49 protein-coding genes (1 of these 49 running past the window's edge) are annotated in these 57,671 nt (G+C 60.3%); 26 read left to right on the forward strand and 23 right to left on the reverse strand.

Annotated features, from left to right (window positions below):
• Positions 1-413: the 3' portion of an NADPH-dependent 2,4-dienoyl-CoA reductase gene (locus GTU76_RS13890; RefSeq protein ID WP_016983901.1), read on the forward strand. 1,627 nt of this gene lie to the left of the window's left edge; the window shows 413 of its 2,040 coding nt (coding positions 1,628-2,040); the start codon falls outside the window, past its left edge; the stop codon is at positions 411-413.
• A 199-nt stretch (positions 414-612) separates the two neighbouring features.
• Complete coding sequence (locus GTU76_RS13895) at positions 613-1,539, forward strand: 1-aminocyclopropane-1-carboxylate deaminase/D-cysteine desulfhydrase (protein ID WP_180698845.1); 927 nt, start codon at positions 613-615, stop codon at positions 1,537-1,539.
• Between the two features lie 3 nt (positions 1,540-1,542).
• On the opposite strand, the gene GTU76_RS13900 is transcribed toward GTU76_RS13895, so the two are convergent.
• From GTU76_RS13900 to GTU76_RS13910, 3 genes are all read right to left on the reverse strand, one after another.
• Positions 1,543-2,091: a cytochrome b gene (locus tag GTU76_RS13900; protein ID WP_016983903.1), complete on the reverse strand. Its 549-nt coding sequence runs from the start codon at positions 2,089-2,091 to the stop codon at positions 1,543-1,545.
• A 189-nt stretch (positions 2,092-2,280) separates the two neighbouring features.
• The gene (gene phnX / locus GTU76_RS13905) at positions 2,281-3,108 is read right to left on the reverse strand and encodes a phosphonoacetaldehyde hydrolase (protein WP_016983904.1); all 828 of its coding nucleotides are present in this window, start codon (positions 3,106-3,108) and stop codon (positions 2,281-2,283) included.
• 144 nt (positions 3,109-3,252) lie between these two features.
• Positions 3,253-4,362, reverse strand: a complete 1,110-nt coding sequence (locus tag GTU76_RS13910; RefSeq protein WP_016983905.1) for a 2-aminoethylphosphonate--pyruvate transaminase — start codon at positions 4,360-4,362, stop codon at positions 3,253-3,255.
• 112 nt (positions 4,363-4,474) lie between these two features.
• Here GTU76_RS13910 and GTU76_RS13915 point away from each other — a divergent pair, with 112 nt between their 5' ends.
• A complete protein-coding gene (locus GTU76_RS13915) occupies positions 4,475-5,335 on the forward strand; it encodes a LysR substrate-binding domain-containing protein (protein ID WP_016983906.1) in 861 nt (286 codons plus the stop codon).
• A gap of 97 nt (positions 5,336-5,432) precedes the next feature.
• Here the strand turns inward: GTU76_RS13915 and GTU76_RS13920 are convergent, their stop codons facing one another.
• On the reverse strand, positions 5,433-6,305 hold the full coding sequence (locus GTU76_RS13920; protein ID WP_016983907.1) for a LysR family transcriptional regulator: 873 nt from the start codon (positions 6,303-6,305) through the stop codon (positions 5,433-5,435).
• 281 nt (positions 6,306-6,586) lie between these two features.
• Between GTU76_RS13920 and GTU76_RS13925 the strand changes: the two genes are divergently transcribed.
• The gene (locus GTU76_RS13925; protein WP_180698846.1) at positions 6,587-7,912 is read left to right on the forward strand and encodes an MFS transporter; all 1,326 of its coding nucleotides are present in this window, start codon (positions 6,587-6,589) and stop codon (positions 7,910-7,912) included.
• 71 nt (positions 7,913-7,983) lie between these two features.
• Positions 7,984-9,375 carry an FAD-dependent oxidoreductase gene (locus tag GTU76_RS13930; protein WP_180698847.1) on the forward strand — a complete coding sequence of 464 codons (1,392 nt, stop codon included), beginning with the start codon at positions 7,984-7,986 and terminating at the stop codon, positions 9,373-9,375.
• 47 nt (positions 9,376-9,422) lie between these two features.
• On the opposite strand, the gene GTU76_RS13935 is transcribed toward GTU76_RS13930, so the two are convergent.
• On the reverse strand, positions 9,423-10,820 hold the full coding sequence (locus GTU76_RS13935) for a type VI secretion system Vgr family protein (protein WP_180698848.1): 1,398 nt from the start codon (positions 10,818-10,820) through the stop codon (positions 9,423-9,425).
• Positions 10,821-11,039: 219 nt separating this feature from the next.
• Between GTU76_RS13935 and GTU76_RS13940 the strand changes: the two genes are divergently transcribed.
• Positions 11,040-11,744: a YebC/PmpR family DNA-binding transcriptional regulator gene (locus GTU76_RS13940; protein ID WP_016983911.1), complete on the forward strand. Its 705-nt coding sequence runs from the start codon at positions 11,040-11,042 to the stop codon at positions 11,742-11,744.
• Positions 11,745-11,856: 112 nt separating this feature from the next.
• Here the strand turns inward: GTU76_RS13940 and GTU76_RS13945 are convergent, their stop codons facing one another.
• A complete protein-coding gene (locus GTU76_RS13945; protein WP_180698849.1) occupies positions 11,857-13,170 on the reverse strand; it encodes a leucine-rich repeat-containing protein kinase family protein in 1,314 nt (437 codons plus the stop codon).
• A 131-nt stretch (positions 13,171-13,301) separates the two neighbouring features.
• Positions 13,302-14,432 carry a cell division protein ZapE gene (gene zapE, locus GTU76_RS13950; RefSeq protein ID WP_180698850.1) on the reverse strand — a complete coding sequence of 377 codons (1,131 nt, stop codon included), beginning with the start codon at positions 14,430-14,432 and terminating at the stop codon, positions 13,302-13,304.
• 305 nt (positions 14,433-14,737) lie between these two features.
• On the opposite strand from zapE, the gene GTU76_RS13955 reads away from it, so the two are divergent.
• From GTU76_RS13955 to GTU76_RS13985, 7 genes are all read left to right on the forward strand, one after another.
• Entirely contained in the window at positions 14,738-15,241 is a 504-nt protein-coding gene (locus GTU76_RS13955) for a Csu type fimbrial protein (protein ID WP_180698895.1), read from the forward strand.
• A 101-nt stretch (positions 15,242-15,342) separates the two neighbouring features.
• The gene (locus GTU76_RS13960; RefSeq protein ID WP_016983915.1) at positions 15,343-15,876 is read left to right on the forward strand and encodes a Csu type fimbrial protein; all 534 of its coding nucleotides are present in this window, start codon (positions 15,343-15,345) and stop codon (positions 15,874-15,876) included.
• Positions 15,877-15,896: 20 nt separating this feature from the next.
• Positions 15,897-16,433 carry a Csu type fimbrial protein gene (locus tag GTU76_RS13965; RefSeq protein ID WP_007949687.1) on the forward strand — a complete coding sequence of 179 codons (537 nt, stop codon included), beginning with the start codon at positions 15,897-15,899 and terminating at the stop codon, positions 16,431-16,433.
• 4 nt (positions 16,434-16,437) lie between these two features.
• Entirely contained in the window at positions 16,438-16,938 is a 501-nt protein-coding gene (locus tag GTU76_RS13970; RefSeq protein ID WP_175553814.1) for a Csu type fimbrial protein, read from the forward strand.
• Positions 16,939-16,971: 33 nt separating this feature from the next.
• The gene (locus GTU76_RS13975; RefSeq protein WP_180698851.1) at positions 16,972-17,760 is read left to right on the forward strand and encodes a fimbrial biogenesis chaperone; all 789 of its coding nucleotides are present in this window, start codon (positions 16,972-16,974) and stop codon (positions 17,758-17,760) included.
• A 79-nt stretch (positions 17,761-17,839) separates the two neighbouring features.
• Positions 17,840-20,197, forward strand: coding sequence for a fimbria/pilus outer membrane usher protein (locus GTU76_RS13980; protein WP_180698852.1), 2,358 nt, complete (start codon positions 17,840-17,842; stop codon positions 20,195-20,197).
• Complete coding sequence (locus GTU76_RS13985; protein ID WP_180698853.1) at positions 20,194-21,165, forward strand: Csu type fimbrial protein; 972 nt, start codon at positions 20,194-20,196, stop codon at positions 21,163-21,165. The genes GTU76_RS13980 and GTU76_RS13985 overlap by 4 nt, the downstream gene beginning before the upstream one ends.
• 124 nt (positions 21,166-21,289) lie before the next feature.
• Here GTU76_RS13985 and GTU76_RS13990 read toward each other — a convergent pair whose 3' ends face one another.
• Entirely contained in the window at positions 21,290-22,045 is a 756-nt protein-coding gene (locus GTU76_RS13990; RefSeq protein ID WP_180698854.1) for an anti-sigma factor family protein, read from the reverse strand.
• Positions 22,042-22,548: a sigma-70 family RNA polymerase sigma factor gene (locus GTU76_RS13995; RefSeq protein WP_016983921.1), complete on the reverse strand. Its 507-nt coding sequence runs from the start codon at positions 22,546-22,548 to the stop codon at positions 22,042-22,044. The genes GTU76_RS13990 and GTU76_RS13995 overlap by 4 nt, the downstream gene beginning before the upstream one ends.
• 157 nt (positions 22,549-22,705) lie before the next feature.
• Here GTU76_RS13995 and GTU76_RS14000 point away from each other — a divergent pair, with 157 nt between their 5' ends.
• Both GTU76_RS14000 and GTU76_RS14005 read left to right on the forward strand, forming a co-directional pair.
• Complete coding sequence (locus GTU76_RS14000) at positions 22,706-23,812, forward strand: catalase family peroxidase (protein WP_180698855.1); 1,107 nt, start codon at positions 22,706-22,708, stop codon at positions 23,810-23,812.
• Positions 23,809-24,354, forward strand: a complete 546-nt coding sequence (locus tag GTU76_RS14005; RefSeq protein WP_180698856.1) for a cytochrome b — start codon at positions 23,809-23,811, stop codon at positions 24,352-24,354. Before GTU76_RS14000 ends, GTU76_RS14005 begins: the two co-directional genes overlap by 4 nt.
• Here GTU76_RS14005 and GTU76_RS14010 read toward each other — a convergent pair.
• From GTU76_RS14010 to GTU76_RS14020, 3 genes are all read right to left on the reverse strand, one after another.
• Positions 24,351-25,544: an MFS transporter gene (locus GTU76_RS14010; protein WP_180698857.1), complete on the reverse strand. Its 1,194-nt coding sequence runs from the start codon at positions 25,542-25,544 to the stop codon at positions 24,351-24,353. The two genes, GTU76_RS14005 and GTU76_RS14010, sit on opposite strands and share 4 nt — an antisense overlap.
• A gap of 148 nt (positions 25,545-25,692) precedes the next feature.
• Positions 25,693-26,844, reverse strand: coding sequence for a M14 family metallopeptidase (locus GTU76_RS14015; protein WP_016983925.1), 1,152 nt, complete (start codon positions 26,842-26,844; stop codon positions 25,693-25,695).
• 479 nt (positions 26,845-27,323) lie between these two features.
• Complete coding sequence (locus tag GTU76_RS14020; protein ID WP_016983927.1) at positions 27,324-27,662, reverse strand: DUF6124 family protein; 339 nt, start codon at positions 27,660-27,662, stop codon at positions 27,324-27,326.
• A gap of 129 nt (positions 27,663-27,791) precedes the next feature.
• Here GTU76_RS14020 and GTU76_RS14025 point away from each other — a divergent pair, with 129 nt between their 5' ends.
• Positions 27,792-28,451 (forward strand): LexA family protein, encoded by a 660-nt coding sequence (locus GTU76_RS14025; protein WP_016983928.1) that lies wholly within the window; start codon positions 27,792-27,794, stop codon positions 28,449-28,451.
• Between the two features lie 40 nt (positions 28,452-28,491).
• Here GTU76_RS14025 and GTU76_RS14030 read toward each other — a convergent pair whose 3' ends face one another.
• The 4 genes from GTU76_RS14030 to GTU76_RS14045 are packed head-to-tail and all read right to left on the reverse strand — an operon-like array spanning position 28,492 to position 34,053.
• Positions 28,492-30,441 (reverse strand): acetyl/propionyl/methylcrotonyl-CoA carboxylase subunit alpha, encoded by a 1,950-nt coding sequence (locus GTU76_RS14030; RefSeq protein WP_016983929.1) that lies wholly within the window; start codon positions 30,439-30,441, stop codon positions 28,492-28,494.
• Positions 30,441-31,256, reverse strand: coding sequence for a gamma-carboxygeranoyl-CoA hydratase (locus GTU76_RS14035; RefSeq protein WP_123450855.1), 816 nt, complete (start codon positions 31,254-31,256; stop codon positions 30,441-30,443). The genes GTU76_RS14030 and GTU76_RS14035 overlap by 1 nt, the downstream gene beginning before the upstream one ends.
• A 13-nt stretch (positions 31,257-31,269) precedes the next feature.
• Positions 31,270-32,877, reverse strand: a complete 1,608-nt coding sequence (locus tag GTU76_RS14040) for a carboxyl transferase domain-containing protein (protein WP_180698858.1) — start codon at positions 32,875-32,877, stop codon at positions 31,270-31,272.
• Positions 32,878-32,889: 12 nt separating this feature from the next.
• Positions 32,890-34,053: an isovaleryl-CoA dehydrogenase gene (locus GTU76_RS14045; protein WP_007917237.1), complete on the reverse strand. Its 1,164-nt coding sequence runs from the start codon at positions 34,051-34,053 to the stop codon at positions 32,890-32,892.
• 297 nt (positions 34,054-34,350) lie between these two features.
• On the opposite strand from GTU76_RS14045, the gene GTU76_RS14050 reads away from it, so the two are divergent.
• Positions 34,351-36,048 carry an AMP-binding protein gene (locus GTU76_RS14050; protein WP_180698859.1) on the forward strand — a complete coding sequence of 566 codons (1,698 nt, stop codon included), beginning with the start codon at positions 34,351-34,353 and terminating at the stop codon, positions 36,046-36,048.
• Positions 36,049-36,717: 669 nt separating this feature from the next.
• Here GTU76_RS14050 and GTU76_RS14055 read toward each other — a convergent pair.
• From GTU76_RS14055 to GTU76_RS14065, 3 genes are all read right to left on the reverse strand, one after another.
• Positions 36,718-37,617 carry a hydroxymethylglutaryl-CoA lyase gene (locus tag GTU76_RS14055; RefSeq protein ID WP_180698860.1) on the reverse strand — a complete coding sequence of 300 codons (900 nt, stop codon included), beginning with the start codon at positions 37,615-37,617 and terminating at the stop codon, positions 36,718-36,720.
• A 145-nt stretch (positions 37,618-37,762) separates the two neighbouring features.
• Positions 37,763-38,161, reverse strand: a complete 399-nt coding sequence (locus tag GTU76_RS14060; protein WP_042559912.1) for a MerR family transcriptional regulator — start codon at positions 38,159-38,161, stop codon at positions 37,763-37,765.
• A 203-nt stretch (positions 38,162-38,364) separates the two neighbouring features.
• Positions 38,365-39,294 carry a LysR family transcriptional regulator gene (locus GTU76_RS14065; RefSeq protein ID WP_016986544.1) on the reverse strand — a complete coding sequence of 310 codons (930 nt, stop codon included), beginning with the start codon at positions 39,292-39,294 and terminating at the stop codon, positions 38,365-38,367.
• Positions 39,295-39,464: 170 nt separating this feature from the next.
• Between GTU76_RS14065 and GTU76_RS14070 the strand changes: the two genes are divergently transcribed.
• The gene (locus GTU76_RS14070) at positions 39,465-40,694 is read left to right on the forward strand and encodes an acyl-CoA dehydrogenase (protein WP_180698861.1); all 1,230 of its coding nucleotides are present in this window, start codon (positions 39,465-39,467) and stop codon (positions 40,692-40,694) included.
• Positions 40,695-40,824: 130 nt separating this feature from the next.
• On the opposite strand, the gene GTU76_RS14075 is transcribed toward GTU76_RS14070, so the two are convergent.
• On the reverse strand, positions 40,825-42,159 hold the full coding sequence (locus GTU76_RS14075) for a substrate-binding domain-containing protein (RefSeq protein ID WP_180698862.1): 1,335 nt from the start codon (positions 42,157-42,159) through the stop codon (positions 40,825-40,827).
• A 187-nt stretch (positions 42,160-42,346) separates the two neighbouring features.
• Complete coding sequence (gene xthA, locus GTU76_RS14080) at positions 42,347-43,159, reverse strand: exodeoxyribonuclease III (RefSeq protein ID WP_016986547.1); 813 nt, start codon at positions 43,157-43,159, stop codon at positions 42,347-42,349.
• A gap of 296 nt (positions 43,160-43,455) precedes the next feature.
• Between xthA and GTU76_RS14085 the strand changes: the two genes are divergently transcribed.
• The 8 genes from GTU76_RS14085 (at position 43,456) to GTU76_RS14120 (ending at position 56,094) form a co-directional block, all read left to right on the forward strand.
• Positions 43,456-44,106 (forward strand): GNAT family N-acetyltransferase, encoded by a 651-nt coding sequence (locus tag GTU76_RS14085; RefSeq protein WP_007912451.1) that lies wholly within the window; start codon positions 43,456-43,458, stop codon positions 44,104-44,106.
• A 66-nt stretch (positions 44,107-44,172) separates the two neighbouring features.
• Positions 44,173-45,900, forward strand: coding sequence for an autotransporter assembly complex protein TamA (locus tag GTU76_RS14090; protein ID WP_175553828.1), 1,728 nt, complete (start codon positions 44,173-44,175; stop codon positions 45,898-45,900).
• On the forward strand, positions 45,897-49,571 hold the full coding sequence (locus GTU76_RS14095; RefSeq protein WP_180698863.1) for a translocation/assembly module TamB domain-containing protein: 3,675 nt from the start codon (positions 45,897-45,899) through the stop codon (positions 49,569-49,571). Before GTU76_RS14090 ends, GTU76_RS14095 begins: the two co-directional genes overlap by 4 nt.
• Before the next feature lie 118 nt (positions 49,572-49,689).
• Entirely contained in the window at positions 49,690-51,009 is a 1,320-nt protein-coding gene (locus GTU76_RS14100; RefSeq protein ID WP_180698864.1) for a DUF308 domain-containing protein, read from the forward strand.
• Between the two features lie 255 nt (positions 51,010-51,264).
• Entirely contained in the window at positions 51,265-51,747 is a 483-nt protein-coding gene (locus tag GTU76_RS14105) for a MarR family winged helix-turn-helix transcriptional regulator (protein WP_077573642.1), read from the forward strand.
• The gene (locus GTU76_RS14110; RefSeq protein ID WP_180698865.1) at positions 51,737-53,206 is read left to right on the forward strand and encodes an efflux transporter outer membrane subunit; all 1,470 of its coding nucleotides are present in this window, start codon (positions 51,737-51,739) and stop codon (positions 53,204-53,206) included. The genes GTU76_RS14105 and GTU76_RS14110 overlap by 11 nt, the downstream gene beginning before the upstream one ends.
• A 15-nt stretch (positions 53,207-53,221) precedes the next feature.
• On the forward strand, positions 53,222-54,424 hold the full coding sequence (locus GTU76_RS14115) for an HlyD/EmrA/EmrK family protein (RefSeq protein WP_123594175.1): 1,203 nt from the start codon (positions 53,222-53,224) through the stop codon (positions 54,422-54,424).
• Between the two features lie 140 nt (positions 54,425-54,564).
• Positions 54,565-56,094 carry a DHA2 family efflux MFS transporter permease subunit gene (locus GTU76_RS14120; RefSeq protein ID WP_016986555.1) on the forward strand — a complete coding sequence of 510 codons (1,530 nt, stop codon included), beginning with the start codon at positions 54,565-54,567 and terminating at the stop codon, positions 56,092-56,094.
• Positions 56,095-56,315: 221 nt separating this feature from the next.
• Here the strand turns inward: GTU76_RS14120 and lpxH are convergent, their stop codons facing one another.
• Entirely contained in the window at positions 56,316-57,062 is a 747-nt protein-coding gene (gene lpxH / locus GTU76_RS14125; RefSeq protein ID WP_007912467.1) for a UDP-2,3-diacylglucosamine diphosphatase, read from the reverse strand.
• The gene (locus tag GTU76_RS14130) at positions 57,059-57,565 is read right to left on the reverse strand and encodes a peptidylprolyl isomerase (RefSeq protein WP_016986556.1); all 507 of its coding nucleotides are present in this window, start codon (positions 57,563-57,565) and stop codon (positions 57,059-57,061) included. The genes lpxH and GTU76_RS14130 overlap by 4 nt, the downstream gene beginning before the upstream one ends.
• Positions 57,566-57,671 lie beyond the last annotated feature (106 nt).

A 57,671-nucleotide genomic window follows, 5' to 3' on the forward strand; every position in this document is an offset into this window, starting at 1 on the left:
TTGAAGCCCGTGGTGGCGTGGCCGGAATCAAAGCCGCACCGCACGCGCCGGCGCGTGAAGTGTTCCTGTTGCAGCGCAAGAAAACCAAGGTCGGCGATGGTCTGGGTAAAACCACTGGCTGGATTCACCGGACCGGTCTGAAGAACAAGCAGGTGCAGATGCTCAACAGCGTTGAATACTTGAGCATCGACGATCAGGGCCTGCACATTCGTATTGGCGAAACCGGCGAGCCGCAACTGCTGGCGGTGGACAACATTGTGATTTGTGCGGGGCAGGATCCGCTGCGTGAATTGCATGACGGTCTGGTGGAAGCGGGGCAGAACGTGCACCTGATCGGTGGTGCCGATGTCGCGGCCGAGCTGGATGCCAAGCGCGCCATCAACCAAGGTTCGCGCCTCGCTGCTGAACTTTAAGCTCCACCGCTGAACCTGTGGGAGCGAAAGCTTGCTCGCGAAGGCATCGTGTCAGTCGACATATATGACTGACACTCCGCTTTCGCGAGCAAGCTCGCTCCCACAGGATTTGTGCACATCGTGAACCTTGTGAGCCTGCTCGCGATGGCGGCTTGTGAGCGACTAGAATGCCGGCTCTGTCCAGATCGAATCGCCGCCCATGCTTTTGCCTACCTCCGATTGGCTACCCCAAGCCCCGCTACAACCCCTTCATCTGGACTGGCTCGCAGCCGCCGGCATTGAAGTCGCCATCCTGCGCCTCGACCAGATCGACCCGCTGATTAGCGGCAACAAATGGTTCAAACTCATCGAACACCTCAATGCGGCAGACCGCGCAGGTGCCGAAGGCATCATCAGTCTCGGTGGGGCTCACTCTAATCATCTGCACGCGTTGGCGGCAGCAGGGAAACGGCTGGGCTTCAACACCGTGGGACTGTTGCGCGGGCATGCGCAGGAGACGGCGACGGTGCAGGATTTGCTGGCGTTCGGCATGCAGTTGCACTGGTTGGGTTACGGCGGTTATCGCGCGCGCAATGAGCCAGGATTCTGGGCGCCTTGGCGCGAGCGGTATCCGCAACTGCATGCAGTGCCTGAGGGCGGCGGCGGTTTAATGGGTGCGCTCGGTTGCGCGGCCATCAAAGAACAGGCGCAGGCGCAATTGCGCACCCTGGGCTGGCGCGACTATCACGCTTGGTGGCTGGCTTGCGGCACCGGGACGACACTCGCCGGGCTGGTTCTCGCCGAGGCGGGTGTGCACCCGGTCTATGGTGCGCTGGCTGTCCCTGAAGATCACGGCGTGCAGCCGCAGGTCGAGTCGATTATGCAGTCAGCCGGACTGGCCACTGCCGGCTATGAACTGATCGACGCCAGCCGTGGGGGTTTTGCCAAGGTTGATCCGGCGTTGCTTGCGTTCATCGAACAAACCGAGCAGACCAGCGGCATTCCTCTGGAGCCGCTGTACACCGGCAAAGCATTGCTGGCGCTCAAGCAGAAGGTCGAGGCAGGCAAGTTCACAACCGGCATGCGGCTGATCTTCATTCATACCGGTGGCTTGCAGGGGCGACGCGGTTTTATCGCCAGCCCCTGACGGTCAACCGCGCTTGGGCATCATCCGCAGCAGCGTGTTATCGCGCACCACATAATGGTGATAGATCCCCGCCAGCGCATGCAGGCCGATCAGCCAGTAGCCGATCGTGGCAATGAGCACATGCCAGTGCTCGACCTGCTTGGCGAAATCCTTGTTCTCCGCGACCAGCAGCGGCAGATCAAAACCATAGAACATCACCTGATGCCCTTCGGCGCTGGTAATCATCCAGCCGAGAATCGGCATGCTGATCATGAACAGGTACAGCGCCCAGTGCATCAGCCGCGCCAGTACGGTTTGCCATTGCGGTGAGGCGGGGAAGATTTTCGGCGCCGGGCCAATGCTGCGCGCGAGCAGGCGAAACCACACCAGCACAAACACGGTCAGGCCGAGCATGTAGTGCACTTCGCGGATCAGCGTGCGCCCGCCACTGCCTTTGGGGAATAGCCCGCGCAACTCCATGCTGGCGTAGACCAGCACCAACAGGACCAGCATCAGCCAGTGCAACAGGACCGATACGGTGCTGTAACGGGATTCGGAACTTGTCCACGGCATACGGTGTTTCCTCACAGATCAGGGTCAAAACGGCCGTTCTTGTGCGACGGCATGCTTTAACTGTAATCCGCTTTGGCGGATTTGCCTGAGGCTGATCGGACTTTCAATGCCCTGAATCAGGGCTTTGCCAATAAAAAACGCCAGCGTCGTGCAGACGCTGGCGTTTTTATTGGCAGCAAGCGGCAGGGATCAGCTCGATTGCGGCATCTCACCGTTGGCCAGGCGCTTGTTGATGTCGGCGATCACTTCCGGCAGATCAGTGATGGTGTCGATCATGTAGTGCGGGCGCGAGCCTTCGAACAGCGCGTGAATGCGCTTGCGTTCGCTGGCCAGCTCATCGCTGCCCAAAGCGCGGAAACCGGCGTAATCCAGACCCAGCGCATTGCCCGAGCAGATCAGCGCGACCGTCCACATCCCGGCGCGGCGGCCTTCGAGAATGCCCGGCACGGTGTCATCGATCTTCACGCACGCCCCGACATCGTCAATGCCCAGCGCGATCACGTTGGCCAGCGCCTGAGCCGGCCATGGGCGGCCATTCGGCACTTCGTCGGTGGCGACCACATGGTCAGCGACGTAGCCGTTGGTGGCGGCCAGTTCGACGACCTTGTCCATCACTTGCTTCGGGTAGCCGGAGCAGGAACCGATCTTGATCCCTTGCTGGCGCAGGTTGGCGATGGTTTCCAAGGCGCCGGGAATCAGCGCCGAGTGCTCGGCGATCTTCTCGATCTGCAGCGGCATGAAGCGCTTGTAGATGGCGGTGACGTCGTCGTCGGTCGGCGTGCGGCCGAACGCCTTGCGATAACGCTCGGCCACTTGCGGCTGATCGCAGAGGGTGCGGATGTGGTCCCACTTGCCCATGCCCATCGGGCCACGGGCTTCTTCGATGGAGACCTGCACGTCGAATTCGGCGAAGGCTTCGACGAAAATCTGTGTTGGCGCGAAAGAGCCAAAATCGACCACGGTACCGGCCCAGTCGAGGATCGCGGCTTGCAGCTTGTTTGGATTGACGTAGTTCATGTTTATCAAATTCCTGAGTTGGCAATGCAATTCAAATGTGGGAGCGAGCTTGCTCGCGAAGGCGTCGGATCAGTCGATATCTATGTTGAATGTGCGACCGCATTCGCGAGCAAGCTCGCTCCCACAGGGGATTAAGGGTGGGTTTTAGATCTCTAACACTTCCATCTCGCGCAAGACCTCACCGACCGCCGCGACGGCTTCGCGCATTTCGTCCGGGCTGACGTGGCCGATGCAGCCGACACGGAAGGTCTCGACCTGAGTCAATTTGCCCGGATAGAGGATGTAACCCTTGGCCTTGACCCGTTCGTAGAAATCCTTGAACTGATAACGCGGATCTTGCGGGGCATGGAATGTGGCAATGATCGGCGCCTGAATCGCCGCCGGCAGAAAGCTGCGCAAACCGAGTTTGCCCATCTCTTCCATCAGTGCCTGACAGTTGGCGGCGTAACGCGCATGCCGTGCCGGCAGGCCACCTTCTTCGTTGTATTGCAGCAGCGCTTCGTGCAGCGCCGCGACCACGTGGGTCGGCGGAGTGAAGCGCCATTGCCCGGTCTTGATCATGTAGGCGTGCTGGTCGTACAGGTCCATCGCCAGTGAATGCGAATTACCGGCGGCAGCGGCCAGTGATTCCTTGCGAGCGAAGACAAACCCCATCCCCGGCACGCCTTCCAGGCATTTGCCGGAGGCGGCGATCAGTGCGTCGAACGGCACTTGCTGCGCATCTACTGGCAAGGCACCGAAGGAACTCATGGCGTCGATGATCAGACGTTTGCCGTGTTGCTCAACGACCTGAGCGATCTCCGCCAGCGGGTTGAGAATGCCGGTGCTGGTTTCGCAATGGATCAGCGCAACGTGGGTGATGTCGCTGTCGGCGCGCAGCAGACGATCGACGTCAGCGGCTGTAGTCGGTTCATCTTCAGCGGTTTCAAAAGTGCTGAACGAGCGGCCAAGCACTTCGCAGATCTTCGCCAGACGCTTGCCGTAGGCGCCGTTGATCAGCACCAGCACTTTACCGTCACGTGGCACCAAGGTGCCGATCGCCGCTTCAACGGCGAAGGTGCCGCTGCCCTGCAATGGCACGCAGTGGTGAGTGGCGGCGCCGTTGAGGATCGCCAGCAATTGTTCGCAAAGGCTGGCGGTCAGTTGATTGAAGCGGTCATCCCATGACCCCCAGTCGACCATCATCGCCTGGCGGGTGCGGGCCGAAGTGGTCAACGGGCCGGGAGTGAGCAGGATGGGTTCGGCGATACTCATTCGTGTGTCCTCGGATTGCGCTGTGGGATGAAGCTACGGGGCATACGTTGCAATTCGCCGTTGCATCAATCAAATTGTTTGTTGTTATGCCAGCCATCAGTGAGATTTATTCATGAACCTGTTTCAGCTCCGCGCCTTCGACGCCGTGGCCCGCGAAGGCAGCTTCACCCGCGCCGCCGCGCGCTTGTTCATCAGTCAGCCGGCGGTCACCGGGCACATCAAGGCGCTGGAAGAGCACTATCAGATCACCCTGTTGCGGCGCACCGCGCGACGGGTGGAACTGACCGAGGAGGGCACCAAACTCGCGGCGATCACCCGCGCGATGTTTGGCCTCGCGGAAGAGGCGCAGACGATGCTCGAGGCCAACCGGCAGTTGTTGACCGGGCGGCTGGAAGTGGCGGCGGACGGGCCGCACATGGTCATGCCGATGTTGGCCAGCCTGCGTGCACGCTATCCGGGCATCACCGTCAATCTGCGCTTGGGCAACGCCCAGGAAACCCTCGCGGCGTTGTTGTCGGAACACGCCGATGTGGCGGTATTGACCGAAGTCGAGCCGCGCAAGGGCCTGCATCTGCAAGCGTTGAGCGAATCAAGAATTTGCGCATTGGTGCCGGCGGGGCACCCGTGGGCGATGCGCGCCGGGGAGGTGAAACTCAAGGAACTGGATCAGGTGATCATGGTGCTGCGCGAGCCGAGTTCGATCACCCGGCGTACGTTTGATCAGGCGTGTGCGCAGGCGTCGATCCATCCGCGTGTGTTGCTGGAACTTGATAGCCGTGAGGCGGTGACTGAAGCCGTCGCCGCTGAGTTGGGCGTTGGCGTGGTGTCGTCGGTGGAGGTCAGCCATGATCCGCGAGTGATGGCGATTCCGATTGTCGGGGACGGGCTGATGAACCGGCACATGATCGGTTGCATGGAGCGGCGTCGGGAGTTGCGCCTGATTCAGGCGTTCTTTGGCCTGGCACCCGCCTGATACACCATGGCACTCCCTTCGCGAGCAAGCTCGCTCCCACAGGGAATATGCATTCCAAATGTGGGAGCGAGCTTGCTCGCGAAGGGGCCCTCACGGTTCACACAAGACTCTGGCGAACCATATCGAGAAAGGTCGCCACCACCCGTCGATTGCTTTGCTCACGCAAACACACCAGCGTCTCCGTCAGCCGTCGCGTGCAATCGATAATCGGCAACGCACACACCCGCGAGTCCGCGCCAAACTCTGCTGCCGAGACCACGCCGACACCAATCCCGACCACCACCGCCTCACGCGCCGCTTCCCGGCCTTCCACCTGAATCGCCGGGCGAATGCGAAAACCGGCCCGGGCCATTTCCTCTTCCAGTGTCTGCCGCGTCACCGATCCGTGTTCACGCAGCACCAGCGGCGTGTCATCCAAGTCTTCCAGGTAAATCGATTCGCGCTCGGCCCACGGATGATTGCGCGAAACAAACGCCACCATCGGATCGTTACGCAAAGGAACGCACAGCAAGCGTTCATCGCTGACATCTCGCCCGAGCAGCGCCAGATCGGCCTGATAGTTGAACAGGCGAAACAGCGATTCATCGGTATTGCCGGTTTCGATCTTCACGCTGATCCCGGGATAGCGCTCGCAGAACCGCGCGATTTGCGGCAGCACGTGCACCGGCGCATCCACTGCCAGAATCAGGCTGCCGGTCTGCAAAGCCTGGGATTCCTGCAGCAGTTCCTGCGCTTCCGCTTCAATCACGAACAGGCGCTGGGTGATCGCCAACAAGCGTTCGCCGAGATCGGTCAGGCGCACGGAACGTTTATTGCGGTGAAACAGCAAAACACCGAAGCGTTCTTCGAGTTTGCGCACCTGGTCGGAAATCGCCGGTTGCGTGAGAAAAAGGCGCTCGGCGGCTTTGGTGAAGCTTCCATGCACGGCCACGGCGTGGAAGGCTTTGAGTTGGGCGTGGGACACCGACATGCAGTCACCTGATAGTTAAGTCAGTAACAAGCTGAGCTTATGTGTGAAATACGATAAATCGATTTTATTTATTAAACAGTAATTGCTTTGATCGACTCACGCCATCGCTGACTGCCCGCTCGGGCAGCACGGTGGCCATGAGCCTGTGCGTGCAACAGCAGGACTCATCTGACCGATATCGCCGTAGGGACGGGGTGATATCGCAGTGCTCAACAATAAAAACACAGGCGTTTTTCTTAACGATTCTGCCGGCACACTCACACCCTGAGGTCAGAACCACAATGAACAAGCACATCGGCACCATTGCGCGTTGGCGCATGCAGATTTTCGCGATTACCTGGCTGGCGTACGCCGCGTTCTACTTCACCCGCAAAGCGTTTTCGGTGGCCAAACTCGGCATTGCCGAAGACCCGACCTTCATGCTCGACAAGATGGCCATGGCCAACCTCGATGCGATTTATCTGGCGGCTTATGCCCTCGGCCAGTTCACCTGGGGCATGCTCGCCGACCGCTTTGGTCCTCGGGTCGTGGTGCTCGGTGGTTTGCTGATTTCCGCGGCAGCGGCGCTGGTGATGGGCAGTTACGCCACGTTACCGATCTTCGCCACCTGCATGTTGATTCAGGGCCTGGCGCAGTCCACCGGATGGTCGGGGCTGTGCAAAAACCTCGGCAGTTTTTTCCCTTCGCAACAACGTGGACGGGTGCTCGGGTTATGGAGTTCCTGCTACGCATTTGGTGGTCTGGTGGCGTCGCCGTTCGCCGGTTGGTGGGCCTATACCTTGATGGGTACCTGGCACGCGGCGTTCATTTCCAGCGCGGTGGTGGTTGCCGTGGTGGCGGTGTTGTTCTTTATCTTCCAGCGCAACAAACCGGAAGACGTCGGTTTGCCGGCGGTTGAGCCGGAACCTGTATTGACGGCGGAAGAAACCGAAGCCAACAGCAAACTCAGCGTTTGGGAGCCTCTGAAAGAAATCCTGCGTAACCGCACGGTGCTGGTGCTGGGCCTGGCGTATTTCATGTTGAAACCGGCGCGTTACGCGATTCTGTTGTGGGGCCCGGTGATTGTCTTTGAACAGATGCCCAGTGTCGGCAAGGTCGGCGCGGCGATCATTCCCACTTCGTTCGAGCTGGCCGGATTGCTCGGGCCGATTCTGATCGGGCTGGCCTCGGACAAACTGTTCGGTGCCCGGCGCATGCCAGCGTGCGTGATCAGTCTGTTCTTGCTCACTGTGACGCTGGCGCTGTTCATGGCCGCGTTGCACACCGGCAGTGTCTTGCTGGTGGTTGCGCTGCTGTTCGTCATGGGCCTGACCCTGTATGGCCCGGATTCAATGATCAGCGGTGCCGCTGCGATCGATTTCGGCAAAGCCAAGGCCGGCGCCACCGCTGCCGGTTTCGTCAACGGCTGCGGCTCGGTGGGGGCGGTACTCGGTGGTTTGCTGCCGGGTTACTTCGATTCGGTGACGGTGTTCATCGTCTTCGCCGGTTGCGCGCTGTTCTCGGCGCTGGTGCTGATTCCGCACTGGAACAGCCGCCCGGTTGGTGTCATGGAACCGCGTGCCTCGATCCCCAATTGCCCGCTGACGATCAAACCCCTGCGTTCCTGAAACCCTTTGCCTCGCGGCCTGCTGCGGCGTTCGCGGCAGGCTGTGGCGCGGCCAACCGACTGGAGAAAAACATGAGACCGTTTTGGCTGGAGCAAGCCTTGCAGGCCGACACCTCTGAAATCTGCCCGCCGTTGCAGGGTGAAGTCCGCACTGATGTGTGCATCGTTGGCGGCGGCTACACCGGGTTGTGGACGGCAATCATGCTCAAGCAACAGAACCCCGAGCTCGATGTGTTGCTGATCGAAGCGGACATCTGCGGCGCTGGCGCGAGCGGGCGCAACGGCGGTTGTGCGCTGTCGTGGTCGGCAAAATATTTCACCCTTGAGCGCTTGTTTGGCGTCGAAGAAGCGGTGCGCTTGGTCAAGGAGTCGGAACGCAGCATTCATGCGATCGGCGAGTTCTGTGAGCAGTACGGCGTCGATGCCGATTACCGTCTCGACGGCACGCTGTACACCGCGACCAACCGCGCGCAGGTCGGTTCGACCGACGCGGTGATCGCCGCGCTGGAGCGCAATGGCATCAACTCGTTCTCCCAGCGTCCGCTCGCTGATGTGCAGCGCATGGCCGGTTCGAGCAAACATCTGGAAGGCTGGTTCTCGCCGGCAGCGGCCAGCGTGCAACCGGGCAAACTGGTGCGTGGCTTGCGTCGGGTGGCGTTGCAACTGGGCGTGAAAATCCACGAAAGCACCGCGATGACCGGACTGGAAGAAGGGCGCCCGGCACGCTTGCAGACGCCGCATGGCACGGTGATCGCCGATCGCGTGGTGCTGGCGATGAATGCGTGGATGGCCCGTGCCTTCCCACAGTTCCAACGCAGCGTGGCAATTGTCTCCAGCGACATGCTGATTACCGAACCGCGTCCGGAGTTGTTGCAGGAAATCGGTTTGACCAGCGGCGTTACCGTGCTCGATTCGCGGATTTTCGTGCACTACTACCACAACACCCCGGACGGTCGGATCATGCTTGGCAAGGGCGGCAACACCTTCGCGTTTGGTGGGCGCATGCTGCCGGTGTTCGATCAACCGTCGCCGTATGCCGGCCTGCTGAAAAACAGTCTCGCGGACTTCTTCCCGGCGTTTGCCGATGTGAAAGTCGATGCCACCTGGAACGGCCCGTCGGATCGCTCGGTCACCGGGCTACCGTTCTTCGGCCAGATGAGCAGCGCGGGCAATGTGTTTTACGGTTTCGGTTATTCGGGCAGCGGCGTCGGCCCGTGTCACATGGGCGGGCAGATTCTTGCTTCGCTGGTGCAGGGGCTGGACAACCTGTGGACGCGCTCGCCGCTGGTCAACGGGCCGCTGGGCTATTTTCCGCCGGAGCCGATCCGTTACCTCGGCTCGTTGATGGTGCGCAACGCTATCCGCCGCAAGGAGCGCGCCGAGGATCACGGGCGGCGACCTCGGCATCTGGATGTGCGTCTGGCGAAATTCGCCGCAGCGGCCGGCAAGGCTGACAAAGGTTAAAGCACTGCTGCACATGCAGGCGCTGCGGCGGCTCCTGCAAACTGAGGCTAATGGGCGTCGCTATTGAGCAGCCAGTCGAGCAATAAACTGCTGTCGCGGGCGGGCGGTGACTCGCGAGGCGGGGGCTTGCGTGAGTTGCCCAGGCACAGAATGGGCCGATCCGGATCGCTGTCGAGAAAGCTCACCCACACTTCGCTGCCGACACAGGGTAACTCCTCAGGGACGATTCGCCCGTTGGCCCCCGTCATGGCGATGGGCAGCCATATCGCATGGGCATCGGCATCGGGTGCTGAATCCGCTGGCCACAGTCTGACGGCGACGCGACCCTGGTCGTCGAGTCTTGCCGGTTGCCCCTCGATACCAAGTACGTTCGCCAAGTGATACCCGGCGATGCTCGGGCGCTGTTGTTTAAGCGGCGGGCGAAAGTCTGTCGACCACGGTTGGGCAGTGAAATCGTTGTGATAGCGGTGTACCGTCGGCGTCGGGTCAAGAATCGAGGGGTGTTGACCCTGATGGCTAATGGCAGTGATCCGCCATTGTTCGTTAAAGCTGTTGATCGGATGTTCGCTGACTTGCAGCAAATGTCCGCTAAGCAACCCGATACAGTCGCTGCGACCATTGACCGAACGAAGGTGGCAGCGTTGTCGCTCCAGGTGCCGCCGACTGCGCTGTTCGCTGTGGCGTTGTTCCAGAGAAAGCACAGGCGGCCGGGCCATTGATCGGCTTTGATTGGCAGCATCCTCGTCGATGGCCCGCTGCCCCCGATTGCGTACCGCGGGCAGTGTCGTCATGGGGGCGGCATGGTGATGCTGGAATAGCGCACTGACGCAGGGTGAGCGCGCTTGCTGATCATCCATGAACGGCACCAGGGCCGGTTCTTGCGGCAAACTCAGGCTGTCATCGGCGAAAACGACGACGTGACCGTCCGCGCGGTGTTCGAAGTGATAGTGGATACCTTCTTCCTCGCAGAGCCTGTGCAGCAGTGCCAGATCGCTTTCCTCGAACTGGATGCAGAACGGCCGCACCGGATAGCAACCCACGGTCATTTCAATCCGGTAGCCCTCGGCGGGCAGAGCATTTTCCGCGAGCAACTGCAGGAGAATCTGCGGCACGCTCTGTTGCACGAACACCCGACGTCTGCTCGGCTGCGCCAACCGCAGCAGCGACGGCACTATCATCAGGCGATAGCCGATGCGATGGGTACCGCAATGTTCACAACTGGCGCTGTGGATAATCCCGTGAATCCCGTGATGGTCGTCCAGGCGCAGAAATACCGGTTGCTGCAATAGCGTACCCGGCGCCACGGCGGGGGCCAGACCGATAAGTTCGATGTCGAATCGGTAGGGCTGGTTGAGCGCTTCCTCGCCGCGAAAGCGCAACACCGGCAGGCATAAACCGCTATTGGTCAGGGTCAGGGTAAACGGACTTTCCTTGTCATTGAGCATTCGAACAGGCTCTGTCAGGCAATACGGGTTTAAGAGGGTACGAAACCCCAGCGCCGAAAGGTCATGTCAAAGGGTGTTTTCAGAATCGCCCTACAAGGTCTGGTGAAGATGTCGATTCCACATTGTTTTTTTGGTCGATTGCCGACTTTAGGCCGTATAAACTTGGCGCCATGCGTCGGCCAATAGATGTCTCGGCGCCACAGATCAAGAGAGTGAGTAATGGGCGCACAGTGGAAGGTTAAACACAAAGAAGCGGCATCCAACGCCAAGGGCAAGATCTTCGGCAAACTGGTGAAGGAAATCACCATCGCTGCCCGCAACGGTGCCGATACCGCTACCAACGCACACCTGCGTCTGGTGGTCGAACAGGCCAAGAAAGCCTCGATGCCAAAAGAAACCCTCGATCGCGCGATCAAGAAAGGCGCCGGTCTGCTCGGTGAAACCGTGCAGTACCATCGCGTGACCTACGAAGGGTTCGCCCCGCACCAGGTGCCGCTGATCGTCGAGTGCGTGACCGACAACATCAACCGCACTGTCGCGGAAATCCGCGTGGCGTTCCGTAAAGGCCAACTGGGGGCTTCCGGCTCCGTGGCCTGGGATTTCAACCATGTCGGCATGATCGAAGCCTCGCCGGACACTCCGGACGCCGATCCGGAAATGGCCGCCATCGAAGCCGGTGCTCAGGATTTCGAGCCGGGCGAAGACGGTGCGACGCTGTTTTTGACCGATCCTACTGATCTGGACTCGGTGCAGAAGGCGCTGCCAGAGCAAGGCTTCACCGTGCTGTCGGCGAAACTCGGCTACCAGCCGAAGAACCCGGTCAGCGGTTTGAGCGACGAGCAGATGGCTGAAGTCGAAGCGTTCCTCGAGGGCCTCGACAACCATGATGACGTGCAGGATATGTTTGTCGGCCTGGCGGGCTGATAGGCTTCGTCAGTGATGGCCTCATCGCTGGCAGGCTAGCTCCCACACTGGATCTGTGGCGTTCACAAATCCCCCGTAGGAGCTAGCCTGCTAGCGATCGACCGCGCAGCGGTCACAGATTCTCAAGCTGCCGCATGACCTCAGCAAACCCCGGTCGCGCCAGCACATCCGCCTGACAGCAACGCCGCTCCAGCTCTTCAAGCACCGCACGCCGCTCATCACCCAAGCCCGAGTCGATGCGCGCCAGCAATTCCCCCAGCAAAACCCCGAACGCACGCACTTCGATGCGTTGCAACGCGCGCGTTTCCGCTGTATCGGCAATGGCGTGGAACGACGCCCCACCAAAATCCCCGAGCAGGCAATCGCCGCGCTCATTCAACAGAATGTTGTGCCCGTAGAGATCGCCGTGGGTGATGCCTTGCTGATGCAGATGCTCGGCTGCCGAGGCGATGCCTTTGGCGATGTTCAGCGCGACCTCGGCACTGAACCGGCAATCATCGGCGTAAACATCTCGTGAGCAAGACGCCAGGCTCGGCAGACCGGCGAGGTTGCCGAACGACGGATCGATCAACTGCATCACCAAGCCTTGCTGGCCGTCGGGATGGCCACTGATGCGCCCTTCGATACGGATCAGATTGGGATGCAGACCTGCGCTGATGCAGGCGTTCATTTCATGCAGCGGCGAGCCGTCGCTGGTCATTTCACCTTTGTACAGTTTCACCGCGACCGGCGTCACTGAGCCATCGTCGCGCTGCCAGCTCGCCCGGGAAATCACCCCCGAGGCACCTTCGCCCAAACGCTGTTCCAGACTCAGCGCCGACCAGGAGATTTGTGCTGTCGCTTCCAGCGCGGCGGCGTCCGCCTCGGTCTCCAGCGGGTTACCGGCGTAGGCCAGCCAGGTCAGGCTCGGCAGGTTGAGCAGCCATTGCGGCAGTTCGCTCAGGCGGTTGGCAGAGATGCGCAGCAGCTCCAGTCGATGGCAGTTGCTCAGGGAGGGCGGCAGCGTTTGCAGACGGTTGCCGGACAGCATGAGTTTTTGCAGAGCAGGGCGCTCACCGAGTTCGCTCGGCAGGTTCTCGATGCAGTTGTCGGTCAGGATCAGCCAGCGCAACGCTGGTGGCAGAGCGCTGCCGGGTACGTTGACGATGCGATTGGCTCTGAAGCCGACCATCGTCAGGGCCGCGCACTGACCGAGGCAGGCCGGCAGTTCGGTGAACGGGTTGTCGGAGCAGAACAGCACGCGCAGGCGTGTCAGACGGTGCAAGTCATCCGGCAGGCTGCTCAATTGGTTGCCGCTGAGGTTGAGGATTTCCAGGGTATCGGCCAGATCGAAAATCTCGCGCGGGAACTCGGTCAGTCCGCACGACAGATCCAGCCGGGTGATGCCCGACAACTCGCCGGCGCGCAATTGAGCAAGGGTGTGCATGTTTGGTGTTCGCTATTGATCAGTGGAGCGACGCAGGGGCGCTGAGAATGGGCGACATGATAACGGCAAAGCCCGGGTTTGAATTGGATAGGTGGCGAAACTTCAGATGCCTTTGGTGGGAGCGAGCAGGCTCAGTCGTTGTTGTGCAACTCTTGCAACTGCCCCAGGCGACTGCGCGTGCGCGCCAGGTCTATGGCATAGCCGTCGAGGCTTTCACACAAGGGCAGGCGACCGAGCAGCGTCAGGTGTTTGTCCAGGTCGTACAACACGTCGATCAGGTTGATGAAGCGCTGTTGGGCGGCGATCGAGCACTCTCCCAGTTCCGGCAGATCATCAATGATCCAGCGGTCGAAACGTCGACACAGTTCCAGATAATCCATGACCGCCGTTGGCTGTTCACACAGATCGCCGAAGGTAAAACCAACACGCCGCTCTTCACACAATCGAGCCTGAAACTGCCGGGTGCCGACGGATATCTGAATGGCTGGCGTATCGGCCGGCGGCAGCTCCAGAGCGGTGCGTTGCGCTGGCGTGGCCGGCCACACGTAATGCCCCTGAGTGAAGATCTGATGTGCAGAGTGGCGTGCCTGACTGCGGTAATCGTGCGGACCGCCGACTTCCATCACCTGCATGCGCATATTGATCAGTTCGATCACCGGTTTGAAGCGCGCGTGATAGAGCGGATTGGGCAGCAGCCCTTCCGGCGCATAGTTGGAGGTCACCAACAGCAGAATTCGCCGTTTGAACAGTGCCTTGAACAGCCGCGTGATGAGCATGGCATCGCCGATGTCATGCACATGAAACTCGTCGAAACACAGCACCCGACAATCCTCCAGCAGTTCGTCGAGGGTCACTTCGAGGGCATCGTCCTGCTCGCGATGGCTGAACATGCCCTGATGCAATTGCGCGAAAAACTGATGGAAATGCAGGCGCCGTTTCTGGGTGATCGGCAAGGCCTGAAAAAAGCCATCGAGCAACCAGCTCTTGCCGCGTCCGACGGCGCCGAACAGATAGAGACTCGGCGCGGTTCGGTTGCCGGCGCCAAACAGCAGACTGGCCTGCTGCGCCATGCAATCAATGACGCGCTGCTGGCTGTGGCTGAGGGTGTAACCCTGACCGCCGGCCTTGTGCCGGAAGTAATCGCGGATCGACTGGGCGCTGGCGTCATGCCCGGCGCCGGCCGGCAAACCCTTGCCCAACCAACGGCGCAGCGCCGGCCAGCGATGGATCAGTCGCGATCGTTTCGGCGGTTGGGCAGGCACTGTCGGCGTCTCCGTGTTCGTCAAAACCGGCTCCCGCGAGCGCGGCGACACAGTGTAACCAGGCGTTGGGCTGGCCAGCCACCACAGCGGATCGACAGTGGGCGGTAATTGAACAAATTTGTGCCGCACGTACAGCTATTTTTAGCGACATGGCCGGACCTGTTGCCAACCTTTCGAAACATATCCCGGGCGATCCCTGGATCCAATCGACTGGCGGAATCGTCGACCGTTGCTAACCTCAATCACAGAAACGACGTCGCAAGTGATCACTGACAAGGAACGGCGCAGTGAATGTACATGTGGTCATGGGCCTGCTGGGGGTATTCGCGGCGCCTGTTCATGCTGCAGATCTTCAGGTTGAAGTGCGCGTCGATGTGCAGCGCGGCTGCCAGTTGATCGGTCAACAGCGTGGCGCCGGCATTGAGCAACTGGGTGTGCTCGACTTCGGTAGCACCGCACGCCTCGATGACCCCGCCGGGCCGTTGGCTGCCGCGTTGACCAATCAGCGCCTGCCACGCCTGGAATGCAATCCGGACACGCCCTACCAGATGCGCGTCGACGGAGGCTTGCATGGCGGTGTCGGTGAAGTCCGCTATATGGCCGCTTCGACGGGCAGCGAACCGATTCCATACCGTTTGTATCAGGACGCGGCGCGACGGCTGCCGCTGGTAGTGGATGTGCCGGTCAGCGGGCGGGTACCGGACAGCGGCACGGTGGAGCTGCCACTGTACGCGCGGATCGAGCGATTGGCCGAAGTGCCGCGAGTCGGGCGTTATTCGGATCTGGTCAAGGTAACGGTCACCTGGTGATCGCGATGGCAACAGGCACCCGGTGGACGTGGGTGCGCAAGGAAGGCGTTCAAAGACGAGCGCGGTGATTGAGTCAGCGTAAAGGAGCAGGGACGGTCGCGATGACAGGCAAACACTGGATGGTGGTGGCGGCAGGTACGCTGGCATTGCTCGCAGACGAGGCGCAAGCGGCGGTCAGTGGGCAGATCAATGCGCGGCTGATCCTTATTGCCGGCTGTGAAGTCACCAACAGCGGCACGCCCGACAGCCCGGTCAGTGCCCTCGGCACCCTCGATTTCGGCCTTCAGGGGCCCACCTGGAACGCACCGATCAAGGCCAGTCTCGACGGCGACAGCAGCGGCAAACTCAACGTAGCCTGCAATCCCTCCGTCACCGGTTTCACCGTCACCATCGACGGCGGTACCCACGGTGACGGCAATACCCGGCGCCTGAGCAACGGCCGCCAGACCCTTCCCTATCAGCTGTTCGTCGATCCCTCCGGCGCCCGGAGCTACAGCATCGGCCAGCAACACAATTTCGCTGTCACCAGCGCTGCGCAGATACCCATTCCGGTATTTGGCTCGGTGGTGGCGAATACCCGCGCGGTACCGGCAGGTGTCTATACCGACACGCTGACGGTGACGCTCGACTGGTAACCCCGTAGAGGACGGACACCATGCGTACATTTGCATCAAGGATAGGTTTGTCGTTGCTTGGCCTGGCGCTGGTTTCCAGTGCCAACGCCGCCACCACGGTCACCGGCCAGATCACCTCCAGCCTGATTCTGATCAGCAGTTGTCAGGTCAACGGTGCCGGCGGTTCCACCGGGCTGAACTTCGGTGCGTTGAACTTCGGCACCGCCAACAGCCTGTTCACCACCGCCACCGGGCAAGTGTTGGGCGGTGGCGGCGGGGCATTGTCGATTCTCTGCTCCAGTGGCACCACGCCGACGGTCAAGGTGCGCGCGGGTTCCCATGACGGCATGTCACCGGGAGGCACACGAGCGTTGTACGACGGCGTTGCCAATTACGTGCCGTACGACTTGTACACCGATGCCGGGCACTCGCAACTGCTGGCGATCGACGGGACGATCAACCTTGCCGCCAGCACCGGTGTCGCGCAGACGGTGAACCTCTACGGTCAGGCGGTGGGCAAGGCCGGTTTGCCGGCGGGCACGTACACCGACACCGTCGCTGTTGAACTGACGTTCTGATGCCATGCGCCGCCATGGCTGTGCCGCGCTGCTCCTGCTCTGTGCCGGCAGTGCGCCGTTGCCGCTGACAGCGGCGACGAGCCAGAGCTTTCAGGTGAGCGCCACGGTCACTGCCGGGTGTCTGGTGGTGGGCGGAGTGTCGAACTATGGCGGGCTGAATTTCGGTTCGCGTTCGGCACTGGCTACCGGCACCGTGCAGGTGGCGCTGACCGGTGGCGTGCAATTGCAATGCACGCCGGGGGTGACGCTGAACATGAGCGTCGATGGCGGTCAGTACAACATCAGTGGCCGGCACATGCAGGTCAACAGCGGCAGTGCGCGGGTCGCGTATGCGCTGTTTCGCGATGCGGCATACAGCCAGAGCCTGGGCATTGGCCAGAGTGTGGCGGTGGCCTACATCGATGCGAACAACATCAGCCTGCCGATTTACGGTCAGGTGCAATTGCCGGGCAATCAGCCTGGGGGGACGTACAGCGACGTGTTGCAGGTGCAACTGTCGTGGTAAGGCGAAGTTGAATGGCCGACAAGGAGCAGGTTTATGGGGTCAGTTACGTCACGGCATTCTTTCATGCGCTGTGTGATGTGGACGATGGTCATGCTTGGGGCAAGCCAGGCACAAGCGGCGAGTTCGGTGCTGATCTGGCCGATCGATCCGGTGCTGGAGGCTGATCAACAGGCCAGTGCGCTGTGGCTGGAAAACCGTGGCAGCGAAACTGCCAATCTGCAGATCCGCGTATTCGGCTGGAGCCAGAGTGGTTTCGCCGAGCAATACCAGAACCAGCGCGACGTGATCGGCAGCCCACCGGTGGCGAAGATCGAACCGGGGCAGAAACAACTGGTGCGTCTGACCCGAACCAAGGACGTACCGCCGGGGCAGGAGCTGGCCTACCGGATCATCATCGACGAAATTCCCTCCGCGCAACCAGCCACCGCTGACGGCGGCAAAACCGCTGCGGCGATTCGCTTCCAGATGCGTTACTCGGTGCCGCTGTTTGCCTATGGTGCCGGGCTGTGGAGCAAAGAAGACAGCACCCGCGCGCGCGATCCCAAAGGTGTCGGCCTGCCGCAGTTGAGCTGGCGCACGGTGGCAGTGGACGGCAAGCCTTATGTCGAAGTACGCAATCAGGGCGCGGTGCATGCGCGACTGACCGACGTGGCAATCAAACAGGCCGGGCAGAGCAAGCCATTGGCCGAAGGGCTGTTGGGTTATGTGCTGCCCGGCGCGGTGATGCGCTGGCCGGCACCGGCGCCGCTGACCAATGATTCGGCGTTGCAGGTACGAGTAAATGGCGCGGCACAGGTGCAGAGCATCACGCCCGCCAAGTGAGTGAGTCGTAGCGCGGGCATCTGGCGGCGGCTAAAGCGGTATCAGGAGGATTCAGTCCATTGACGGACGTAAAGCGCGTATGAACCCAGGACGGGTTCGCCGTATTCAGCGTCCGTTGTGGCTCATCACCGGCGCGTGTTGCCTGATGTTCGTTCAACCATCCGGGGCCGGCGATCTGCCGCCTCCTCCCAGCGGCATGGAGGCCGTCAGTGATGCACAGTTGTTTCTGGAACTGGTGGTCAACCAGATGAACACCGGACGCGTGGTGGCGGTGCAGCAGCGCGACGGGCGCTTGTTTTTGCCAGCGACGGCGTTGCGCGAAACCGGCATGAAGTTGCCCGACAGCCTAGGCGCCGAGGTCGATCTCGACAGCCTGTCGGGGCTGCACAGTGATTACGACAGTGTCGGTCAGCGCCTGCTGCTGGACGTGCCGCCGGACTGGTTGCCGGAACAGTTCATCGGCAATCGCCAGGCTTACCCGCGCACCCCGGCACTGAGCAGTTTCGGCGCGCTGTTCAACTATGACCTGTACCTCAACGACACTGACGATGCCGGCACTTATCTGGCGGCGTGGAACGAAGTGCGGCTGTTCGACAGTTGGGGCACGCTGTCCAACACCGGGCAATACCGGCAAACCTTGTCCGGTGATTCGCTCAACACGCTGGATAACGGCTATCTGCGCTACGACACCACGTGGCGATATTCCGATGACGAACGAATGCTCACCTACGAGGCCGGTGACGTGATCAGCGGTGCGTTGCCGTGGAGCAGTTCGGTGCGTCTGGGCGGCGTGCAGTTTTCCCGGGACTTTGCGGTACGCCCGGATCTGGTGACCTATCCATTGCCGCAATTTGCCGGTGAAGCGGCAGTGCCGTCGTCGGTGGATCTGTTCATCAATGGCTACAAATCCAGCAGCGCAGACTTGCAGCCCGGACCGTACACGCTGACCAATATTCCGTTCATCAACGGTGCGGGCGAAGCCGTCGTAGTGACCACTGATGCGCTCGGTCGGCAGGTCTCGACCACGGTGCCGTTCTATGTCACCAGTACTTTGCTGCAAAAAGGCTTGAGCGATTTCTCCTTGGCCGCCGGTACGTTGCGCCGCGACTACGGTTTGAAGGATTTCAACTACGGGCCGGGTGTCACCTCCGGCAGCCTGCGCTATGGCGTCAGCGACAGCTTTACGCTGGAAAGCCATGCCGAAGCGGCCGACGCGCTGACACTGGGCGGCCTCGGCGGCAATTGGCAGCTTGGCAACTTTGGTGTGCTCAACAGTGCGTTGAGCCAAAGCCGTTTTGACGGCGAGGGCGGTCATCAGGTCAGCCTGGGTTATCAGTACAGCAACCAGCGTTTCAGCTTTTCCTATCAGCGGCTGCAACGTCATGATCAATACGCCGACCTGAGCGTGGTCGACAGCCCGTACATCAGTCTTAGCCGGCGCAGCGAGCAGGCGACACTGAGCCTTAACCTTGAGCGCTGGGGCAGCCTCGGTGCCGGATATTTCGATGTGCGCGCGGCGGACGACTCGCGCACGCGGCTGCTCAACCTCAGCTGGAGCAAACCGTTATGGCGCAACAGCAGCTTCTACTTGTCGGCCAACCGCGAGATCGGCGACAGCAACTGGGCGGTGCAGGCGCAACTGGTGATTCCGTTCGATCTGCGCGGCAGTCTGGCGATCAGCAGCGATCGCAGTAAAACCGGGCAGAGCCAGCAGCGGGTCAACTACAGTCGTGCGGTGCCAACCGAGGGTGGCGTTGGCTTCAACCTGGGCTACGCCAAGGGTGACGGCGCTGATTATCGTCAGGCCGACGTCACCTGGCGTCTGCAATCCGTCCAGTTGCAGGCCGGTGTCTACGGCACTTCCGACGCCGAAACGCGTTGGGCCGATGCCAGTGGTTCGCTGGTGTGGATGGACCGTCAGGTGTTTGCTGCCAACCGCATCGACGACGCGTTTGTGGTGGTCAGCACCGATGGTTTTGCCGACATTCCGGTGCGCTACGAAAACCAGCAGGTCGGTCAGACCGACAAGAATGGTCATCTGCTGGTGCCGTGGAGCAGCGCCTATTACCGCGGCAAGTATGAAATCGATCCACTGAATCTGCCGGCCAACGTGCGCAGTCCCAACGTCGAACAGCGCATTGCCGTGCGCCGAGGCAGCGGTTATCTGCTGGAGTTTCCGCTGAGCCGGGTGATCGCCGCGAGCATCGTGCTGGTCGACCCGCAGCAGCGCGAGTTGCCGCTGGGCGCGGGTGTTTTGCACGAGCAGAGCGGCACGCGGACGGTGGTCGGTTGGGACGGGCTGGTTTATCTGGAAAACCTGCAGGCGCAGAACTCGCTGCAAGTGACGCTGGCCGACGGCAAGACCTGTCAGGCGCAGTTCAGTGTCGATCTGAATCAGGATCAGGTGCCGTTGATTGGCCCGTTGGTGTGCCAATGATGTTCCGGCGATGGCTGTTATGTCTGGCACTGCTTATACCCGGGGCGGTGCAGGCCGCGTGCTCGGTGGTCAGCACCACGCCGGCGGCGTTCGGCATGCTCAGTTCGATTGCCGTGCGCACGACGTCGCAACCCAGTTCCACACTGAATGCGGGTTTGAGCTGCACCGGCTCTTTGTTGTCCCTGCTGACCAGCAACGACCACTTCTGGGGCACCGTTTCTTCGACTCAAAGTGGTCTGGTCGGGCCGACCGGCGATGTCATCAATTACACGATCTACGCCAACAACAGCACCAGTTACCCATTGACCCGCGGCACCGCCTATGACTTTGCGCGCAACGGCATCATCGACGCCTTGGGCCTGCTCAATGGTACGACGCCGAAAACCGTGCCGCTGTATCTCGGTACAACCATTGGCAGCAACGTCGCCGCCGGGGTGTACACCGAGACCCTGAGTATTTTCTGGAACTGGAATTACTGTTCCGGGATCGGCATCGGTGCCATCTGCCTCGGTCGCGATATTGCCAACGGCACGACGTCGTTGACGGTGAATCTGACGGTGTCCAACGACTGCACGATTACGGCGCCGAACATTGCCTTTGGCAGCGCGCCGGTGGTCAGCGCGTTCACCCCAGTGACCGGACAGACGATCAATCTGGCCTGCACCAAGGGCAGCGCTTATACCGTGGGGTTGAGCGACGGGCAGAACGCAGTGAGTGTCGGCGGCCGGCGCCGGATGATTTCCGGAAGCAATTATCTGGCCTACGATATTTTCAAAAGTGCCGGCACCACGCGCTGGGGCAGTGTCGGCACGGCTCGGCGGGCGAGTACCGACGCCGAGGTCAATCCGGGGAACGGCTTGGGCACGGGCAGCCAGATCTTCAACTACAACGCGAAGATCTACACCGACCAGACCACGCCGCCGGCGGGCACTTATCTGGACAATGTGGTGCTCGACGTAGGTTTCTGAGCCTGAAGCTGATCCCTTGTGGGAGCGAGCCTGCTCGCGAATGCGGTGTGTCATTCAGCAACGATGCGACTGATCTGGCGCCTTCGCGAGCAGGCTCGCTCCCACAGGGGGGAGGTGGTGAATTTCAGAATTGCAGTGATTGCTTGAGCTGTTGCGCTGCTGGCGTATCAACCGGGCTGACCATTGCATAGTTGTAGCCACCGCCCGACCAGTATTCGGCCTGCAAGTCGCCATCACTGCGGCTGCCCCGGGGCAAAAAGGTGTTCTTAGGCCCAGGCGGGCGTACGTAGAAGCTCACCTTATGCCCGCTGCCATCTTCATACATGACCATCGCCGCCGGGCCTTCGTCAGTGCTGAGCAGGCGTCCGCTGACCGGTTCAAACCCGGCCGCCTTCAGATCAGGCAAGCGACTGGCCTGGGTGAAGTAGCGGTCGAGCCAGCGTTGCATGTCGCCGTCATTGGCGACCTTGTAATCGGCCGGCAGCATGCCTTGCTGGGCGATCAAGCGATAGGCCTGCAAAGCGTCGGTCATCGGCAACATGGTCGAGCGCACGAGGGTCATTTCGCGAGCCTGCCAGCCACTGAAGCCACCGATGCTCACCGCGATCAGCAACACCGCCGCGCTGGCCAGATGACGCCGTGACTGACGTTGTCGGCGTTGGCGAAGCAGGGCCGGGTCAAGCGCTGGATTGGCCGGTTGCTGCAACGCACCGCTGAGTGCTGCGCGCAGTTGCTGGGCATCCTGTTGCCAGGCGCGAACCTGCGCCGCTTCATCCGGGTGACTGGCCAGCCAGGTGTCCAGCACACGCCGGTCGGCGTCGCTGAGCTGGTGGTCGACATACGCGTGCAGGTCACGTTCGTTGGGAGGCAGGCTGATCATTTGAGTATCCGCAAAGAGGGGCTGCTGATTTCACCGTCGCTCAATTGGCGCAAGGCCTGGCGGGCACGGGACAGGCGCGACATCACGGTGCCGATCGGGGCGCCGAGAATCTCGGCGACCTCTTTATAGGAAAGGCCTTCCACCGAAACCATCAGCAGCAGGGCGCGCTGTTCGGTGGGCAGGCGATCGAAGGCTTGCAGGGTCGACTGGGCGATGACGGTGCGCTCGACCGAGGGCTCGGCGTCGTCGCGACCGGTGAAGAATTCGAGCATGCGCGCATAGCGTCGGGAGCGACGATGGGCGTCGAGAAACTGCCGATACAGGATCGCAAACAGCCAGGCACGCAAGTCGCCGTCAGCGCGTTTATCGCCCCAACTCGACAGCGCCCGCTCCAGGCTGGCCTGTACCAGATCGTCAGCGCTGCTGCTATTGCGTGTCAGTGACACGGCAAAGCGGCGCAATCTGGGAATGATTTCTCTCAACTGTTCGTCGAATTCGCTCATGAAACTCTGCTAGTCACTACGCTGTGGACTAGGGAGACGTCCGTCGTTGGAGGTTATTCCACGTTCGGAAAAATAAATACCGAGGCGGGGAATAAATCCGCGCGGGGTGCGTCTTGCTGATTCTTCCTACTCGTGGCCGATGGCCCTGGAGTCGTTCATGGTTGATCGTTCATCACCCGATACTGCACCGCCCGGCAGGCCAAAGCGTCCACCTCTGAGTGCAGCGAGCCTGGTGCTGCGTCTGGGCGGCATTGCTGTGGTAGTCGCTGCCGTGGCCGGGGCGTTTGCCTACGTGCACGGCAACTTTGACCCACAACGCCTGACGCCAAAAGCACTGGTCGATGTGCTGGAGAAGAACAACGGCGTGCACCCTGGCTTCCGTCGTAATCACGCCAAAGGCGTCTGCGTGATCGGCCATTTCGAAAGCAGTGGCGAGGCGCGGGTGTTTTCCACTGCGCAGGTGTTCAACGAGCCGCAGACCCCGGTGGTCGGTCGATTCGCGCTGCCGGCGGGCAATCCGTATGCACCGGACAGCAGCGTGCCGATCCGCAGTCTGGCGCTGCGTTTCACTCAGGCCAATGGGCAGCAGTGGCGCACCGGGATGAACAGCATGCCGGTGTTCCCGGTCGGCACCCCTGAAGCGTTTTATCAATTGCAGCAGGCGCAATCGCCAGATCCGGCCACGGGTAAACCTGATCCGGCGAAGGTTCCAGCGTTCTTCGCCTCGCACCCGGAAACCGTGCCGTTTTTGACTTGGGTGAAGACGGCCAAACCGTCGGCCAGTTACGCCACCGAAACCTATAACAGCGTCAACGCGTTCTATCTGGTCGACGCCAGCGGTAAAAAACAGGCCGTGCGCTGGAGCATGACGCCGTTGGCGCGCGATGCTGCGGGCGCCAGTGCACCTGAGGGCGGCGATTTTCTCGAGAAGGATCTGGTGCAACGGTTGGCGTCCGCGCCGCTGCGCTTTCAGTTGAACATCACCCTGGCCAATCCTGATGACCCGGTGAATGACGCCAGCAAGTCTTGGCCTGAGGGGCGCAAAGTGTTGAATGCGGGCACGCTGGTGCTGGAAAAAACCCAGCCGCAACTGAGCGGCGAGTGCCGTGATATCAACTACGACCCGCTGGTGCTGCCGGCCGGGATTCAGGGCTCCGACGACCCGTTGCTCGCGGCCCGTTCCGCCGGTTACGCCAATTCCTATCTGCGCCGCACCAGCGAAGTCAGCCAGTTGCCCGCCGCCAAACAGGAGGCTCGTCCATGAGAACTCAACCGACGCATTTCGCCCTGTTGGCGCGCCTGCTGCACTGGCTGATGGCGCTGATGATCATCGCCATGCTGTTTATCGGCGCCGGCATGGTCACCTCGGTTTCCGAGCGGTATGAATGGCTGATCCATCTGCACAAACCGCTGGGTATCGCGATTCTGGCGCTGGTGATTGTGCGTTTGCTGGTGCGGCTGACCACGCGCCAGCCACCGTTGCCAGCGGATCTGCCGGGTTGGCAAGTGCTGGCGGCCAAGGCTTCGCATTTGTTGCTGTACGCGTTGATGCTGGTGTTGCCGTTGCTCGGTTGGGCGATGATCAGCGCTTCGGGTGAGCCGGTCATGCTCAGCACAACGTTGCAGTTGCCATCGATTGTTCCGGCGGACGCGCAGCTGTTTGCGCTGCTGCGCAAGGCGCATGGCTATCTGGCCTATCTGCTGTTCCTGACGGTGCTGTTGCATCTGGCAGCGGCGCTGTTTCATGGCTGGATCCGCCGCGACGAGGTGCTCGACAGCATGTTGCGCGGTCGCGATCGCGGTTAACTCGCTTGAGTGGCGCATCGTGCCGGTGCGCCGCTTTTCAGGGTCAGCCACCAGTAGGCCAGCGCCACTGCGTTGATGCCCGCGCCGAGCAGGCACACGCCGATCCAGCCAGCCCACGCATACATGGCGGTCGAACTGATTGAGCCCAGCGCGCTGCCGATCGAGTAGAACAGCATGTAACCGGCAGTGAGGCGGCTTTGCGCTGCCGGACGCACGCTGTAAATCATGCTCTGACTGGTGACGTGTACGGCTTGCAGACCCAAATCGAGGGTGATCACACCAAGCAGTAATGCCCACAACGACGATTGGGTGAGGGCGATTGGCAGCCAGGAGGCAAGCATCAACAACAGCGAAAGTCCGCTGACCCATTGGCCAAGGCCGCGATCCGCCAGATGCCCGGCCCGTGCGGCGGCCAGCGCACCCGCTGCGCCGGCCAATCCGAACAGACCGATTTCACTGTGCGACAACGACAGTGGCGGGGCGGCCAGCGGCAGCACCATCGGCGTCCACAGCACCATCGCGCTGGCGAAGGTCAGCAGGGCGAGGATCGCGCGTTGGCGCAGCACCGGTTCTTCTTTGAACAGGCTGAACACCGAGGCGATCAGTGCGATGTAGCTAGTCGCGGGCTGCGGGGATTCATGCTTGGGCAGAACGCGAAACAGTAGCAATGCCATCAACAGTGTCAGCCCGGCTGACAGAAAGTAGATTGCACGCCACCCAGCCAGATCGGCCATACCCCCGGCAACCGTGCGTGCCAGCAAGATGCCGACGACGATGCCGCTGGTGACTACACCGACCACGCGCCCGCGCTGCGTCGGGACAGCAAGCGTTGCGGCGTAGGCCACCAGCACCTGCGTGACCACGGCGAGCAGCCCGGTCAATGTCATGCCGAGCAGCAGCCAGACACTGCTGGGCGCCAGCGCGATCATCAACAAGGCCACTGCCGACAGCAGTGTCTGGGTGACGATCAATTTGCGCCGGTTGAGCAGATCGCCGAGTGGCACCAGTAACACCAGACCGATGCCGTAGCCGATTTGCGTCAGGGTGATCACCACCCCGATGGTTACCGGCGACATCGCAAACGCTTCAGCCATCGCGTCCAGCAGCGGCTGGGCGTAGTACACGTTACCCACGGCCAGCCCACAGGCCACAGAGAAAAGCAAAACGACGCTGCTTTTGAGAGGTTTCATATCCCGCATCCCTTTAGGTTTCAAAATAAAACCTAGATCACGGTATTGATTAGGGTTTTATTTTGCAACCTGTTTGCGCGAAAGTACGAATGGCAGAAAGCAAAAGATCGCAGACACGCTGCGATCTTTTGAGGGACGGAGGAGGGGATCAGCGCAAGGTATCAACCATGTCGGCGATGGTCGTCAGCACGTCTTTACCCAACTGTTTTGAGCGCTTGCCCGACCAGCCGGTTTCTTTGTCGGGATGGTCGTCGTGATCCTTGAACGGCATTTCCAGCGTCAGCGACAGGCAGTCGAATTTCTGGCCGACGCTGTTGCACGCCAGGGTCATGTTGGCCTGGCCTGGTTCGTCGCGGGTGTAGCCGTACTTGGTCTGGAAGTCTTTGGTGGTGTGTTTCAGGTGATTGCGGAAGTGCTCTTCGAGCTTTTCGATGCGCGGCGTGTAGCCCGGATTGCCTTCGCAACCGGCGGTGAATACGTGGGGGATTGTTTCATCGCCATGGGCGTCCAGGAACAGATCGACGCCGTACTTTTCCATTTGCTGCTGGACGAAGAGCACTTCGGGACTGATCTCCTGGCTGGCGTTCTGCCAGGCCCGGTTCAAATCCTGGCCCATGGCGTTGGTGCGCAAATGGCCATGGAACGCGCCGTCCGGATTCATGTTCGGCACCAGGTACAGATCGGCACTGGTGAGCAGCTTGTTCAGCACCGGGTCATCGTGCCTTTCCAGGCGCTCGATCACGCCTTCCATGAACCATTCGGCCATGTGCTCACCGGGATGTTGCTGAGCGATGATCCAGATTTTGCGTTGGCCTTCGGCTCCCGAGCCTTTGCGCAGCAACTGAATGTCACGACCTTCGACGCTTTTACCGGTCGCCAGTAATTCGGTGCCGGCCTTGCTCAGCGCCTGCTCGATCAGCCAGTCGTGACGGCCACGGCTGTAGGGTTCGAAATAGGCAAACCAGGCGTGGGTCTGGGTGGCTTCGAGGCAGAAACGCAGACAATCGCCTTCGAAAATGGTCGGCACGCGGAACCAGTTGACGTGATCGTAGGACGCTACGGCCTGATAACCGGGCCAGCCTTTGCTGTATGTGGACTGGCTGGCGTTGTTCAGGCGGAACCAGTGTTCCTGGCCGACGTGCAGACCGCTGGCCTTGAAGTGGAACCACTGAAAGTGAGCGCTGCGGGTGTCCGGGCGAATGGCCAGAACCGGATTGAGCGGGTTGCTGATGTCGATGACTTGGATGTTGCCGCTGTCGAAGTTGGCGCTGATGTCGAACGAAGATTTGGCCACGGTCATAATCGATTCCTGAATATGATTTTTATGGCCGTTACTGTACACGCAGGCAGGGCTGAAACCGAGGGGAATTGCGGGGTGTGGCGGGGGGCGTCCTCCATGACGCGCAAGCAGCTTAGAGACTGTGCGATTGATTCTCAAGTGCTAATTGTCATTAGTTTGCCCCAATGTGGCCGGGCTCGGCTTGCCAAGCGATATTCTTTTGATATTATCCGCGCCATCGAATTTGCAACACCTGAAGACTTCATTAGCCTGAAGCTATAAGCCCGAAAAAAGGGCAAAAAAAGACCCGGCAAAAAGCCGGGTCAAAAACCGTGATTAGCCTGATGAGGAGATAGTCCAGAAGACCGACCTAAGGTCTCTGGTCCATCGACTGATCTCGCGACCAGCTGCATGCAATAATAATCATTATCATTTGCAAGTCAAATGTTTTTATCTGCGCGATTGGAAAATACTTTCCGGTCCGTCCGGACTCCCGCTCCTCAGGCCTCATCGCCATCGAGTGAATGGTCGACCATTGCCCGCGCCATATCCACCATGTGCACCACTGAAAAGGCCAGGTCGCGACTCGCGCCTTGCAGGTTTTCGGCTGCCTTGAACGCAGTGGCCGCTGCACAGCGCAACAGATCCGACGCGTGCACCAGCGCTTCCTCGCCACTGAGATGGCGCCTGACATCGAAAAAACGTTCGTCGACCTCGGGTTCTGACACAGCTGGTTTCAAGTAATAGTCGAGTGCTCGCTGGGCCGCCGCATTGCCCTGAGGCGAGCTGAAAGTGGTGTCCATTTGCAGATCGGGCAAGTCTTTGCTGCTGATATTCATGGTGAAGGGCACTCCTTGTTGAGGGGAAATCCGTGAGCCTCAGAATAGTACGTGTTGTAGTCATTACTAAAATTTAAATACTACAATTTGTGTTTTGTAGCCCGCAGGGCGTCCGCTAAGGTGCCGCACATGGATAAATGGATTGAGTTGGTCAAGGCCAAGATGAGTGAACTCAAAATCACTCAAACAGAGCTCGGAGAGCGCGTCGGCATGTCCCAGGGCGGGATCGGCCATTGGCTGAACAAGCGTCGCGAACCCGGCATCACGGAAATGAATCGCGTGCTGCAAGCGCTGGGCATGGATTTTCTGGAAGTGGTGCTGGTGATCCGGGAACCGCAAATAACATCTGACGACGACATGCCGCTGGCGCAGAAGTACAACCCTTACTTCCGTTACCCGGTCAGCGATTGGCAGACGACCTGCGAGGTGCGCGAGAGCGATGCGGCATCCTACGCCAAGGCATCAGGCAAACAGCGTTTCGAACTGACGGATTACCACGCGCGTGGCCCGGCGTTCTGGCTGACGGTGACGGGGGATTCGATGACCGCTCCCAGTGGCCAGAGCATCGCCGAAGGCATGCTGATTCTGGTTGATCCGGCGGCCGAGGCGGTGCCCGGCAAACTGGTGATCGCTCAGTGGCCCGACAGCGCTGAAGCGATTTTTCGCAAACTCGACGAAGAGGGCGGCCAGCGTTACCTGGTGCCGCTCAATCCGACGTGGCCGAAGGCGCTGCTGACCGATGAGTGTCGAATTATCGGTGTTGTGGTTCAGGCAACGGCGCGTTACTAGTCAGATCGATCCTCGCCAGGCGTAGGATCGATCCTCTCGTTCACACTTCTTCCAGTTCAACCAAAGCGCTGCCTTCGCCGACCATTTCACCTTCCTGGCAATACAGTGCTTTGATCACCCCGGCATGCGGCGCGCGGATGCTGTGTTCCATCTTCATCGCTTCCAGCACCACTAGTTGCGCGCCGGCCTCGACCGATTGCCCGGCCTCGACCAGCACACGGACAATGCTGCCGTTCATGGGCGCCGTCAGGCCACCCTGATGACTGTGACTGGCTTCGACCGCACTGATCGGGTCATACGTCTCGATGCGCCGCAACTCACCGTCCCATTGCAGGTACAGAGCATCGCCTTGGCGAATCGCACGCAACGTACGACGGACGCCTTCGTGCTCGATGATTAGCACTTCACCGGACAGTCTGGCGTGGTCAGCGGCGCTCAGCGTCAAGGCTCGGTCCTGCCCCTCGCAAGTCAAATGCAGAGTGATTTCCCGTGGCAGACCCGCACGCAAACCGCTGTTGAGCGACCACGGCGAAGCAGGGTCATCCTGGCGCGCCAACTGGGGCAGGCTCTGCGCCACCGCTTGAGCCGCCGCGTCCCAGAACGCATCGCTCAACGTGCCCGGTGCTGGCAGCAATTGCTCCTGATAACGTGGAATAAACCCGGTATCCAGTTCCGCCGCCGCGAACGCCGGGTGCGCAATGATCCGCCGCAGGAAGTTGATGTTGGTTTTCAAACCGCCAATCGCAAACTCGTCGAGCATGCTCAGCAAACGCAGTCGCGCCTGTTCACGATCCTCTCCCCAGGCAATCAGCTTGCCGAGCATCGGGTCGTAGAACGGCGAAATTTCATCGCCTTCTTCGACCCCGCTATCGACTCGACGCCCGGGCCCTTCAGCGGACTCGCGATACAAATCCAGACGTCCGGTTGCCGGCAGAAAGTCATTTGAAGGATCTTCGGCATACAAGCGCACTTCAATTGCATGGCCGTTGAGCGGCACCTGCTCTTGAGTGATCGGCAGCGTTTCACCACGAGCAACGCGGATCTGCCACGCGACCAGATCGAGACCGGTGATAGCTTCAGTCACCGGATGCTCCACTTGTAAGCGCGTGTTCATCTCCATAAAGAAGAATTCACCGCGCGCATCCAGCAGAAACTCCACCGTACCGGCTCCGACATAGCCGATTGCTTGCGCCGAACGCACAGCCGCTTCGCCCATGGCGCGACGCAGCTCCGGGGACAAGCCCGGTGCCGGCGCCTCTTCGACGACTTTCTGGTGACGGCGCTGAATCGAGCAGTCACGCTCATTGAGGTACAGGCAGTTGCCATGCTGATCGGCGAACACCTGAATTTCCACGTGACGCGGCTTGAGCAGGTATTTCTCCACCAGCATCCGCGAATCGCCGAACGATGACTGCGCTTCACGCTGAGCCGAGGCGAGGGCTTCGGCCAATTGGCTGACGTCCTCGACCACTTTCATGCCTTTGCCACCGCCGCCGGCTGTGGCTTTGAGCAGCACTGGATAACCGATGCGTTCGCAGGCATCGCGGAAGGTGTCGAGATCCTGCGCTTCGCCGTGATAACCCGGCACCAGTGGCACACCGGCGGTTTCCATCAGTGCTTTGGCGGCGGATTTGCTGCCCATGGCATCGATGGCCGAGGCGGGCGGGCCGAGGAAAATCAGCCCGGCCGCTTCTATGGCACGAGCGAACCCGGCGTTTTCCGAGAGAAACCCGTAACCCGGATGAATCGCCTGCGCGCCACTGGCCTTGGCCGCTGCGATCAGCTTGTCGATTTGCAGATAACTGTCGGCGGCTTTGCTGCCGCCCAGGTCCACGCGAATATCCGCTTCCCGGCTGTGCCGCGCCTCACGGTCGGTGGCGCTGTGCACGGCAACCGTGGTCAGGCCCAAGGCTTTGGCGGTGCGCATCACGCGGCAGGCGATTTCGCCACGGTTGGCCACCAGCAGGGTGGTGAGAACAGGTGCGCTCATCAACGCGGCTCCTTGGTGGTGGTTGCGGCTTGCCAGCTCGGCGGACGTTTTTGCAGAAAGGCGCGCAAGCCTTCCTGACCTTCAGGGCTGACGCGGATACGGGCGATGGCATTTTCGGTGTAGCGGCGCAGCGCCGGGGTCAGCGCGCCGTTACCGACTTCACGCAGCAAATCCTTGCTGGCGCGCATGGCGGCGGGGCTGTTGAGCAGCAGGTTGTTGATCCAGTGCTCGACTTGCTGATCAAGTTCAGCGGCCGGATAGCTCTCGGACAACAAACCGATTTCGCGCGCACGTTGCCCGCCGAAACGCTCGGCGGTCAGGGCATATCGACGTGCAGCGCGTTCGCCGATGGCCTGCACCACAAACGGGCTTATTACCGCCGGCGCCAGACCAATGCGTACTTCCGACAGGCAGAATTGCGCGTCATCGGCGCCAATCGCCATGTCACAGCAACTGATCAACCCCAGCGCGCCCCCGAATGCCGCGCCTTGTACCACAGCCACGGTGGGGATCTTCAACTTGGCGAGGTTGTACATCAACTCTGCCAGTTCACGGGCGTCGTCGAGGTTGGTGTGGTAATCGAGTTCGGCCGATTGCTGCATCCACGCCAGATCAGCACCGGCGCTGAAGTGCTTGCCACGGCCGCGCACCAGCAGAAAACGCAGGCTGGCGTCACTGGCCACCTTGTCGAGAGCGAGGATCAGCTCGCGGATCATCTCGGCGTTGAAGGCGTTGTTCTTTTCCGCGCGGTTGAGCCACAGCGTGGCGAAACCCCGTGGGTCGCTCTGCAGTTCGAGGGTGTTGAAATCACTCATGAGATTCTCCCGATCACATCCGGAACACGCCGAAGCGGCTCGGTTCGATTGGCGCGTTCAACGACGCGGACAAGGCCAGGGCCAGCACATCGCGGGTCTGCGCCGGGTCGATGACGCCGTCGTCCCACAGCCGTGCGCTGGAGTAGTAAGGGTGACCCTGCTCTTCGTACTGGTCGAGAATCGGCTGCTTGATCTCGGCTTCCTGCTCGGCACTGAAGCTTTGGCCACTGCGTTCAGCCTGTTCGCGTTTGACCTGCACCAGCACGCCCGCTGCCTGCTCGGCGCCCATCACGCCGATCCGCGCGTTCGGCCACATCCACAGGAAGCGTGGATCGTAAGCGCGTCCGCACATGCCGTAGTTACCGGCGCCGAAGCTGCCGCCGATGATCACGGTGAATTTCGGCACCTTGGCGCACGCCACCGCTGTCACCAGTTTCGCGCCGTGCTTGGCGATGCCGCCGGCTTCGTATTTCTGCCCGACCATGAAGCCGGTGATGTTCTGCAGAAACAGCAGCGGAATGCCGCGCTGGCAGGCCAGTTCGATGAAGTGCGCGCCTTTCTGCGCGGCTTCAGCGAAAAGGATGCCGTTGTTGGCCAGGATCGCGATCGGGTAGCCGTGCAGGTGCGCAAAGCCACAGACCAGCGTAGTGCCGAACAGCGCTTTGAATTCATCGAACACCGAACCGTCGACCAGTCGCGCAATCACTTCGCGCACGTCGAACGGCTGCTTGGCGTCGGCCGAGACAACGCCATACAACTCGTCACTGCTGTACAACGGCGCAATCGGTGTGCGCTGCTGCACTTCACCGAGCTTGCGCCAGTTGAGGTTGGCGACGCTGCGGCGGGCGAGTGCGAGGGCATGTTCGTCGCTCTCGGCGTAATGGTCGGCGACCCCGGAAATCTTGCAGTGCACATCGGCGCCGCCCAGATCCTCGGCGCTGACCACTTCACCGGTCGCGGCTTTTACCAGTGGCGGGCCGGCGAGGAAAATCGTCGCCTGATTGCGCACCATGATCGCTTCGTCAGCCATCGCCGGCACATAGGCGCCGCCAGCAGTGCAAGAACCCATGACCACGGCGATCTGCGGAATGCCCATCGCGCTCATGTTGGCCTGATTGAAGAAAATCCGTCCGAAATGCTCGCGATCCGGGAACACTTCATCCTGACGCGGCAAGTTGGCGCCACCTGAGTCGACCAGATAGATGCACGGCAGACGATTCTGCTGCGCGATGGTCTGCGCGCGCAGGTGTTTTTTCACGGTCAGCGGGTAGTACGAACCGCCCTTAACCGTCGCGTCGTTGGCGACGATCATGCATTCGACGCCTTCAACCCGGCCGATACCGGCGATCACACCAGCGGCCGGAACATCTTCGCCATACACCGCATGGGCGGCCAGTTGGCTGATTTCCAGAAACGGTGAGCCCGGATCGAGCAAACGGTTGATGCGTTCGCGCGGCAGCAATTTGCCGCGCGAGGTGTGACGTTCCTGAGCTTTCGCGCCGCCACCCTGCGCCACTTGGGCGAGCAGGGTGTGCAGGGCGTCGACCTGTTTGAGCATCGCCGCGCTGTTGGCGGCGAACTCCGCTGAGCGGGGATTGAGCTGAGTGTGCAGGGTAGCCATGGCCAGCTCCGTTTAGCGGGTTTCGTTGAACAGTTCGCGACCGATCAGCATGCGACGGATCTCACTGGTGCCAGCGCCGATTTCGTACAGCTTGGCGTCACGCAGCAGACGACCGGCCGGGAACTCATTGATGTAACCGTTACCGCCGAGAATCTGGATCGCGTCGAGGGCCATTTGTGTGGCGCGTTCGGCGGTGTAGAGGATCACCCCGGCGGCGTCTTTGCGTGTGGTTTCGCCGCGCTCGCAAGCCTGCGCAACGGCATACAGATAGGCGCGGCTGGCGTTGAGTTGGGTGTACATGTCGGCGACTTTGCCCTGGATCAGCTGGAATTCGCCGATGCTCTGGCCGAACTGTTTGCGGTCGTGGATGTACGGCACGATCAGATCCATGCACGACTGCATGATCCCGGTCGGGCCACCGGACAGCACGACGCGCTCGTAATCGAGGCCGCTCATCAGCACTTTCACGCCACCGTTGAGCACGCCGAGGATGTTTTCTTCCGGCACTTCAACGTCATCGAAGAACAGCTCGCAGGTGTTGGAACCGCGCATGCCGAGCTTGTCGAACTTGTTGCTGCGGCTGAAACCTTTCCAGTCGCGCTCGACGATGAAGGCGGTGATGCCGTGTGGGCCTTTTTCCAGGTCGGTCTTGGCGTAGATCACATAGGTGTTGGCATCCGGGCCGTTGGTGATCCAGGTTTTGCTGCCGTTAAGGACGAAGCGGTCGCCGCGTTTGTCGGCGCGCAGTTTCATCGAAACCACATCGGAACCTGCGTTCGGTTCGCTCATCGCCAGTGCGCCAACGTGCTCGCCGCTGATCAGCTTCGGCAGGTACTTGGATTTCTGTTCGTGGTTGCCGTTGCGGTTGATCTGGTTGACGCAGAGGTTGGAATGCGCTCCGTAGGACAACGCCACCGAGGCCGAGCCACGGCTGATTTCTTCCATCGCCACGACGTGCGCCAGATAACCCAGGCCAGCGCCGCCGTACTCTTCCGGCACGGTGATACCGAGCAGGCCCATGTCGCCGAACTTGCGCCACATGTCAGCGGGGAACAGGTTGTCGCTGTCGATCTGCGCCGCGCGGGGAGCGATCTCCTTGGCGACAAAGGACTGGACCTGATCGCGCAGCATGTCGATGGTTTCACCGAGGGCGAAGTTCAGGGATGGGTAGCTCATGGGTCACCTTTTGGCTTTTTTGTAGGGTGGGGAGGGCGGTCACTCAGCTCTCACCTTTACGTTAACGTAAGCTTGTGGCTGATGGCTGTCAATCACCCTTTACGTTAACGTCAACTTGAGCGAGAGTAAGGGCAGTTCAAGATTGAAACGGAGTAGACCTTGTGGGAGCGAGCTTGCTCGCGAAAGCGTCAGATCAGTCAACATGGATGTTGAATCCGCTGGCCTCTTCGCGAGCAAGCTCGCTCCCACAGGGGTTAAATCCGGCAAAACCCACTAATAAAGACAATAGGGGTCGTCATGGATCAACCCAGTGCAAACCCGCAGCGCAGCTACACCCGTGGTTCTCAGGACAAAGCCTTGCTGGCGATGACCATCGGGCAGAAGTTCGATCAGACCGTCGCGCAGTATCCCGACGGTGAAGCGCTGGTGGTGCGCCATCAACAGCTGCGTTATTCCTGGCGACAACTGGCCGACGCGGTCGATCTGCATGCCAGAGCGCTACTGGCCTTGGGTTTGCAGGCCGGCGATCGTCTCGGTATCTGGGCGCCGAACTGCGCGCAGTGGTGCATCACCCAATTCGCCACCGCAAAAATCGGCGTGATCCTGGTCAACGTCAACCCGGCCTACCGCAATTCCGAACTGGAATACGTGCTCAAACAATCCGGCTGCCAATGGCTGGTCTGCGCCGGGGCATTCAAGTCCTCCAACTATCACGGCATGTTGCAAGGCCTGGTGCCGGAACTGGCCGAGCAATCCATCGGCCAACTGCGTAGCGAGCGTCTGCCGGACTTGCGTGGGGTGATCAGTCTCGACCCGCAGCCACCGTCAGGTTTCCTGCCGTGGTCGCAACTGGCAGATCTGGCCACCGGCATCTCCCCGGAACAACTCATCGAACGCAGCGACAGCCTGCACTTCGATCAACCGGTCAACATCCAGTACACCTCCGGCACTACCGGTTTCCCCAAGGGCGCGACCCTCAGCCACTACAACATCCTCAATAACGGTTACATGGTCGGCGAAAGCATCGGTCTGACCCCGCACGACCGCCTGGTGATCCCGGTGCCGCTGTACCACTGCTTCGGCATGGTCATGGGCAACCTCGGCTGCATCACCCACGGCAGCACGATGATTTACCCCAACGATGCTTTCGACCCGTTGCTGACCCTGCAAACCGTCGCCGATGAAAAAGCCACCGGCCTCTACGGCGTACCGACCATGTTCATCGCCATGCTCGATCAGCCGCAACGTCACGACTTTGACCTGTCGAGCCTGCGCACCGGGATCATGGCCGGTGCGACGTGCCCGATCGAAGTGATGCGCCGAGTGATCAGCGAGATGCACATGAGCGAAGTGCAGATTGCGTACGGCATGACCGAAACCAGCCCGGTGTCGCTGCAAACCGGCCCGAACGACGAACTGGAGCTGCGCGTGACCACCGTCGGCCGCACCCAGCCACAACTGGAAAGCAAGATCATCGATGAAGCCGGCAACCTCGTGCCGCGCGGCACCATCGGCGAGCTGTGCTCGCGCGGTTACAGCGTGATGCTCGGCTACTGGAGCAATCCGCAAGCCACGGCTGAAGCCATCGATGAAGCGGGCTGGATGCACACCGGCGACCTGGCGAGCATGAACGAGGAGGGTTACGTCAACATTGCCGGGCGTAACAAGGACATGATCATTCGCGGCGGCGAGAACATTTATCCGCGCGAGCTGGAGGAGTTTTTCTTCACCCACCCGGCGGTGGCGGACGTGCAGGTGATCGGCATTCCATGCTCACGTTACGGTGAGGAGATTGTCGCCTGGATCAAATTCCACCCCGGCCACAACGCTTCGGAGCTGGAGCTGCAAACCTGGTGCAAGGAACGCATCGCGCACTTCAAGACGCCACGGCACTTCAAGTTCGTCGAAGAGTTTCCGATGACGGTGACGGGCAAGATTCAGAAATTCAGGATGCGAGAGATCAGTATTGAGGAAATGAAAACAATCGAACGGTAACCACAACCCCTGTGGGAGCGAGCTTGCTCGCGAAGGCGTCAGGTCAGCCGATATCTTTGTTGATGACACACCGCATTCGCGAGCAAGCTCGCTCCCACAGGGGATAGGTGTTGAGGAAAAGAGGAATTATAGAAAGCACAAAGGGGAGCCGAGGCTCCCCTTTAATTTTGTCGTCGCGTGCTCTTTTTTATTATTGAGGGTCGGTCTGTTGTTGTTTTTGGCAACCGTGGCCCTTTACCGCTGTTTTTGGCGACCCCCATCCGGGGTCAAGAGCAAACGTATTTTTTTGAGCGCTGATCTGCTTTCTCGCTAAGCGATCCAACCGATTCGGGAGCTACCTGAAGGTAGTTTTATTGTTCTCTGCCCGGTTGCGGGTCACTCCTGGGAGCACCCTGAAAAGCACACCTTCTCCAAAAAAATCTGTTAGCTGCGTCTCTGCCGTGTTGTTTTTGTTATGTCAGAGTCGGTACGTCTTATTTTTATTGGTTTGCTGCTTTTTATTCTTGTTATGCCATAGAGATAGCAGAAGCCGTGCCAACTTTTAAAATTCTTTATAAATCAATGTCTTGAGAATTTAGGCGTATTTTCATTCCAGCGGAACCAGACAATTTGTTTCCGTGTTACTCGCTTTAACCCACATTCCGGACACAGCGGTAACACCTTGTCCCCTCACTGCGCGCTGCGAGCTTTGGCAACGCGCGAACCGGTTGCGCGACCGAGTACCGCACTGATCTGCTGACCCGCGGCAATCAAGGCGTCCAGGTTGATACCGGTCTCGATGCCGAGACCGTTGAGCAGGTACACAGCGTCTTCGGTAGCAACGTTACCGCTCGCGCCTTTGGCGTACGGGCAGCCGCCGAGACCCGCGATAGAGCTGTCGAACACGGAAATGCCTTCGAGCAGGCTGGCATAAATGTTGGCCATGGCCTGGCCGTAGGTGTCGTGGAAGTGCCCGGCGAGTTTGTCCCGTGGCACCTGCGCCGATACCACCTCAAACAAACGGCGAGTCGCGCCAGCGGTGCCGGTGCCAATGGTGTCGCCCAGCGATACTTCGTAGCAGCCCATCGCATACAACTCGCGCGCGACCATCGCCACTTGTTCCGGCGCGACCGTGCCTTCATACGGGCAACCGAGCACGCAGGACACGTAACCGCGCACGGTAACGCCGTGCTGTTTCGCGGCTTCCATGATTGGCGCAAAGCGCGCCAGACTTTCGCTGATCGAACAATTGATGTTGCGCTGCGAGAAGGCTTCGGAGGCAGCGGCGAACACCGCGACTTCCTTGACCCCGGCGGCTATGGCGTCTTCGAAGCCGCGCAGGTTTGGTGCCAGTGCACCGTAGGTCACGCCGGGTTTGCGCTGGATCTGCGCGAACACTTCAGCGGAACCGGCCATTTGCGGCACCCATTTGGGCGAAACGAAACTGCCGACTTCTATATAGCCAAGACCGGCGGCGCTGAGAGCGTCGACCAGTCGCACCTTGTCGGTGACGCTGATCGGTTGGGCTTCGTTTTGCAGGCCATCGCGCGGGCCGACTTCGATCAGGCGTACTTGGGAGGGGAGGGACATGGCGGTTGACCTGCTCTTTTGAATTCGTGGAGAACCCTGTGGGAGCGAGCTTGCTCGCGAAAGCGGTGTATCAGTCGACAAACATTTAAATGTCAGACCGTATTCGCGAGCAAGCTCGCTCCCACAGGGAATAGTGTTTGATCCGTTAGATCGCTTGCTGGCTCTTGAGCGTCTGCTCCAGCGCCTGCACGCAGCGCTCCTCGGCGGTATCGAGTTCCAGCTTCATCTGTTCGATATCCAGCAACTGCTGCTCCAGTTGCTCGCGGCGTTCACTGATTTTCGCCAGCATGCTGTTGAGCTGTTTGGTGTTACCGCTGGACGGGTCATAAAGCTCAATCAGTTCGCGGCATTCGGCCAGCGAGAAGCCAATGCGTTTGCCACGCAGGATCAGCTTCAGGCTGACCTTGTCGCGCGGCGAATAGATGCGTTCCTGGCCACGGCGCTCAGGACTGAGCAGGCCTTGCTCTTCATAAAAGCGGATCGCCCGGGTGGTGATGTCCAGCTCGCGGGCGAGGTCGGAGATGCTGTAAGTCTGGCTGCTCATGGAAGCGCTCGGAAAAAGGTCTTGGCGCTAAGCTAATGGCAGGTTGACGTTTACGTCAAGCGGGATGATTTGTTGTTGTCAGTGCTGGCCTCTTCGCGAGCAAGCTCGCTCCCACAGTGGATGTGTGAACGCCACATAACCTGTGGGAGCGAGCCTGTCTCCGGGCGGCGTTCCGACGAAGAACGATAAATCGGTAAAAAGCCCTACACCTTATCGAGCTTCTTCTCCTGCGCCGTCACCTGCTGGCACAACTCGATCATCTGCTCGCGCATCCAGCGATTCGCCGGATCCTGATCGGTGCTTTCATGCCAGTACAAATGCGTCTCCACCGGCGGCACATCATTCACCGGCAGATTAAACGCCTGCAATTCATGCCGGCGGGCAAAGCGCTCCGGCACGGTCATGACCATGTCGGTTTGCTGCATCACCTGCGACGCCATCAAGTAATGCTGCGAACGCAGGGCAATCTTGCGCTGAATACCCATTTTGCCCAGCGCCAGATCGACATAACCCAAGCCACTGCGACGGCTGGAAATGTGGATATGCGTCAGCGACAGATAATCATCCAGCGAGAGCTTTTCCTTGCCCGCCATCGGATGCCCTTTGCGCATCGCACACACGTAACGGTCTTCCATCAACTTGACGTGGCGCACCTGCGGGTCGGTGTTAAGCGGCGCATCAACTGCGAAATCCAGACGTCCGGCAGCCAGCTCTTTAGTGGTCTCGCGGCGCTTGGACAGAAAACTTTCAATGATGACGGTCGGCGCCAAACGGCGCAGGCGCTGGAACAGCGGCGGCAGAATCACTGCCTCGGTGAGGTCGGTCATGCTGATGCGGTAGGTCTTCACCGCTTGCGCCGGGTTGAAAATGCGACTTTCCTGAACCGACACGCGCAGCAGCGACAGTGCGTTGCGCACCGGGCCGATGATGTTCTGCGCCATGGGTGTCGGCACCATGCCCTGAGCGGTGCGCACGAACAGTGGATCGTTGAAGGTCTCGCGCAACCGCGCCAAGGCGTTGGACACCGCGGGCTGAGTGATGCCGACAATCTGCCCGGCGCGGGTCAGGTTGGCTTCGGTATAGATCGCGTCAAAGACGATGAAAAGGTTGAGGTCGACCTTACTCAGATTCATAACGCGGCTTCTCTTGTTTTAAGGGCGGTGTTTTAGCGGCTGGCAATCAGCCGATCATATATCGGTGATGAATGTTTATACACGCCGAGAATAGGCTAGGTAAATTATCAACGCTGTTCTAGCATCGATTGCATGACTTGAACAACCTCTGCCCAAGAAGGTAATTGATCATGGATTTCGCTTATTCGCCCAAGGTGCAAGAACTGCGTGAGCGCGTGACCGCGTTCATGGACACTTACGTTTACCCGGCCGAAGCCGTGTTCGAGCGCCAGGTTGCCGAAGGCGATCGCTGGCAGCCGACGGCGATCATGGAAGAGCTCAAAGCCAAGGCCAAGGCCGAGGGTCTGTGGAATTTGTTTCTGCCTGAGTCGGAACTCGGTGCCGGTCTGACCAACCTCGAATACGCACCATTGGCGGAAATCATGGGCCGTTCGCTGCTCGGGCCGGAACCGTTCAACTGCTCGGCACCGGACACCGGCAACATGGAAGTGCTGGTGCGCTACGCCAACGAAGAACAGAAACAGCGCTGGCTCGAACCGCTGTTGCGCGGTGAAATCCGCTCGGCATTCGCCATGACCGAACCGGACGTCGCGTCGTCCGACGCTACCAACATGGCCGCCCGCGCCGAGCGCAATGGTGACGAGTGGGTGATCAACGGCAAAAAATGGTGGACTTCCGGTGCCTGCGATCCGCGCTGCAAGATCCTCATCTTCATGGGCCTGAGCAATCCCGATGCGCCGCGTCACGCCCAGCACTCGATGATCCTCGTGCCGGTCGACACCCCCGGCGTGAAGATTGTCCGTCCATTGCCGGTGTTTGGCTACGACGACGCTCCGCACGGCCACGCCGAAGTGCTGTTCGACAACGTGCGTGTGCCGTTCGAAAACGTTTTGCTCGGTGAAGGTCGCGGTTTCGAAATCGCTCAAGGTCGCCTTGGCCCAGGCCGCATTCACCACTGCATGCGCTCGATTGGCATGGCCGAGCGTGCGCTGGAATTGATGTGCAAACGTGCGGTGAGCCGCACGGCATTCGGTAAACCGCTGGCGCGTCTGGGCGGTAACGTCGACAAGATCGCCGACTCGCGGATGGAAATCGACATGGCACGTCTGCTTACGCTGAAAGCGGCGTACATGATGGACACCGTCGGTAACAAAGTGGCGAAAAGCGAGATTGCGCAGATCAAAGTCGTTGCGCCGAACGTCGCGCTGCGAGTGATCGATCGGGCCATCCAGATGCATGGCGGGGCAGGGGTGTCGAACGACTTCCCGCTGGCCTACATGTACGCCATGCAACGCACCCTGCGCCTGGCCGACGGCCCGGACGAGGTGCACCGCGCAGCGATCGGCAAGTTCGAGATCGGCAAGTATGTGCCGAAGGAAATGCTGCGTAGCGGTCATTAAGACCGCGTCGCCTGCTTCGCGAGCAAGCTCGCTCCCACATTAAACCGCATTCCAAATGGAAGAATGCGATCCCTGTGGGAGCGAGCTTGCTCGCGAAAGGGTCAGCCCATTCAGTACATAACCATCAGACTCAATACACCCAAACCTCAACCCGCCGATTCTTGATCCTTCCTTCATCCGCATTGTTCGCCGCCACCGGCATCAACGCACCAAAGCCGCGAACCTCACGCAACACCACGCCGTTCTTCACCAGTTCCCGGCGCACCGCCATCGCCCGCAGCTTCGACAGCAGATCCGCGCGTGCCGGGTCATCCTTGGCATCACCAAAGCCGACCAAGGTCACCGCGCGCTCGGTCTTGTCGTGGCGCTTTATATAGTCGATCACCCGCGCCAGATCCTGCCGCGCCTTGTTATCCAGACTCGCGCTGCCTTCTTCAAAACGGAAATTCACGGTCAGACGCTGGGCGTGACGGCTGAGGGATTGATAACCCTCGGGCATCAGCGCATTCGGCGCGACGCTCATCGCGTGCACGGTCTGGCTGATAAAACCGTTTGCCGCGACAATCGCCTGGCCCTGACGACTTTGCGCAAACGCCACCAACGCCTGCGCCCATGGATTGTTGCTGGCGGGCGGCAGATAGAAGAACAACCGTCGCGACAGTGGATAGTCCTCAGTGGCAATCAGGCTGTTCAACGGCAACATCGATTGCGACGCGCCATCGGCGATGGCCACGGCTTTGGCCTGACGCACGTAGGGCAAGCCGATGAAGCCGATGCCTTGCGGATCGCTGCTCACCGCGTCGGACAATTGCTCGCTGGACTCAAACCTTTTCGCCGCGCTGTTCAGACTTTTCCCACGCCGGCTAAGGACCAGTTCTTTAAACGTGTCGTAGGTGCCGGATTGATCATCGCGCGCATATAAATGAATCGCACCGCCACGCCCGCCGAGGTCTTCCCAGGTTTTCACCTCGCCGGCAAAGATCCGCGCCAGTTGCTCGGTGTCGAGTTGCTGCAATGGATTGTCGGGATGAAGAATGATCGCCAGGCCATCAATGGCGATGACTTGTTCGGCGGCAGGACTTTTCAGATCGCCCAGTGATTGCAAGGTCTGCAACTCGCTGTCCTTGATCTCGCGGGAAGAGGCGGCCAGATCGGCGCTGGCATTTTTCAACGCGGTGAAACCGGTGCTGGACCCGTGGGCGGCCACTTCAACGACCACGCGTTTGCCTTGGGCGGTTTGGCCGACGATGCGCAGTTCGTTGGCGGTGTCCGGGGTTTCGCGGTGGATTTTCAGCAAGCCCTGTTCTTGCAGCAACCCTTCGACCAGCGCCGGGCCGAGTTCGGCGCCGATGGTGTTGGAACCTTGAATGCGCAGCGCGGGGCCGTTTTCAGGAAGGGGCAGGGCAGCGGCCGAAACCGTCAGCCACCCACTCAAGAGAAATACGCACAGAACACGCAGGGTCATGCCGGCACCGAATCAAGCCAAGGGGATTGCCGGGGAGATTAAGTCAGGCGCATGACCAAAAGATGACAACTAACCCATGTAGGAGTGAGCCTGCTCGCGACAGCGGTGTACCGGTCAAATTTATGTCGACTGATTCACCGCAATCGCGAGCAGGCTCACTCCTACAGGTATTGCGTAAGGCTTGGGATCAGGCCAGTTCCAGCCAGATCGGCGCATGATCGGACGGCTTCTCCATCCCGCGCAATTCATAATCCACACCGGCAGCCTTCACCCGTGGCAACAAACCATGCGACGCCAGAATCACATCAATCCGCAGCCCACGCTTCGGCTCATCTTCAAAGCCACGGCTACGATAGTCGAACCAGCTGAACATGTCGGTCACGTCCGGATTCAGGTGACGATAACTGTCAGTCAAACCCCAGTTCTTCAGGCGTGCCATCCACTCACGCTCTTCCGGCAGGAAGCTGCATTTACCGGTTTTCAGCCAGCGCTTCATGTTGTCCGGGCCGATGCCGATGTCGCAGTCTTCCGGGGAAATGTTCACATCGCCCATCACCACCACGGGCTGTTCATTGTGAAACTGGCTTTCCAGCAGCGCTTGCAGATCGTTGTAGAAACGCTGCTTGGCCGGGAACTTGGTTGGATGGTCGCGGCTTTCACCCTGGGGGAAATAGCCGTTCATGATCGTCACCGGCACGCCATTGGCGTCGGCGAACGTGCCCCAGATAAAGCGGCGCTGGGCGTCTTCTTCGTCAGTGGCGAAACCTTTGTGGATCGCAATCGGTTCCTGACGCGAGAGCATCGCCACGCCGTAATGACCTTTCTGGCCGTGGAAATACACGTGGTAGCCGAGGGCGCGGACTTCTTCCAGCGGGAACTGGTCGTCGTGGACCTTGGTTTCCTGCAGGCCGATCACGTCGGGCTGGTGTTTTTCGATCAGCGCTGCCAGCTGATGCGGACGGGCGCGCAGTCCGTTGATGTTGAAGGAAACGATCTTCATGGTCGGCAGTCCTGGCAAAAGGGCGATGCTAGCTGACATGGGGGAGATGGGCCAGTGTGGGAGAAATCATTTTGGTCTGTGGGATTTATGTTGCCTGTAAGTGCCTCTTCGCGAGCAAGCTCGCTCCCACAGGGGAATGCGTTCCAAATGTGGGAGCGAGCTTGCTCGCGAAGGCGGCCGCCCAGTCGATGAAGATCACGACTTGGTCTATACCTGTGGGGAACCACGCCACCCGCAAAAGGTTCGTACCAACAAGAGCGCCGCCATTTGAACGCGCCCCGGGGAGAGTCACCGTCATGCCTGAAACCCAGACCGCCATCGCCGACATTCATATGCTCGACCGCGGTTATTCCCGCGAAGCCCGCTCGCTGCTCTATCAGGCCTATCGCCACGAGCCGACCTTCGGCTATCTGTTCGAAGCCGAACGCCCCGGCTACGAACAACGCGTGCGGGCGACGGTGCGCGAGCTGGTCAAACAACACTTTCTGCAGGATCTGCCGGCCATCGGCCTGCTGGTCAACGACCGCCTGATCGGCATCGCGTTGATCGCGCCGCCACAGCGCCGTCTGGGTATTACCGAAAGTTGGGCGTGGCGTTTGCGCATGGTGCTCAGCACCGGCTTCCGCTGCACCCGCCGTTATCTGGAATACCACGATGCCGTTGCTGCCTGCGTACCCAGCGATTCGGTGCACATGCTGCCGCTGCTGGGCATTCACCCACAATTTCAGGGCAAGCACTTCGGCGAGCAACTGCTGACCGCCGTGCACAACTGGTGCGCGGTGGATGAAACCTCGCAGGGCGTGGTGCTCGACACCGGCAACCCGCGTTACCTGGAATTCTATAAAAGGCAGGGTTACGAGGAGATCGGCGAGGTTGCCGTCGGGCCCGTACGTGAACACGTGTTTTTCCACGCCAATCCGCAGGTGTTACAAACTGCAACAGCATGACAATCGAACTTCTTGGGAAATTTCCTGTTCTATCACGCTCCCAAGCCCGTGATAGCATCCGCGCCTATGAAGTTTCCAGGAAGATTTACCAGTGGCGTGCTCGTGCTGTTAACCAGCTGCGCGGCGCTGGCGCAAAGTGAATTGGATGTGCGGATCAAACCGTCCAACGATGAACTCAAGGCCAATATAGAAGGCTATATCGGCAGCCTCGGCGACCGTGACGAAGAAGCTCTGCAACGCTTCAGTCGCGGTGCCGAAGAGCAGGCGCGCAAGGCGGCCCAGGCGTTGGGCTACTACCAGCCGCAGATCGAAAGCGACGTCAAGGGCGGCGAAAAACCGCGCCTGATACTGAAGATCGATCCCGGCGAGCCGATTCACCTGCGCAACGTCACCCTCCGTGTCGACGGCCCGGCTGCCTCCCTCAAATCCTTTCGAGTCCCGAAAAGCGACGCGCTCAAGTCCGGTGCGGTGCTCAACCATGGCCGTTACGAAGACGCCAAAAGACTTATTCAGAATCAGGCCTCGCGCTTCGGTTTTTTCAGTGGCCACTTTACTAGCCAAAAACTCATGGTCGACCCGCGCGCCGGGGTTGCCGACATCGAACTGATCTACGAAAGCGGCCCGCGTTATGCGTTGGGCAAAGTCAAATTCGAAGGCGACACGCCGTTCGACGAAGATCTGCTGCAACGCATGGTGCCGTTCAAGGAAGGCGAGCCGTACGACTCCGAGCTGATCGCTGAGCTCAATCGCGATCTGCAATCGAGCGGTTATTTCGAAGGCGTGCGTGTCGATGCCGCACCAACCACGGCGAAAAATGACGTGATCCCGGTGGAGGTCAAACTCGACACGCGCAAGCCACGGACCATGGGCCTGGGCCTCGGTTATTCGACCGACGTCGGCCCGCGCATCAAGGCCAACTGGACGCGCCATTGGGTCAACCCGCAGGGCGACAGCTATGGCTGGGAAGCCGAACTGTCGGCGCCACGACAAAACGTCGGGCTGTTCTACGACATCCCGCTCGACCCGCCGCTGACCGACAAACTGCGCTGGGCCGGCGGCTATCAATTCGAAGACATCGACGGTTCCGACACCTTGAGCAAACTGCTCACTTTCGGCCCGGAATGGCACAGCAAATTACCGAGCGGCTGGCAGCGGGTTATCTCGCTGAAATGGCAGCGTGAAGAATACGAACTCGGCGACGATTCGGGCCTGAGTACCTTGCTGATGCCCGGCATCAGTTACTCGTACCTGAAAAGCGACAACCGCATAGACCCGCACAACGGCTATCGCCTGAGCTTCGAAAGCAAAGTGGCGAAGGAAGGCCTCGGTTCCGATAACAACCTTCTATATGGCACCGCACTGGTCAAAGGCCTGACCACAGTATTCGACAAACACCGCTTCCTCGGTCGCGTGCAGGTCGGCGGCAGCGCCACCAACGGCTACAACTCGGTGCCGCCGTCGCTGCGTTTCTTCGCCGGTGGCGATCAGAGCGTGCGCGGTTACGACTATCAGAGCCTGTCGCCGAAAAACTCCGATGGCGATCGCATCGGCGGCCGTTACATGGTCGCTGGTAGCGTCGAATATCAATACTCGATCGCCGAGAAATGGCGCGTGGCGACCTTTGTCGATCAGGGTAATTCCTTCAACAAACTCGAACTGCCGAACCTCAAGACCGGGGTCGGGATTGGTGTGCGCTGGGTCTCGCCGGTGGGGCCGATCCGCCTCGACCTGGCCCACGCACTCGACGACGATGGCGGCATCCGGCTGCACTTTTCCATGGGGCCTGAGCTGTGAAGCGTGGTTTGAAAATTACGGCGCTGGCGTTGTTGGCGCTGGTGTTGTTGATTGTATTGAGTGTCACCGCTGTGCTTGGCACGGCGACCGGCAGCCGCTGGGTGCTGGGCCTCGTACCGGGCTTGAGCGTGGAAAATTTCCAGGGTCGTCTCGGCGGGCAGTGGAGCGCCGATCATCTGCTGTGGCAGCAGGACAGCAGCCGCGTCGAGCTGAACAAAGCGATTTTCGCTTGGTCGCCGCTATGCCTGACGCGCATGACCCTGTGCATCGACCAGCTCAAGGCTGATCAGGTCATTCTGCAATTCCCGCCGAGCGAAGAGACCACCGAAAGCGGCCCGATCAAACTGCCGGATCTGCAATTGCCGGTGGCCATCGAACTGGGCGACGTGCAGGTCGGCAGCCTGTTGTTCAACGGCAGCGAACAGCTCAAGGGTTTGCAACTGGCAGCGCACTGGACTGCCCAGGGTATGCAGATTGAAAGCATCAAATTGCAGCGCGATGACCTCAGCCTGAACCTGTCCGGCACGCTCGCGCCGAGCGGCAACTGGCCGCTGAACATTGCCGGTGACCTGACGTTGCCATCGCCGGGTACTGGGCCGTGGACACTGGCGTTGAAGATCGACGGCGACCTGTTGAAAACCCTCAACCTGCACGCCGACAGCCGGGGTTACCTTGACGGCCAGTTGAGCGGCGAGCTGCAACCGCTGGCGGAAAACCTGCCGGCCAAGGTGCGCATCACTAGCGATGCGTTCAAGCCGAGCGCCGACCTGCCGGACACGCTGCAACTCAATCAACTGCTGCTGACCGGCGAAGGCGACCTGAAAAACGGTTATCAGCTCAACGGCAACGCCACGCTGCCCGCCGATAAAGGTCCGGTGGCGCTGTTGCTCAAAGGCAAAGTCGACGCCAGCGGCGCGCAGATTGCCGGCCTCGACCTGACGGCCAACGACAAACAAAGCCTGAAACTCACTGGCAGCGTTGACTGGAGCAAAGGCCTCAGCGCCCAAGCCAATATCAACTGGCAGGATTTCCCGTGGCACCGGCTCTATAACGAAATCGACGAGCCGCAAGTCGCCCTGCGTACTTTCAGTGGCGAAGTCTCCTACACCGATGGGCAATACCTCGGTAACTTCGACGCCGCACTGGATGGTCCGGCCGGCGCATTTACCCTGAGCAGTCCGTTCAGCGGCAGCCTTAAACAGATCGCTTTGCCGCAACTGAAAATGCAAGCCGGGCAGGGCAAGGCTGAAGGGCACGTCAATGTACAGTTTGCCGACGGTATCGCCTGGGACACAGCGCTGGAGCTGTCGGCACTGAACCCGGCGTACTGGGTTGCCGAGCTGCCGGGCACCTTGGCCGGGCCGCTGAAAAGCCAAGGCGAAATGAAGAACGAACGCCTGAGCCTGACCGCTGATCTCGATTTGAAAGGCAAACTGCGCGGGCAACCGGCGATTCTCCAGGCCAAGGCTGATGGCGCCGGCGAGCAATGGAATCTCAACGCCCTGCAAATCCGCCTCGGCGACAACAGCATCAACGGCAAGGGCAGCCTGCAACAGAAACTCACCGGGCAGATCGACATCAAGCTGTCGCGTCTGGCTCAGCTTTGGCCGCAACTGCGCGGGCAGGTCAACGGTCAGGTCAATGTCGCCGGCACGTTGAAAGCACCGCAGGGCAAACTCGACCTGCAAGGTTCGCAACTGGCGTTCCAGGACAATCGCCTGCAAAGCCTCAACCTTGATGCAACTCTCGACAGCGCACAGCGTGCGAAAATCGATTTGAAAGGCGCGGGCATTCAGGCCGGCGACACCGCGTTGGGCACGCTGACCGCCAGCGCCCAAGGTGATATCAAAAAGCAGAAACTTGACCTCGACCTGATCGGGCCGAAGCTGAAACTGGCCCTCGGTCTGGACGGCAATCTGGATAAAGGCAACTGGCGTGGACGCCTGGCCAGCGGCGATATTCAGGCCGGTGGCCAGGACTGGAAACTGCAAAGCCCGGCCAGACTCGAACGTCTGGCTGACGGCAAAATCAACTTTGGCGCGCATTGCTGGATGTCCGGCGACGCTAGCCTGTGCGGTGAAGATCAACGGCTGATGCCGGAGCCGAAACTGCGCTACCACCTCAAGCAGTTCCCGATCGAAAGCCTGGCGCAATGGTTGCCGAAAGACTTTGCCTGGAAGGGTAAGCTCAACGCCGATCTGCAACTGGATCTGCCGGCCAGCGGCCCGAATGGTGTGGTCAGCATTGACGCCAGCGGCGGCACCCTGCGCATGAAGGAAAAGGATCAGTGGCTGGACTTCCCGTACCAGACCCTGAAGCTCAGCAGCAAACTCACGCCGAAACGCGTCGACACCGAACTGAATTTCGTCGGCGGCAAACTCGGCGAGTTGCTGGTGCAGGCGCAGCTCAACCCGTTGCCGAAAAACAAACCGTTGAGCGGCTCGTTCCGCCTTTCCGGGCTGGATCTGTCGGTGGCGCGGCCGTTTGTGCCGATGGTCGAGAAACTCACCGGGCGCCTCAACGGCAGCGGCACGATTTCCGGCGGATTGCTGGCGCCGCTGGTCAACGGCACCGTGCAACTCAGCGACGGTGAAGTGTCCGGCGCCGAGTTGCCGATGGAACTGCAGAACCTGCAACTCACCGCGCTGATTGCCGGCGAATCGGTACGCCTCGACGGCGGCTGGAAAAGTGGCAAGAGCGGGCAGGGCAGCTTGAACGGTAACGTCGCCTGGGGTCAGGCGTTGGTGGTCGATCTGGCGCTCAAAGGCACGCAATTGCCGGTCACCGTCGAGCCGTACGCCAAGCTCGAAGTGGCGCCGGACTTGAAGATTTCCATGGCCGGCGACGAGCTGAAAATCGCCGGCAAAGTGCAGGTGCCCAGAGGCGAAATCACCGTGCGAGAGCTGCCGCCATCCACGGTGAAAGTCTCCGATGACACGATCATCGTCGGTGCGCAGACCGAAGAGGGCAAACCACCGCTGGCGATGAAAATGGACATCGACGTGGTGGTTGGCGAAGACAAACTGGCCTTCGCCGGTTTCGGCCTGACCGCCAATGTGCAAGGCCATGTGCACATCGGCGACAACATGGACACCCGTGGCGAACTTTGGCTCAACGACGGCCGCTACAGTGCCTACGGCCAGCGCCTGCAAGTGCGCCGTGCACGTCTGTTGTTCGCCGGCCCCCTCGATCAGCCGTATCTGGACATCGAAGCGATTCGCCAGACCGACGATGTGATCGCCGGTATTCGCCTGAGCGGTAGCGCCGAGCAACCGACCACGCAGATCTTCTCCGAGCCGGCGATGAGCCAGGAGCAGGCCTTGTCCTATCTGGTCCTCGGTCGTCCGCTGAGCACCAATGGCGAAGACAACAACATGCTCGCGCAAGCAGCGTTGGGTCTGGGCTTGATGGGCAGTTCCGGGGTCACCAGCAGCCTGGCCAAGGATCTGGGGATTCAGGACTTTCAGCTCGACACGGCGGGCAGCGGAGATGCCACCAGTGTTGTGGCCAGCGGCAATATTACCGAGAAGCTCAGTTTGCGTTATGGCGTTGGCGTGTTTGAACCGGCCAGCACCATTGCGCTGCGCTATAAGCTGAGCAAGAAGGTTTATGTCGAGGCTGCGAGTGGCGTCGCGAGTTCGCTGGATATCTTCTACAAACGCGACTTCTGACGCGCGTGTCCCCTGGCCGGGTCGCATCGCTGCGATCCGGCTTTTGCAGAATGCATTAGACTCAGCGCAACTTGAAAGCTGCGCGGTTGGCGGCTGCCCGAAAACAACAGAGACGCCTATGGTTCGCTTGAGTATGGTCTTGCTCGGTCACGACTTTGTCCGCAAGCGTTGGTCCGCGCTGGCGCTGACGGGCATTGTCTGGGGCGCGGCCGGTGTGGGCATCTTCATTGATGCGCTGGACGGGGTTTTGTATTTCCCGCTGCATCTCTTCGGCTATCTGTTGCTGCTCGAAGCCCTGATCCTGCTGCTGGTGCCGGCACCACAAGCCGGCACCGCTGCTGCCTTGCGCAGAGCGCGAGGGTTGGCTTTTCTCTTGCTGGGACTGCTGATCGTCGACCGGCAACATGCCGCCGGGCTGATTCTGGCGGTGCTGTTTGGCGGGGCTTTCATCATTGATGGTGGCTTTCGGCTGGCGGCGGCGCTGGTGGTGCGCTTTGTCGGTTGGCAAGTGTCGCTGCTGGCGGGATTGTTCGAAATCGGCTTTGGCGTGTTTATCCTTGAGCCGTATCCGACGCTGTACAAGGGCACGGTGCCGTTTTGCATTGGCATGAGCCTTTTCCTGACCGGTTGCGCCTTGTTGCGCCAAGCCGTGCGCTTCAAAAACCAGCCGCCGCTGACAAGCCCTTTGTCGGTCAGTGCGCCGGCCAGCAGCGATGCGTTGTTGATTCACGTCTGGACCCCCAGCCGCACCGTCGACGACACCCTGGTGCGCAATCGGCTGCTCAACCGCTACATCGCGGCGGTCGACATCAATGGCGTTATCTCCGCCGGTCACGCGGCGCTGGAATGTGGTCCGGACATTTACATCAGCCATTACCCGCAGGACGACATCGATCGTTCGGCGGGGGATTTTGTGCGACTGCTGCGGGCGACTCCGAACAACGATGTCGCCGGCAGGTTTCTGCCGGATTATGCCGGCGAGGTGGCGGACTGGTGTCCGTCTTCGGTGCAGGTCAGTTTTGCCCATTACGACGCCCGGCGCCTGCATGCGTTCTGGACGGAGTATCGGCAGAACAGCACGTACAACCTCACCAGTCGCAACTGTTCCAGCGCCGTCGCCCATAGCCTCGAAGCGGCCCTTGAAGGAGCGATGAGCCGGGGCCATTCGAGCATGCTGGATTTCGCCCGGATCATTTTCAGCCCCGAGTTCTGGGTCGCCGCGCAAGTGCGCAAACGGGCAGAGGCGATGGCCTGGACGCCCGGACTGGTGCTCGACTATGCGCGGGCGTTGCATGCTGCAATCGAGCCGGCACCGCCGGGCTGGCACAGCATATATGCGGTGAGCAAACGGGCGTTTGGGTATGTGGGAACTGCGTTGCGGGGGCGTGAGGTGCATCCCGTGCAGCCGCCACCCGTGCATCCTTCCGACGAGTCCTGACCGACCTTACACCGAGTCGCACCCTTCGCGAGCAAGCTCGCTCCCACAGGTTTTGTGTCGTTGCCAATATTGTTTGGCTGACCCATGACCCTGTGGGAGCGAGCTTGCTCGCGAAGGTGTCAGCGCGGGCGCCACAAAAACCCAGTCCACTGGTCAACTAATTGCAAAGCAACCTAACTATTGCGTTGACATTCGCTGCCTAGGCAGTAACATCTCGACATACATTCACTGCCTAGGCAGTTATTAGGTGAGCAAATGAAGCATTTCACCCCGGACGAATTCAAACATTGCCATCTCGGCCTGTTGCTTGGCCGTGCTGCGCTGCTCAAGGACCGGATCATCGACACCCACATGGAACCCCACGGCATCACCGCCGCGCAGTTCAAGGTGTTGATCATCATGGCCCAGTTCGGCGTCGATACCCCGGCCGAGCTGTGCCGGCATCTGTCGCTCGACAGCGGTTCGATGACACGCATGCTCGATCGTCTGGAGCAGAAAGGCTTTCTGGCTCGCCAGCGCAGCGAAGGCGATCGCCGTCAGGTGCAACTCAAGCTGACCGAACAAGGCCAGCAACTGGCCGATCGCCTGCCGCACATCGGCGCCGACGCGATGAATGAACTGGCCGGCGCCGTCACTCCGGACGAGTTGAAGACCCTGGAATACATCCTCAAGAAAATCCTGCTGGCAGCCGGTGACCCGATCACCATCCAGCGTTTAGGTGAACACAATGAGCGGTAAAACCTTGCGCAGCAGCCTGACGCTGGTGCTGTCGGCGATGATCCTCGCTGGCTGCGCCAATTACAGCGGCCTCGACACTCAAGGCAAAAGCCTTGATGCGAAAAGCCTCAACGCCAGCCAATCCCTCAACGGCGTGACCCTGTCGCCAGCCGCATGGCCGAAAAGCGATTGGTGGACCAGCCTCGGCGATCCGCAACTCGACGGCTTGATCCGCGAAGCCCTGCACGACAGCCCGGACATGCAGATCGCCGAAGCTCGCGCGCATCAGGCCAGCGCCGCCGCGTATGCCGCCGATGCCGAACGTTATCCGACCCTCGACGCCAGCGCCGGCATCAGCCGTTCGCGTCTGGCCAAGGATCAGGACCCGCGAGGGCAGGGCGATGCCTACGCCACCGTGCGTAACGTCAGCGCCGGTTTCAATTACAACTTCGACCTCTGGGGCGGCCAGCGTGATGCCTGGGAAGCTGCACTCGGTCAGGCCCGCGCCGCTGAGGTCGATCGTCAGGCTGCACAACTGACCCTCGCCGCCGACGTCGCTCGCGCTTACAGCGATCTCGGTCAGGCGCACATCGTTTATGACCTGGCGAACGAAGACCTCAAGCGCACCAAACAGATGCTCGACCTGAGCCAGCGTCGCCTGAGTTCCGGGATCGACAGTCAGTACCAGTTCCAGCAAACGCAAAGTCTGGAAGCCAGTTCCGAAGCCAGCCTGATCGACGCAGAAAAGCGCCTGAACAGCGCCAAGATTGCCTTGGCCGTGCTGCTCGGCAAAGGCCCGGATCGCGGCAACGAAATCGCCCGACCGAAAGTCCTGCAAGCCAGCGCGGTCGCTGTGCCGTCGGTGTTGCCGGCGGAACTGCTCGGTCGGCGTCCGGATCTGGTCGCCGCGCGCTGGCGTGTCGAAGCCGCGAGCAAGGATATCGACTCGGCGAAAACCCAGTTCTATCCCAACTTGAACCTCACGGCCTCGGCCGGTGCCGAGTCTTTGTTGGGTGACGCGATGTTCGGCTCGGCCAGTCGCTTCTTCAACATTGCCCCGACCATTTCCGTGCCGATCTTCGACGGCGGACGCTTGCGCGCCAACCTCGATGCGCGCGACGCCGATTACGATCTGGCGGTGGCGCAGTACAACAAAAGCCTGGTGAAAGCACTGGGCGATGTCAGCGACACGATCAACCAGTTGCGTGACATCGGCCGGCAAATCGGTGCGCAGCAACACGCCACCGACATCGCCCAGGATTCTTACAACACCGTGGTCCAGCGTTACGGTTCCGGCATCGGCAACTACCTGGACGTGCTCAGCATCGAGCAGCAATTGCTCCAGGCCCAGCGTCAACTGGCCAACCTCAATGCCGAGCAGATCGACCTGTCGATTCAACTGATGCAAGCGCTGGGCGGCGGCTTCCAGGGTGACACCCTGACCGCAGCCAACGCCGTCCCAGCCACGCCGCACAACTAATTCAAGGTACTTGTCATGGCCACTGCCGAAAACACCCAAGCTCAAGGCAACACCCCGGACACCGGCAACCCGCGCAAACGCAAAGTGATGCTGTTGGCGCTGGCGGTTGTCGTCGCTCTCGCCTGCGCCGGCGTCTGGGCGTATCACGAATTCATCGGGCGCTTTAACGAAAGCACCGACGACGCCTACGTCAACGGTAACGTCGTCGAAATCACCCCATTGGTGACCGGCACCGTGGTCAGCATCGGCGCAGACGATGGTGATCTGGTTCACGAAGGTCAGGTGCTGATCAACTTCGACCCGAACGACGCTGAAGTCGGTCTGCAAAGCGCGCAGGCAAAACTGGCGCGCACCGTGCGTCAGGTGCGCGGTCTGTACAGCAACGTTGATGGCATGAAAGCCCAGGTCAACGCGCAACAGGCTGAAGTGCAGAAAGCCCAGGACAATTACAACCGCCGGAAAAATCTGGCGCAGGGCGGGGCGATTTCCCAGGAAGAACTGTCCCACGCTCGCGACGACCTGACCTCGGCGCAGAACGCCTTGGCCAACGCCAAGCAGCAACTGAAAACCACCAGCGCACTGGTCGATGACACCGTGGTGTCGTCGCATCCGGACGTGATGTCGGCCGCTGCCGATCTGCGTCAGGCCTACCTGACCAATGCCCGCAGCACCTTGATCGCGCCGGTCACCGGTTACGTGGCCAAGCGCACCGTGCAACTCGGTCAGCGCGTGCAGCCGGGCACGGCGTTGATGGCGGTGATTCCGCTGGATCAACTGTGGATCGACGCCAACTTCAAGGAAACCCAACTGCGTGACATGCGCATCGGTCAGCCGGTCGATATCGAATCCGACATCTACGGCAGCGACGTGAAATACAGCGGCACCGTCGACAGCCTCGGCGCCGGCACCGGTAGTGCGTTTGCTCTGCTGCCGGCGCAGAACGCCACCGGTAACTGGATCAAGATCGTTCAGCGTGTACCGGTGCGGATTCACATCAACGCCGAAGAGCTGGCCAAGCACCCGCTGCGTGTCGGTCTGTCGACCAATGTTGAAGTGAACCTGCACGACCAGAGCGGCCCGGTATTGGCGCAGCAGCCTCCACAAAAGGCCTCGTTCAGCACCAACGTCTACGACCGCCAACTGGCCGAAGCCGACGCGATGATTGCGCAGCTGATCCACGACAACAGCGCTGCGGTGAGCAAAACCGCGCAACGCTGAGATCACACCTGACCCTGTGGGAGCGAGCTTGCTCGCGAAAGCGGTGTGTCATTCAGCATTGTTTTGTCTGACAGGCCGCCTTCGCGAGCAAGCTCGCTCCCACAAGAGGGCGGCGTCAACCTGGTTTCATAGGATTCACAATGAGCAATAACGCCTCTTTCACGCCGCCCAGCCTGTTGCTCAGCACCATCGGCCTGTCGCTGGCGACGTTCATGCAAGTGCTCGACACCACCATCGCCAACGTGGCGCTGCCGACGATTTCCGGCAACCTCGGGGTGAGTTCGGAGCAGGGCACCTGGGTGATCACTTCGTTCGCCGTGAGCAACGCGATTGCGCTGCCGCTGACCGGTTGGCTCAGCCGCCGTTTCGGCGAGGTGAAGCTGTTTCTCTGGGCCACCATTCTGTTTGTGCTGGCCTCGTTTCTCTGCGGTATCTCCACATCGATGCCGGAACTGATTGGCTTCCGCGTCCTGCAAGGTCTGGTCGCCGGGCCGCTGTATCCGATGACGCAAACCCTGTTGATCGCGGTGTATCCGCCGGCGAGGCGCGGCATGGCCCTGGCGTTACTGGCGATGGTCACGGTGGTTGCGCCGATTGCCGGGCCGATTCTTGGCGGCTGGATTACCGACAGTTACAGCTGGCCGTGGATTTTCTTCATCAACGTGCCGATCGGGATTTTTGCGGTGATGGTGGTGCGCTCGCAACTGGCCAAACGTCCGGTGGAAACCAGCCGTCAGCCGATGGATTACGTCGGTCTGATCACGCTGATCATCGGTGTCGGCGCCTTGCAGGTGATCCTCGACAAGGGCAATGACCTGGATTGGTTCGAGTCGAACTTCATCATCATCGGCGCGGCGATTTCGGTGATCGCGCTGGCGGTGTTCGTTATCTGGGAAATGACCGATCAGCATCCGGTGGTGAATCTGCGGCTGTTCGCCTACCGCAACTTCCGCATCGGCACGCTGGTGTTGGTGCTGGGTTACGCCGGATTCTTCGGCATCAACCTGATCCTGCCGCAATGGTTGCAGACGCAGATGGGCTACACCGCGACCTGGGCCGGTCTGGCCGTGGCGCCGATCGGCATTTTGCCGGTGCTGCTGTCGCCATTTGTCGGCAAGTACGCGAACAAGTTCGACCTGCGGTTACTGGCCGGACTGGCGTTTCTGGCGATTGGCTTGAGCTGCTTCATGCGCGCCGGATTCACCAATGAAGTGGATTTCCAGCACATTGCGCTGGTGCAGTTGTTCATGGGCATTGGTGTGGCGCTGTTCTTTATGCCGACACTGAGCATTCTGATGTCGGACTTGCCGCCGAGCCAGATTGCCGATGGCGCGGGTCTGGCGACTTTCCTGCGGACGCTGGGTGGTAGCTTTGCGGCCTCGTTGACCACGTGGATCTGGATTCGCCGCGCGGATCAGCATCATGCGTATATGAGTGAGAGCATCAGCACCTTCGAGCCGGCGACGCGCGAGACCTTGAATCACTTGGGCGGGGCGAGCCAATCGGCGTATGCGCAGATGGATCAGATCCTCACCAGTCAGGCGTACATGCTCTCCACCGTGGATTACTTCACGTTGTTGGGCTGGGGGTTCATGGGGTTGATTCTGATTGTGTGGCTGGCGAAACCGCCGTTTGCTGCCAAGGCAGGGCCGGCTGCTTCCGGGCACTAAGGTCAAAAGCCCCTCACCCTAACCCTCTCCCGGAGGGAGAGGGGACTGACCGTGGTGGATGTTCGAGGTACGTCGACCTGAGCCACCGAGTTGAACTCAGGTTTAGGGAAAGCATGATTTGAGATCGTGAGTCGAACTCAGGTTTTGAAAAGCACAGAGATCGGCTCCCTTTCCCCCTCGCCCCCCTGGGGGAGAGGGCTGGGGTGAGGGGGTAGCGATCTTCAGCCGTGCGGCAAAGCCAGTGGCGGGGCGAAGTCGAACGGCGCCAAGGCATACCCGCTCTCATCCACTTGCAACGCCCAACCCTGCCGATCCCAATCCCCCAGCACAATCCGCTTCGCCGCCTGCTCACCGAGTTGCAGCTTGTGGATCGCCGGGCGATGGGTGTGCCCATGAATCAGGGTTTTCACGCCAAATTCCTGCATGATCCGCGGAATCTCTTCCGGCGTGACATCAACGATGTCATTGGCCTTCATCCGCGTCTGTGCCTTGCTTTCACTGCGCAGTTTACGCGCCAGCTTATGACGGCTGCTCAGCGGCAGGTTACGCAGGATAAACAGCGTGATCGGGTTACGCAGATAACGCCGCAGCTTCATATAGCCGACGTCACGGGTGCAGAGGCTGTCGCCGTGCATCAACAGCACCGGCTCGCCGTAGAACTGCACGACACTCGGGTCCTTCAACAACGTACAGCCGGCCTGCTTGCAGAAGGCCTTGCCGAGCATGAAGTCGCGATTGCCGTGCATCAGAAAAATCGCCGTGCCGCTGTCGCTCAATTCGCGCAGGGCCTGGCAGATGGAACGCTGGAAGGGCGTCATGGCGTCGTCGCCAATCCACGCTTCGAAGAAGTCGCCGAGAATGTACAACGCACTCGCCGAGCGGGCGCGTCCGGCGAGCAAATCCAGAAACGCCCGGGTTATGTCCGGGCGCTCCTCTTCCAGATGCAAGTCTGAAATCAGCAATATCACGCTTCGATGATCTCGGCTTTCTCGATGATCACGTCGTCTGCTGGTACGTCCTGGTGGCCGGACTTGGAGGTGGTCGAAACACCTTTGATCTTGTCGACAACGTCGGTGCCAGCGGTCACTTTACCGAATACCGCGTAGCCCCAGCCTTGCACGTTCTTGCCGCTGTGGTTGAGGAAGGTGTTGTCGGCAACGTTGATGAAGAACTGCGCGGAAGCCGAATGCGGCTCCATGGTGCGGGCCATGGCAACGGTGTATTTCTCGTTGGAAAGACCGTTGTCAGCTTCGTTCTGGATGCTTGGACGCTTGTCTTTCTTTTCTTTCATGCCCGGCTCGAAACCGCCGCCCTGGATCATGAAGTTACCGATGACGCGGTGGAAAACAGTGTTTTCGTAGTGACCGGCGTTGACGTACTCGATGAAGTTGGCGACGGTGATCGGCGCCTTTTCAGCGTTCAGTTCGATGACGATGTCGCCATGATTGGTGGTCAATTTAACTTGAGTCATGATCGGTGCTCTTTTTCAATGAAGCGTTTTATAAGGAATTCGTGGGCAATGGGACATTTGCGCCCGTTACCGGTTCAGCCCGTGGGCCAAGGTGCGCAGTTTAGCG

The organism is Pseudomonas crudilactis (assembly GCF_013433315.1).
Classification (GTDB): Bacteria; Pseudomonadota; Gammaproteobacteria; order Pseudomonadales; family Pseudomonadaceae; genus Aquipseudomonas; species Aquipseudomonas crudilactis.

Excerpts from the sequence above, each read along its gene's own strand:
- GTU76_RS14120 (WP_016986555.1), top strand. The coding sequence starts at position 54,565 with ATGAGCAATAACGCCTCTTTCACGCCGCCCAGCCTGTTGCTCAGCACC.
- GTU76_RS14030 (WP_016983929.1), bottom strand. The coding sequence starts at position 30,441 with ATGAGCGCACCTGTTCTCACCACCCTGCTGGTGGCCAACCGTGGCGAA.
- GTU76_RS14115 (WP_123594175.1), top strand. The coding sequence starts at position 53,222 with ATGGCCACTGCCGAAAACACCCAAGCTCAAGGCAACACCCCGGACACC.
- GTU76_RS14015 (WP_016983925.1), bottom strand. The coding sequence starts at position 26,844 with ATGACCGTGGCCAAATCTTCGTTCGACATCAGCGCCAACTTCGACAGC.
- GTU76_RS13930 (WP_180698847.1), top strand. The coding sequence starts at position 7,984 with ATGAGACCGTTTTGGCTGGAGCAAGCCTTGCAGGCCGACACCTCTGAA.
- GTU76_RS13965 (WP_007949687.1), top strand. The coding sequence starts at position 15,897 with ATGCGTACATTTGCATCAAGGATAGGTTTGTCGTTGCTTGGCCTGGCG.
- GTU76_RS14110 (WP_180698865.1), top strand. The coding sequence starts at position 51,737 with ATGAGCGGTAAAACCTTGCGCAGCAGCCTGACGCTGGTGCTGTCGGCG.
- GTU76_RS14005 (WP_180698856.1), top strand. The coding sequence starts at position 23,809 with ATGAGAACTCAACCGACGCATTTCGCCCTGTTGGCGCGCCTGCTGCAC.
- GTU76_RS14010 (WP_180698857.1), bottom strand. The coding sequence starts at position 25,544 with ATGAAACCTCTCAAAAGCAGCGTCGTTTTGCTTTTCTCTGTGGCCTGT.
- GTU76_RS14035 (WP_123450855.1), bottom strand. The coding sequence starts at position 31,256 with ATGAGTGATTTCAACACCCTCGAACTGCAGAGCGACCCACGGGGTTTC.
- GTU76_RS13990 (WP_180698854.1), bottom strand. The coding sequence starts at position 22,045 with ATGATCAGCCTGCCTCCCAACGAACGTGACCTGCACGCGTATGTCGAC.
- GTU76_RS14065 (WP_016986544.1), bottom strand. The coding sequence starts at position 39,294 with ATGAATCTGAGTAAGGTCGACCTCAACCTTTTCATCGTCTTTGACGCG.
- GTU76_RS13985 (WP_180698853.1), top strand. The coding sequence starts at position 20,194 with ATGATGTTCCGGCGATGGCTGTTATGTCTGGCACTGCTTATACCCGGG.
- xthA (WP_016986547.1), bottom strand. The coding sequence starts at position 43,159 with ATGAAGATCGTTTCCTTCAACATCAACGGACTGCGCGCCCGTCCGCAT.
- GTU76_RS14070 (WP_180698861.1), top strand. The coding sequence starts at position 39,465 with ATGGATTTCGCTTATTCGCCCAAGGTGCAAGAACTGCGTGAGCGCGTG.
- phnX (WP_016983904.1), bottom strand. The coding sequence starts at position 3,108 with ATGAACTACGTCAATCCAAACAAGCTGCAAGCCGCGATCCTCGACTGG.
- GTU76_RS14130 (WP_016986556.1), bottom strand. The coding sequence starts at position 57,565 with ATGACTCAAGTTAAATTGACCACCAATCATGGCGACATCGTCATCGAA.
- GTU76_RS13945 (WP_180698849.1), bottom strand. The coding sequence starts at position 13,170 with ATGCACACCCTTGCTCAATTGCGCGCCGGCGAGTTGTCGGGCATCACC.
- GTU76_RS13970 (WP_175553814.1), top strand. The coding sequence starts at position 16,438 with ATGCGCCGCCATGGCTGTGCCGCGCTGCTCCTGCTCTGTGCCGGCAGT.
- GTU76_RS13935 (WP_180698848.1), bottom strand. The coding sequence starts at position 10,820 with ATGCTCAATGACAAGGAAAGTCCGTTTACCCTGACCCTGACCAATAGC.
- GTU76_RS14055 (WP_180698860.1), bottom strand. The coding sequence starts at position 37,617 with ATGTCCCTCCCCTCCCAAGTACGCCTGATCGAAGTCGGCCCGCGCGAT.
- GTU76_RS13895 (WP_180698845.1), top strand. The coding sequence starts at position 613 with ATGCTTTTGCCTACCTCCGATTGGCTACCCCAAGCCCCGCTACAACCC.
- GTU76_RS14045 (WP_007917237.1), bottom strand. The coding sequence starts at position 34,053 with ATGAGCTACCCATCCCTGAACTTCGCCCTCGGTGAAACCATCGACATG.
- GTU76_RS13910 (WP_016983905.1), bottom strand. The coding sequence starts at position 4,362 with ATGAGTATCGCCGAACCCATCCTGCTCACTCCCGGCCCGTTGACCACT.
- GTU76_RS13925 (WP_180698846.1), top strand. The coding sequence starts at position 6,587 with ATGAACAAGCACATCGGCACCATTGCGCGTTGGCGCATGCAGATTTTC.
- GTU76_RS14100 (WP_180698864.1), top strand. The coding sequence starts at position 49,690 with ATGGTTCGCTTGAGTATGGTCTTGCTCGGTCACGACTTTGTCCGCAAG.
- GTU76_RS13960 (WP_016983915.1), top strand. The coding sequence starts at position 15,343 with ATGACAGGCAAACACTGGATGGTGGTGGCGGCAGGTACGCTGGCATTG.
- GTU76_RS14060 (WP_042559912.1), bottom strand. The coding sequence starts at position 38,161 with ATGAGCAGCCAGACTTACAGCATCTCCGACCTCGCCCGCGAGCTGGAC.
- GTU76_RS14040 (WP_180698858.1), bottom strand. The coding sequence starts at position 32,877 with ATGGCTACCCTGCACACTCAGCTCAATCCCCGCTCAGCGGAGTTCGCC.
- GTU76_RS13920 (WP_016983907.1), bottom strand. The coding sequence starts at position 6,305 with ATGTCGGTGTCCCACGCCCAACTCAAAGCCTTCCACGCCGTGGCCGTG.
- GTU76_RS13995 (WP_016983921.1), bottom strand. The coding sequence starts at position 22,548 with ATGAGCGAATTCGACGAACAGTTGAGAGAAATCATTCCCAGATTGCGC.
- GTU76_RS14020 (WP_016983927.1), bottom strand. The coding sequence starts at position 27,662 with ATGAATATCAGCAGCAAAGACTTGCCCGATCTGCAAATGGACACCACT.
- GTU76_RS13900 (WP_016983903.1), bottom strand. The coding sequence starts at position 2,091 with ATGCCGTGGACAAGTTCCGAATCCCGTTACAGCACCGTATCGGTCCTG.
- GTU76_RS13955 (WP_180698895.1), top strand. The coding sequence starts at position 14,738 with ATGGGCCTGCTGGGGGTATTCGCGGCGCCTGTTCATGCTGCAGATCTT.
- GTU76_RS14090 (WP_175553828.1), top strand. The coding sequence starts at position 44,173 with ATGAAGTTTCCAGGAAGATTTACCAGTGGCGTGCTCGTGCTGTTAACC.
- GTU76_RS14050 (WP_180698859.1), top strand. The coding sequence starts at position 34,351 with ATGGATCAACCCAGTGCAAACCCGCAGCGCAGCTACACCCGTGGTTCT.
- GTU76_RS13940 (WP_016983911.1), top strand. The coding sequence starts at position 11,040 with ATGGGCGCACAGTGGAAGGTTAAACACAAAGAAGCGGCATCCAACGCC.
- GTU76_RS14000 (WP_180698855.1), top strand. The coding sequence starts at position 22,706 with ATGGTTGATCGTTCATCACCCGATACTGCACCGCCCGGCAGGCCAAAG.
- GTU76_RS13975 (WP_180698851.1), top strand. The coding sequence starts at position 16,972 with ATGGGGTCAGTTACGTCACGGCATTCTTTCATGCGCTGTGTGATGTGG.
- GTU76_RS13980 (WP_180698852.1), top strand. The coding sequence starts at position 17,840 with ATGAACCCAGGACGGGTTCGCCGTATTCAGCGTCCGTTGTGGCTCATC.
- GTU76_RS13915 (WP_016983906.1), top strand. The coding sequence starts at position 4,475 with ATGAACCTGTTTCAGCTCCGCGCCTTCGACGCCGTGGCCCGCGAAGGC.
- GTU76_RS14105 (WP_077573642.1), top strand. The coding sequence starts at position 51,265 with ATGAAGCATTTCACCCCGGACGAATTCAAACATTGCCATCTCGGCCTG.
- GTU76_RS14085 (WP_007912451.1), top strand. The coding sequence starts at position 43,456 with ATGCCTGAAACCCAGACCGCCATCGCCGACATTCATATGCTCGACCGC.
- GTU76_RS14075 (WP_180698862.1), bottom strand. The coding sequence starts at position 42,159 with ATGACCCTGCGTGTTCTGTGCGTATTTCTCTTGAGTGGGTGGCTGACG.
- GTU76_RS14025 (WP_016983928.1), top strand. The coding sequence starts at position 27,792 with ATGGATAAATGGATTGAGTTGGTCAAGGCCAAGATGAGTGAACTCAAA.